The sequence below is a fragment of the Tsukamurella sp. TY48 genome (assembly GCF_019656655.1).
In the GTDB taxonomy this organism is placed as follows: Bacteria; Actinomycetota; Actinomycetes; order Mycobacteriales; family Mycobacteriaceae; genus Tsukamurella; species Tsukamurella strandjordii.
The window spans coordinates 340,187-395,539 of the sequence record NZ_BPMV01000002.1; the positions used below are offsets into that span (position 1 = coordinate 340,187).

Genomic DNA, 55,353 nt, shown 5'->3' on the forward strand with positions numbered 1-55,353 from the left:
GATCCGCGCACCGGTCACGACCCGCTGTGCGCTGTACCCGGCGAGCTTCTCGTACCCGCAGTTCATGGTCCGGACCTGGGCGTAGGTGAGCTCGCGCACGTACTTCCCGACGTAGGGGAACTGCGGATCACCCGGCGTCGCCGGCGCCGTATCGGCGCACTTCTTCGCATCCACCTTCCGGTCGTGTGTGATCACCACGCGCCGGTCCTTCGTCACCTGGGTGTCCAGCTCCAGCGTGGTCACACCGAGCCGCATCGCGGCGTCGAAGCCTGCGAGCGTCGATTCGGTGACCAGGCCGAGCCCACCCCGGTGCGCCTGCAGGTCGACGGTTCGCGGCGGTTCCGCGGTGACGGGGGCCGCCGTCCCGGCCGAGACGGCGGCGGCGAGGAGGCAGACGAGCAGTGGGCGGAGCGAGCGCATGCGCCGACGGTAGGAGACCGACGTGAATGCCACGTGCACGACACCTCACGCGGGGATGACCGGCCGTCGCTAGACTGGGCCGTCGCTCATCGATCGGGAGGTACACATGGCGCAGTCCGCCGCCGAGCTGTACGCCGCGTTCACGGACAACGCCGATAACGACGTCGCGCTGCGCCTGCTGCGCTCCCCCAACGCCGTCGCCTACCTGGCACTCATGGCCGCCAGGCTGGGGACCGGACCGGTGGACGCCGAGGAGCTGGCCGACGCGCTCACCGTCGACCTGCAATCCCTCTCGCAGCACTTCACCGACCGCGCGCGCCCCGTGCCCGACGGAGCCGATGTGCTCGACACCTGGGTCAAGAGCGGTTTCGTCTCACGGACCCTCGACGACGAGGACCGCGAGATCTGCCAGCTCACCCGCGGCGCCACCACCGCGCTGGGCCAGGTGCAGGCCGTCTCACTGGACCGGAATGTGGCCACCGAGACGGCGCTGGAACTGGTCACCGCGCGGCTGGCCGCGGTCGCCGTCACCGTCAGCCCCGATCCCGATGATCACCTGCGCGCCCTCGATGAACAGATCGCCGAACTCACCCGGCGTCGGGAGGCCCTGCGGGCCGGCCTGATCCCCGAGTACGACCAGGGCAAGGTGGTCGACGACCTCAAGATCGTCAGCTCACTCGCCGAGCGCATGCCGGCCGACATCCTGGGTTACGGCGAGAAGCTGCGCGAGCACACCCGGGCCCTCCTCACTCACGGCCTGGACGCCTCCGACAGTTCCGAGGCCGAGGCCTACGCGAAGACCCTGCAGCGCCTGTTCGACGGCCATGACGAGCTGGCCAACACGCCCGAGGGCAAGGCCTTCGACGCCTTCTACACCCTGCTCTCGGACCACCGGCTGCGGCGCCGCCTGGAGGATTCCGTGGCCGCCGTCGTGATCGGCGTGGAGCTGCCCGATGATCTGCGGGACTCGCTGACCGGATTCCTGGACCGGATGTGGATGCAGGTGCAGCGGGTCGACGAGATCCGCGGCCAGGTGTACCGGCGGATCAACACCTTCGTCAAGGACGGCGACTTCCTGCAGTACCAGTCGCTCCGGGCCCGGATCACCGAGGCGCAGCGCGCCGCGGTCGAGGCCTTCGACACCGTCTCGGCGGGCCGTGACACCGGCCTCGCGGTCCCGATGAGCGCCGTGGACACCGCCTCGGTCGGTGCGCTGAAGTTCCATGACGGCATCGTCACGCTGCCGCCCGAGGTCCGCGAGACCTCCGGGGAGTTCACCATCGACCCCGCACGGCTCGTGGGACGCGAGGCGATCGACTGGGACTCCCTCGCGCGGGCGGTCAACGACGCGGTCTCCGCGGCCGACGGTGCCTCCCTCACCGACGTCCTCGCGACGATCGACGCTCCCCGGGCTGGCGATGTGGTGGGCGTGTGGAGCCTCGGCGCCCGGTACGGCACCGTCGACGCGGATCGACCCGTCACGGTGCTGGCGCACACCGCGCGCGGCCCCCGCGAGCTCACCGTCCCGCACGTGGAGTTCGCCGCATCCCTGCCCCCGCTCACGCCGGCCGCCGCCGCGCCCGAGCCCACCACGCTCTTCGAGGAGGCCTGATGTCGGACGATTCGCTGGACATCGAGACCGCTGACCTGCCCGAGATCGATCTGGCCGATTTCTCGATCGGCGACGACGAGGCGGTGCGGTCGCTGCGCGGCGCGGATACCGCTCCGCGCTTCGACGGCGACACCTCACAGCTGCCCAATTCGGTCTGCTACGCCCTGCAGGAGCTGATCGCCGCGCCGCACGTCTCGGCCCGGTCGAAGAACTGGGCGGTGATCGAGGCCGAGGAGAACTTGCTGCGATCGCGGCTGTCCGAGCTGAACCTGCTGCTGGAGATCAATCGGGAGACCAAGCACGCCTTCACTCGCCAGGTCAGCGAGAACGATCCGCGCCAGCGCAATCTGCTCCGCGCGCAGAGCCTCTCGCTCGCCGCCTCGGTGCTCGCGCTGTTCCTGCGCCTCAAGCACCTGTCCAGCCCGGACGAGACCGCCGTCGTCGAGCGGCAGGAGATGATCGATCACCTGCTGTCCTTCCGGCCCGCCCGTGACACCGACGAGGCCGGGTTCGTGAAGAAGGCCGACGCCGCGATCAACCAGCTCGAGACCCGCCGCCTGATCCGCCGGGTGGGCACCACCGACCGGTACGCCGTGCACGCGGTGATCGCCTCACTGCTCACGCCCGAGCAGGTGGACCTGTACACCGCTGCGTATCGCGATCTCGCGAGCGCCGATCACGACCTGGCCGAGCCGGCCGTGCCCGATGACGACACGGCGGACGCGGGCACCGTCGAAGCCGAGACCGAGGAGGCACAGGCGTGACCGTGCGAAGCACCCGCAAACACCTCGGCCAGTACCGCCTCACCCGCCTGCAGGTGGTGAACTGGGGCACCTTCGACGGCTACAAGGACTTCCCCATCGACGAGCGGGGCGTGATCCTCACCGGCCCTTCGGGTTCGGGAAAGAGCTCGCTGATGGACGCGCACTCGGTGGTGCTACTGCCCACCTACGATCAGTCCTTCAACGCCTCGGCCGATATGACGGCGAAGGGCGCGAAGCGGGCCGCCCGCTCGATGGCCGATTACGTGCGCGGCGCCTGGTCGGTCAACGACGACGAGCATCAGCAGTCCAAAGTGCAGTACCTGCGCGGTGATTCGGCCACCTGGTCGGCCGTGGCCGCCACCTACGACAACGGCGCGGGCAATGTGACCACCGCGGTCGCGGTGAAGTGGTTCGCCGGCTCGGGGACCGACGGGGCCTCGCTGAAGTCCTGGTACCAGCTGCACTCCGGCCCGTTCGACCTGTTGGACCTGCAGGACTGGGCCACCGCCGGATTCGACAGCCGCGGCTGGCGCTCCCGGCACGCGGACGTCGAGTTCTTCGACACCCAGGCTGCCTATCAGGAGGCGCTGCGCCGCCGGGTGGGCATCGGCACCTCCAGCGCCGCGCTCGCACTGCTGGGTAAGGCCAAGGCGATGAAGAACGTGGGCGATCTCGACGCCTTCATCCGCACCTACATGCTGGACCGCCCGCAGACCTACGCCCGCGCCGAGCGTCTGGTGGAGAACTTCACCCAGCTCGACGAGGCGTACCGGGCGGCGGCCCGCGCGGAGGCGCAGGAGAAGGTGCTGCGGCCGATGCCGGAGGCCTACGAGAAGTACCGCACGGCCACCGTCGGGACCACCCGCGCCGCGGACCTCCTCGGCGTTCCCGTGCGCTCCTACCTGCGGGGACATCGGCTGCGCCTGCTGCAGGAGCAGATGGATCGGATCGAGGCCGAGCGCGCGGGCATGGACGCGCAGATCGCCCGCTGGGAGGACAAGGCCGAAGAGCGCAAACAGCGCTACAACGACCTGCTGCACCGGCTGCGGCAGGAGCAGGGCGAGGTGGGCGTCCTGGAGGCCGAGCTGCAGTCCCGCGAGTTGCAGACCCAGGCCCGCCAGCGCGCCTACGAACGCTTCGCCGCCGCGGTCGAGAAGCTGGGCGAGCGCGCCCCGGAGTCGGCCGAGGAGTTCGCCGCGCTGCGCGAACAGATCCCGGGGATCCGGGACCGCGCCACGGAGGCCGCCGAAGCCCTGGCCGGCCGGGTGCACAGCGCCTACACCGACGAGTCCGATGCCCGCCGCGCCGTGGAATCGGTGGACGATGAGCTGGCGGTGCTGGATCGTCGCGCATCGCTGCTGCCGCCCGCGCTGCTGGACCAGCGCGATGTGATCGCCCGCGCCACCGGCGTTCCCGCGGAGGATCTGCCCTACGCCGCCGAGCTGATCGATGTGAAGCCCGCCGAACAGGCCCGCTGGGCCGGCGCCGCCGAACGCGTGCTCCGCCCACTGGCGACCACGCTGCTGGTGCCGGCGGAGCACCAGCGCGCGGTGGCCGACTACGTCAACGCCAACCGAGTCCAGGGCGTGCTCACGTACCAGGTGATCGACGGTGCCGACGGCACTCGCGCCGATGCGGGATCGCTGGCCACGAAGCTCACCGTCGACGAGCGGACCGAGGCCGGCCGCTGGCTGGCCGGAGCGGTGGCCCGCACGGCGCGGCACATCTGTGTGGACTCCCCCGCCGAGCTGGAGGACCACGAGCAGGCCGTCACCCCGGAGGGCCTGGTGAAGGGCTCGGGCGGCCGCTTCCGCAAGGACGACCGCCGCGCGGTGGCCGATCGCTCGCAGTGGGTGCTCGGTACCAACACCGGTTCCAAGCGCGAGGCACTGCAGCGTCGCCGCGACGAGCTGGCGGCGGTGCACGTCAAGGCGGCGGAGGCGTCGGCCACGCTGCGCGACGATCTCGCCGAGTTCAAGGCGGTGGCCGACGGCGCCACCGGCGTGCTGGGCTACACCTCCTGGGCGGAGTTGGACCACTGGGCGGCACGCGCCGAGGCGGAGGACCTGGCGGACCGCATCTCCGACGCCCGCTCCGGCAACGCCGATCTCAGCGAGCTGGAGCTGCAGGCCGACAACGCCTACGGAGAACTGGCCGAGGCCCAGACCCGGATCGGCGCGCTCACCGAGACCATGAACCGTGCCGGCACCGAATTCGACGATCTGCTGGCCGAATTCGAGAAGATCGACGGTGAGAGCGCCCCCAAGCTCACCGATGAGGATCGCGACTTCCTCGATACCGCCCTGTGGCACCTGCTCACCGCCGACGAGACACGGCGGCGGCGCCTCACGCTGGAGAGCTACGGGGAGATCCGCGCCGACCTGCGGGCCGAGTTGGAGCGCCAGCAGGCCGCCGCGACCGCCGAGCGCGATGCGGCCGAGACCCGCATCGTGCGCACCGCCGAACAGTTCCTCCGGGAGTGGCCGGACGCCTCCACGGAGCTGCAGGCCGATGTCGCCTCGGCGCCCGATTTCGTGACCGTGCACGAGAACCTGGTGGCGCACGGCCTGGCGGCGGCCACCGAGAAGTTCCGGCGGCTGATCACCACCGATGTCAGCCACTCGGTGTCGAACCTGTTCAAGGAGGTCGACGACACGCACCGCGCGATCACCCGGGGCATCGCCGATGTCAACGCCGGGTTGCGCCGGGTGGAGTTCAACGAGGGCACCTACCTGCAGATCGCGTACGCCGCGCGGCCCACGCCCGAGGCGACCGAGTTCGCGAAACTGGTCGACGAGATGGTGCGCGATGCGCCGGCCGCCAAGCGCGCCGAACCGGACGCCATGGCCGCTCAGTTCAAACGGATCCGCGGTCTGGTGCTGCGGCTGACCGGCGACGATCCCGAATCCCGTCGGTGGGCCGAGAACGTGCTGGACGTGCGCACGGGGTACTCCTTCTACGGCCGTGAGAACGCGGTGGGCGCCGAACCGGACGCCCCGGCGGTGGTCACCTACCGCAACACCGCCACCAACTCCGGTGGCGAGCAGGAGAAGTTGGTGGCCTTCTGCCTTGCCGCGGCGCTCAGTTTCGCGCTCGGCAGCCACGGCATCGACGGCTCCAACGAGCCCGCCTTCGCGCCGCTGATGCTCGACGAGGCCTTCAGCAAGTCCGACGAGCGGTTCTCGGCGCAATCACTGCGCGCCTTCGAACAGTTCGGATTCCAGTTGATCATCGCGGCGCCGATCCGGATGGTGGGCATCGTGGAGCCCTTCATCGGGCAGGTCATCCTGGTGGACAAGCAGACCGGGTCCGACGGTGCCCGCTCCGATGCCCGGTACGCCACGTTCGGTGAGCTCGCGACGGCGCGCTAGCCCCGTCGGCACCTGATATACAGAGCCCATGGCCTCGGTCGTCGCGCTCAACGCTCATCCGGACGATGAGACGATCCTCGAAGGCGGCACCCTGGCGAAACTCGCTGCCGCCGGGCACCGGGTGATCCTGGTGGTGGCCACCGACGGCATGGTGCGCACCGAGCCCCGGCCACGACTGCGGCTCGAGGAGTTGGAGGCCGCCGCCGCTCAGCTCGGAGTGCGAGAGGTGCGCTGGCTGGGCTACGCCGACAGCGGCCACGGGGCGGAACTGTATCCGGATCCCGACGGCCGGGTACGGCTGGTGCGCGCGGGCGTCGAGGAGCCCGCAGAGGCGTTGGCCGGGATCCTGCGGGAGGTGAACGCCGACCTTCTGATCGGGTACGACGCCGCGGGCGGCTACGGACACCGCGACCATCTCGCCGTCCACGCGATCGGGCATCGGGCCGCCGAGCTGACGGGGGTGCGCCTGGTGGAGGCGACCGCACCGCGGGAGGTGGCCGTGCGCCTGTTCGGTCTGGCCGCGCGCCTGCGCCTCGTGGATGAGGCCGATCTGCGGCGCGCGCACACCTGGTTCACGCCCTCGTCCGGCATCACGCACCGGATCGACGTGCGAGCCCACCTCGCCGAGAAGCAACGCGCGCTCGCCGCGCATCGCACCGAGCTCGCCAAGCCGGGTGCCGCTGCTCGGCTGCAGCGCCTCATCGTCCGCGTGCCCGCACGCCTGCTGGCTCCGCTCTTCGGCACCGAGTACTTCGTCGAGCCCGGCGTCTCGGGCCGCTCCGACCGCCTCCTCTGACGCGGACGCCGGTTCGGATACCGCGGCGGCGAACGAGTATCGCAACGGTCGTCGCGCGCACCCGTGCGAACCCGCGCCTACCCACGGCGACCTGCGGATTCGGGTCGCCGAGCAGCGACCCCGACCACCGCGGGGCCGCCCTCGGGCAGTAACGATCGAATAACGCGGCTAACGGATCCGCCCCTCGTATCCGATCTCCCCCATGTCATTGATCGCCGAGGCAGCACCGAGGAGACGCGATGCGAAACGCGACCCGACACAATCGAATCCGCAGCGCTCTGGTCGTGCCGGCGGCACTGCTTCCGCTCCTCGCGGTGGCGCCCGGTGGTGTCGCTGCCGACCCGGCACCGCCCGCCCCGGTCACCACCACCACGCCGGCTCCCGCCGCCACACCGGAACCGGCCACGACGCCCCCGGCCGCAACCCCGCCGGCGACCACGACGGCCCCGGTGCCCACCACGGCTCCGCCCCGTCCCCCGGTCACGTCCACGGCACCTGTTCCAACCACCGGCACCGCCTCGCCCACCACCGGCACCACGACCGCCGTGCCCCCGGTGGGGCTCACCGTCGGGGCCGTGCGGATCGTGGACGAAGGCGGTGCGGCGGTGCCCGGTGCCTCCGCCTACGTGCAGGGCTGTTCCGGTGGACCGGGCGCATCCCTCGCCGACGGCGGCGCCACCACGGTGACCGGTCCCTGCGTGCGGGCCCGGATCGACCGCGTGCCCACCAACTGGCGCGTGATCTCCCCCTCGGAGCAGACCGTGACCACCAACAGTGGACGCGCCGAGTTCCGTTTCGTCCTGGCCCGCGGCGGGATCGTGCCGCCCACCACCACGCCTCCCCCTCCCGGTGGGATCCGGTTCACCCTCGACGCCCGCGACCGCAGCGGACGCGGGGTGGCCTCCCAGTACGCCGTGTACGCGTGCGAGAACGGACGCCCGCTCGGCGGTCTCGCCACCGACAGCGCGGGCAACGGCGGCGGCGCCTTCCCCGGCGACTGTCTCACCGTGGTCCCCACCGCGTGGCCGGCGTCGTGTGTGCTGGTCGGACCGCACGCGTACTCCCGGGTGGTGGGCAACGGCGTGAACCGGCTCAGTTTCACCTTCAAATGCGGCGGCCAGAACCCGCCCGGCCCCGGCGACGTGCCCGGCCGCCTGCTCAAGACGGACCGCAGCACCGGTGCGCCGCTGGCGGGCGCGTCGTTCGCGATCTCCGGCTGCGAGTCCGGTGAGACGGTGCGGGCGGTGAGCACCGGACCCGACGGTCTCGCGGCGTTCTCGCTGCCGCCGGGGTGCTACCGCGCCACGGAGACGTTGGCGCCCGCCGGGTACGTCCGTGACGCGGCTGCCGTCGCCTTCCGGGTCGATCCCGCCGCGCCGTTCCAGGTGCAGGTCACCAATGCGAAGGCCTCCGCGCCGGTCGCCGTCCGCAATCCCGGAGTCCGCGTACCGATCTCGTCGATCCCATCGGGCCGGGTGTCCTGAGATGCGCCGCGCGATCGCACTGCTGGTGGCGTCCGCCCTGCTGTTCGCGGGGTGCGGCACCGTCGAGGGTTCCGCCCTTCCCGCACCGTCGAATCCGTCCGCCCAGAGCGATCTGCGCGCCCCGGTGCCCGCCACCGCGCCCGAGCCGACCGCCCCGGTCCGAGTATCGGCCGCCGGGGTGCAGGCGCCGATCGACGGCATCGCGACCGACGCCCAGGGAGCACTCCTCCCGCCGCAGGACGTACAGCGCGTCGGCTGGTGGGTCGACTCCGCTCTGCCCGGTTCCGGCACCGGCTCCGTGGTGCTCACCGGGCACGTCGACGATGCGCGGCAGGGCGACGGCTACGCCAAGCGGTTCGCCGCGCTGCGGCCCGGCGACGGGGTCACGCTGACCGGGAAAGACGGTGCGGCCGTGAGCTACCGCGTGACCCGGACGGTTTCGATCGCCAAGGGCGCCCTCCCCGTCGGCGACCTCAACCGCCAAGACGGACCGGAGACGCTGATCCTGGTCACCTGCGGCGGCCGATTCATCGGGCCGCCACTGGGATACGAGAACAACGACCTGGTGTACGCCGAGCGCGCCTGACGGGCAGCCGATCCGCGGCTAGTGTCGAGGGCATGCACATCGACCTCCGCGGACGCACCGCCCTCGTCACCGGCTCCACCCAGGGCATCGGCCTCGCCATCGCGGTCGGGCTGGCCCGGTCGGGGGCACGGGTCGGGATCAACGGCCGCACGGCGGCCCGGGTCGAGGAGGCGCTCGCCACCGTCCGTGCCGAGGTCGACGGTGCCGATGCGGTCGGCGTGGTCGCCGATGTCACGGACGCCGCCGATGCCGAGCGGGCCGTCACGGAACTGGGCGGCGTGGACATCCTGGTCAACAACCTCGGCATCTTCGGTGCGGCCGATCCCCTGTCCATCGACGACGACGAGTGGCGCCGCTACTTCGAGGTGAACGTCCTGGCCGCGACGCGGCTGTCCCGGCTCGTACTGCCGGGGATGATCGACGGAGGATGGGGCCGGATCCTCAACATCGCCAGCGATTCCGCGATCGTGATCCCCGCCGAGATGATCCACTACGGCGTCTCCAAGACGGCCCTGCTCGGGGTCTCGCGTGGTTTCGCGAAGGCCGCCGCCGGTACCGGCGTCACCGTGAACTCGGTGATCGCGGGTCCCACGCACACCGGTGGCGTGGAGGACTTCGTCTACCAGTTGGTCGATGAGGACCTGCCCTGGGAGCAGGCGCAGCGCGAGTTCATGCGGCTGCACCGGCCGCAGTCCCTGATCCAGCGACTCATCGAGCCGGAGGAGATCGCCAACATGGTGGTGTACCTGAGCTCGCCGCTCGCCTCCGCAACCACCGGCGGCGCCGTCCGGGTGGACGGCGGCTACGTCGATTCGATCCTGCCCTGACCGGGGATCAGGCCAGCTCGATGAGCTCCTGGTACTCCTCGTTCCAGTGATCCTCGGTACCGTCGGGCAATAGGATCACGCGCTCCGGATTGAGCGCCTCGGCGGCGCCCGGATCGTGGGTCACCAGCACCACGGCGCCCTCGTAGGAGCGGAGCGCTTCGAGCACCTGCTCGCGGCTCACGGGGTCCAGGTTGTTGGTGGGCTCGTCGAGCAACAGCACGTTCGCGGCCGAGGAGACCAGCCCGGCCAGCGCCAGACGGGTCTTCTCACCGCCGGACAGCGTGCCCGCGGGCTGTTCCAATTGCGGTCCGGTGAACATGAAGGCGCCCAACAGGCTTCGCAGATCCTGCTCCCCCGCATCGGGCGAGGCGTGCCGGATGTTGTCCCACACGGAGGCCTCGTCGTCGAGGGTGTCGTGCTCCTGCGCGAAGTAGCCGATCTTCAGGCCGCGGCCCGGTTCCAGGCCGCCGGTGTCCGGCGTCTCGACGCCGGCGAGCAGCTTGAGCAGCGTGGTCTTGCCGGCGCCGTTGAGCCCGAGGACCACCACGCGCGAGCCCTTGTCGATCGCGAAATCGACGCCCGTGAAGATCTCCAGCGAGCCGTAGGTCTTGGTGAGGTTCTTGACCATGAGCGGCGTCTTGCTGCACGGCGCGGGTGCGGGGAACTTGATCCGCGCCGTCTTGTCCTCGACGCGCACATCGTCGAGCTCGTTCATCATCCGCTCGGCGCGGCGCAGCATGTTCTGCGCGGCAACGGCCTTGGTGGCCTTGGCCCCCATCTTGGCCGCCTGGACGCGGAGCGCGCCGGCCTTCTTCTCGGCGTTGGCGCGCTCGCGGCGGCGGCGCTGCTCGTCGGTCGCGCGGGCGTCGATGTACTTCTTCCAGCCCATGTTGTAGACATCGGCCTCACCGCGCACCGCGTCGAGGAACCAGACGCGGTTGACCACGTCGGACAGCAGATCCACATCGTGGCTGATCACGATCAGGCCGCCGTCGTGATTCTGCAGGAAGGTGCGCAGCCAGCCGATGGAGTCGGCGTCGAGGTGGTTGGTGGGCTCGTCGAGCAGCAGCGTGGTGTCGGACTTGCCGCCGGAGCCGTCGGAGGCCGCGAACAGGATGCGGGCCAGCTCCACGCGGCGGCGCTGACCGCCGGACAGCGTGCGCAGCGGCTGTTCGAGCACCCGGTCGGGCAGGGCCAGGCTGTTGCAGATCCGCGCGGCCTCGGATTCCGCGGCGTACCCACCGAGTGAGGAGAACCGCTCCTCGAGGTTGCCGTACTTGCGCACCGCGGTGTCGAGCTCGTCGCCGACCAGCTCGGCCATGCGCACCTGCTGCTTCTGCATCTGCGCCACGATCTGGTCCAGTCCGCGGGCCGAGAGCACGCGATCCTTCGCCAGCACGTCGAGATCGCCCTCGCGGGGGTCCTGCGGCAGGTAGCCCACATCGCCGGTGGAGATGATGCGGCCCGCGTACGGTTCGCCCTCGCCTGCCAGGATGCGCATCGTAGTGGTCTTGCCGGCGCCGTTGCGGCCGACGAGGCCGATCCGGTCGCCCGCCTGCACCCGCAGCTGATCGCCCGGGGCGGTCAGCAGGGTACGGACCCCGGCGCGGACTTCGAGGTCGGTCGCGGTAATCACAACGGTCCAGTCTACCCGCCCCGTGCCGGCCCGTTCACCACCATTTTCCGCTGGTGACGGCGGTCACTCGAGGGCGGCGGAGGCCTCCCTGCGCGGCACCACCGCGGGCGGTGCGGGAACCACGTCCCGGATCACGATCCGGAGCGAGCGATCGGCCTTCGCCTCGTAGAGCGCGGTGTCCGCCTGGGCCACCGCCGTCGCGAACTCCGCGCGGTTGAGCCCCTCGGAGACCGCGATACCGACACTGCCGCGGATCCCCGGCGGCTCGCCCGCTTCCCCGGGAGTGACCAACCTCCGGAGCTCGTCGATCACCTGGTCGGCTTCTTCGCGCAGGTCACGGATCGCCACCACCAGGAACTCGTCGCCGCCGAGCCGGGCGTTGAGGGTGTCGCGCACACCGGTCCGCAGCAACTGGGCGGTCTCGGCCAGGTACTGATCGCCGGCCAGATGTCCGTAGGTGTCGTTGAACTTCTTGAACCCGTCGAGATCCAGCAGTCCGACCACCGCGATGCCGCGGCCCCGCTTGTACAGGACCCGGCGGATCGCGAACTGAAGACCGCGCCGGCTGTAGAGCCCGGTCAGGGCGTCGTGGTTGCGCTCCGAGGCCGCCTCACCGATTCCGCGGCGGCCGAATTCGACGAGCACCTGCACCACGATCGGAAGTGCGAACTCGATCGTGATCGCAGGCGCGAGGTACACGTACAGTTCCATGACGCCGTACCCGTTGACCACCATCGTGGTCACGGTGACGGCGACGATCGCGGCCACCGAGAACAGGCAGTGGATCAGCAGTAGCCGCCAACCGAGGAGGAAGGCGGTCAGCATTGCCAGCATGCCGAGGTAGATGGTGCCGGTTATCCGGGACGGACCGTCCTGGGCCAAGCAGCCGACCAGCAGGCAGATATCCGCGATCGCCACGAAGATCACGGCGTCGCGGCGCCGGGGCTCCCGCAGGCGCAGCCACCAGATTCCCACGACCACACTGCCGCTCGAGGCGAGGATGAAGAAGACCATCGCGGTCGGAGTCTGCGGTCGCATCGGCTGGAAGAGCACACCCACGCAGAGCGGCGCCATCAGGAGCGCGAGGCCGCTCACCACCAGGCGGAGCGGGTTGTCGCCGCCGTGGACGGCGATGCCCTCCTGCGCGAATTTGAACTCGGCCTTACCCGCATCGCGCCAGGCCTTGCGGTCCGTGAGCCGTCGCCACGCCGCGCGGATCACGCGCCGCGCGGTGACCGGAGTCCGCTTACCACTGCTCACCCGCATCCACCTCGGTGTTCGGCGAGTTCTCCGGCAGCATTCACGGCCCGGACTCTACCCCCGAATCGTCCGAATTGAACCACGGATATCCCGGCTCTGTCGCGATCGTCACAGATTGTTGCGATCGCACCAGTCCGGGAGGTCAGACGCGGACGGAACCGGGGTCGTGGACCACGATCCGGCGGGACCGATCCGCCTTCGCCTCGTACAACGCGACATCGGCCTCGGTGGTGGCCCACTCGAGCGAGGCGGCATCGGGATACTCGACCACCACGACCCCCACGCTGCCCTGAATCGGAGCCGTGCCGCCGTCCGGTGTGACCAGGCGCCGCAATGTCCGGATCACGGAATCGGCGCCGTATCGGGAGTTGCGCATCGCGTAGAGGAGGAATTCGTCGCCTCCCATCCGTGCGACGAGCGCGCCGTCGAGTTCCCCGCGCAGGACCTCCGCCGTCCGCGAGAGCAGCGCATCACCGGCAGCGTGGCCGTGGGAATCGTTGAATCGCTTGAAGTGATCGAGGTCCAGCATCGCCACCACGCACACCTCCGACCGCTGCCGCCGCAACAGGATCCGGAGAGCGAATCGCATGCCCTGGCGGCTGTAGAGGCCGGTGAGCGCATCACGATTGCGTTCGATGAAGATCTGGGTCATGCTGCGGCGCGACAACTCCACGATCACCTGCATCACCAGAGGCAACCCCACCTCCATGGTCATCGCGGGCGCCACGTAGACGTACAGGCTGAGCAGGGTCTCCCCTTCGTACAGGCAGGCGTACAGGACGTACGCCCCGATCACTGCGAGCGAGAACAGACACTGCAGGGCCAGGATCCTCGAGCCCAGCAGGGCGGCGGTGAGCAGGGCGATCATCCCGAGGTAGGTGGTGCCGCAGATTCGCGATGCGGGCGCTCCGAGCACCGCGGTGCCCAGCAGGATCAACAGGTCCGAACAGACGACGAAGTAGATGGCGTGCCGCCAGCTCGGCCGGGGATCGAACATCCACCACAGACCCAACGCGACGCTCGCCACCAGCGCGCCCACGTACAGGCCCGTCCGCAGTCCGGGTGGCGGACCCATCGGGTGCCAGACCATGACGATGGCCAGCGGGAACATCAGGACCGCGATCCCGCCGATCACCAGGCGCATGGCGGCGCGGCCGCCGGGGAGCCGGGAGATGCCGGTCCACATGAACTCGTACTCGTCCCGTCCCGCGTTCCGCCACGCCGACCGGTCCATCGCCGACCGGGCCGCCGAGACCATCGGCCACAGCGGTCGCGTCCGCCGCGGGGCCGATGATCGGTTCGCCCTCACGGGGCGTGACCTCGGCGTGTCACCCTGCGAATGCTACTCAGGGAACCCTTCGCCGGTATCCGCTTCGGAAGGACCGGCCGAGTGCTCGAACAGACCGGTGAGATCGTGCACCACTACCGATCGGGTGGCGCTGCGCTTGGCCTCGTACTGGGCCGCATCGGCCTCGGTGGCGAGCTCGCGGATCCGGTCCCGGTACGACGCCGGGGCCACGACGATGCCGAGGCTGGCGGTGATACCGTCGCCGTCGTGATCACCGCGGGGGGCGATCAAAGCCGTGAGCCTGGCGAGTCTGCGCGCGGCGTCGTCCGGCGTAAGACACACCGCGAAGACACCGAATTCATCCCCGCCGTTGCGCGAGACCAGGGTCTGCGGCAGGGCGCGATCGAGTCGGGCGCCCACTGAAGCCAGCAGTTCGTCACCCTCGAAGTGCCCGTACGTGTCGTTGTAGGCCTTGAAGCCGTCCAGATCGGCCACCGCGCTGATGTAGATCGAATCGCTGCGAGACCGCTTGCTGGCGACGCGCTTGGTCCACGCGTCCATCCCGCGCCGGTTGAGCAGTCCGGTCAGGCTGTCGATGTACCACTCGCTCGCGACGCGGTTCACGCCGACCCGGCACAGTTCGACGACAGCCTGCACCAATACCGGGACCCCGACCGCGATGATCATGGTCGGCACCGCGAACGGCGCGAGCAGGGCCACCGAACGCCCGTCCACGACGACCCCGTAGTAGACGATCCCGAGCACCAGAGCCAGCGAGTACACGCAGTGCACCAGCAGCACGCGCCATCCCAACAGGAACGCCGCGTACAGGCCGAGCATGGCGAACAGACTGGCTCCCGCCAGCCGGTGCTCCGGTTCGCCGAGTACCGCGATTCCGATGCCGAGGAGCACATCGGCCGCGGCGAGGAACTGAATCGCCTGCGCAGCCGTCGGCCAGGGCCGCACGATCCACAACGCCCCGATCACCGCACCGAGCACGGCCGCAACCATGTGGAGTACACGAAGGGCGGGGGTGGTCGGTGCGGAGGGCATGAACTCGGCCAACACCGCCACCGGCAGCATCGTCACACCGAGGGAGGCCACCGTCACTCGGAGCAGCCCGATGCCGCCGACCGTGGCGATGGCGCGGGTCACGAACGAGAACTCCGCCTGGCCGGCGTACCGCCAGCCGACGGGATCGATGAGCTCACGCCACATCACCCGAGCCGTCCGACGGACGGACCGGCGACGTCGCGCCCACTCCTCCGGGCGACCGCTCACGTCAGTTCCGATCGCGCACTCCCGCGGCCAGGTCGGCGGTGAGCGCGCGGACCGCGTCGACGGAATCGCCCGCTGCGCTGACCAGGGCGGAGCCTGCGATGACCGCGTCCGCATAGCCGGCGATCTCGGCGGCCTGCTCGCGGGAGCGGACACCCAGGCCCACACCGATCGGGATGTCGGAGATCTCGCGCACCCGCGCCACCAGTTCCGGGGCGACGTTGTCGACGGTGTCCCGGGCGCCGGTGACGCCCATCGTCGATGCGGCGTAGAGGAATCCGGACGAGGCGTTCGCCGTGAGCGCCAGGCGCTCGGGGGTCGACGACGGTGCCACGAGGAAGATCTTGTCGAGGCCGTGCCGGTCGGCGGCCGCGATCCAGTCACCGGCCTCTTCGGGGATCAGGTTGGGAGTGATGATCCCCTTCCCGCCGGCCGCGGCCAGGTCCCGGGCGAAGGCGTCGACGCCGTACTGGAGCACGGGGTTCCAATAGGTCATCACCACCGGGGCCCCGCCGGCGGAGGCCACGGCCTCCGCGTAGCCGAAGACGTCGTGCACCCTGATCCCGCCGCGCAGCGCATCGTCGGCGGCGCGCTGGATCACCGGTCCGTCCATCACGGGATCGCTGTAGGCGACACCGATCTCGACGATATCAGCGCCGGCCTCGACCATCGCGACCACGATGTCGCGGCCACCGTCCTTGGACGGGTATCCACACGGCAGGTAGGTCACGAGCGCGGCGCGGTCCTCCGCGCGGCAGGTCTCGAAGACCGATGCGAGTGCGCTCACTTGGCGGCCTCCTCGGAGTCGCGGAATTCGGTGTTCATGTCTTCGCCGATCACCTTCTGGCCCACCACGTCCCCGTGGTCGTCCAGCAGCCCGAACCACTTCCCGGCGGTGTCGACGTCCTTATCGCCGCGGCCCGAGAGGTTGGTGACGATCACGGCATCGGGCCCGAGTTCGCGGCCCAGTTTCAGCGCGCCCGCCACGGCGTGCGCCGATTCGATGGCGGGGATGATGCCCTCGGTGCGGCAGAGCAGCGCGAAGGCGTCCATGGCCTCGGCGTCGGTGATCGGGATGTACTGCGCGCGACCGGATTCCTTGAGCTCGGCGTGCTCCGGGCCGACGCCGGGGTAGTCGAGACCCGCCGAGATGGAGTGCGATTCGATGGTCTGGCCGTCCTCGTCCTGCAGCAGGTACGAGTACGCGCCCTGGAAGGCGCCGGGCGTGCCGCCGGTGAACGTGGCCGCGTGCCTGCCCGTTTCGACGCCGTCGCCCGCGGCCTCACAGCCGACCAGCCGTACCGCCTCGTCCGCGATGAACGGATGGAAGATGCCGATCGCATTGGACCCGCCGCCGACGCAGGCCACCACCGCGTCGGGGAGCCGGCCCTCCAGGTCGAGGACCTGTTGCCGGGCCTCCATGCCCACCACCCGCTGCAGGTCCCGGACCAGCAGGGGGAAGGGATGCGGGCCGGCCGCGGTGCCAAAGCAGTAGTAGGTGTCGTCGGCGTGACTGACCCAGTCCCGCAGCGCCTCGTTGATGGCGTCCTTGAGGGTGGCCGAACCGGAGGCCACGGCGATCACCTCGGCGCCCAGCAGCCGCATCCGCGCCACGTTCAGCGCCTGCCGGTCGGTGTCGACCTTGCCCATGAAGATCACGCACTCGATGCCGAGCAGCGCGCAGGCCGTGGCGGTGGCCACGCCGTGCTGGCCCGCGCCGGTCTCCGCGATCACACGGGTCTTGCCCATCCGCTTGGCGAGCAGCACCTGCCCGAGCACGTTGTTGATCTTGTGGCTGCCGGTGTGGTTCAGGTCCTCGCGCTTGAGGTAGATCTTCGCGCCACCCGCGTGTTCACCCAGTCGCACGCAGGGGTACAGCGGCGACGGTCGGCCGGTGTACTGGCGCTGCAGCCGGTCGAGCTCCTCGAGGAACTCCCGGTCGCTGCGCACCTTCTCGAACTCCGCTGTGACCTCCTCGATCACGGCCATGAGCGCCTCGGGCACGTGCCTGCCGCCCCAGACGCCCCAATGACCGGTCCCATCGGGCTCATAAGCCGATCGTTGGGACAGTCCTGTGCTGGCTTCTGGAAGACTCACCCGCCCAGTATCCCCCACCGGGTCAAAGCAGAATCACGCCGACGCCAACCATTCCTCGAATCGGGCGAACCGACCAGTGTTCTCCGGCATGACCACTGCACTCGACGGGGCCCTCGACGCCGTGCTCGACGATCCGGTCCGGGCGTCCCTGTACGGCGCACACGCCCGGTTCCGCCTCGGCGACGGTGCCGTCGTCCGGTACCACCCCGACGTGGCCCGCTTCATCGGGCACCCGCGCGCCCTGTCGCCCGACGACTACGCCGCCCTCGCCGAACTCGCGGTGCCGGGCACGGCACTCTCGCTGCGCGGGGCCGCCACCCCGCTACCCCCGGGGTGGCGCGTCGAGGACGAGATCACCCTCGTCCAGTACGACGGGAGCGGGCTGGTCACGGAAGCCGATCCCGAGGCCGTCCGCCTCGGCCCCGGCGATGTCGACGAGATCCTCGATCTGGTGGCGCGCACCCGCCCCGGCCCCTTCGAACGGCGGACCATCGAACTGGGCACCTATCTGGGCATCCGCGACGACCGGGGTCGGCTCATCGCGCTCGCCGGGGAACGCCTGCATCCGCCCGGATGGACCGAGATCAGCGCGGTGTGCACCGATCCCGACCACCGCGGACGGGGCCTCGCGACCCGGCTCATCCGCGCCGTCGGCAGGCAGATCCGCGACCGCGGGGAGATCCCGTTCCTGCACACCTCCGCTGACAACACCACGGCCCGCGCGCTCTACGAGTCGATCGGCTTCCGCCTGCGGGCCGCCGTGCCCCTGCTCCTCGTCCATCCACCCGCACCCACCACCGGAGAGTCATGACCCTCGCCCTCACCCGCTCACCGTCGAAGGACGTCGATCCCGAGCTCGCGGAGCTGGCCGTCCTGCCGGTCCGGCGCCGCGCGCAATGGGGACGCTGGGTGGCCGTCGCGGTCACCCTGATCCTGTTCGCGCAGTTGGTCTCCTCGGCGATCACCAATCCGCGTTTCGACTGGCCCACCTTCGGGGCCTACCTGTTCAGCCCGATCGTCCTCGAGGCGCTGTGGTTCACGGTGCAGCTCACCATCATCGGCGCCGTCCTCGGATTCCTGTTCGGTGGCGTGCTGGCGCTCGCCCGGCTCTCGGGCAACCGCGTCCTGGCCACCTTCAGCTTCGGCTTCATCTGGGTGTTCCGATCGGTGCCCCTGATCGTGCAGATCCTGTTCTTCGGCTACCTGGGTGCGCTCTATCCCACACTGGGGCTGGGTATCCCGTTCGGTCCGACCTTCGTCGACGCGCCGACCAAGGACCTGCTCTCGCCGTACACCGCCGCCGTGATCGGGATCGTGCTGCATCAGGCCGCGTACGGCTCGGAGATCGTGCGTGCCGGAATCCTCAGTGTGGCACCCGGTCAGCACGACGCCGCGCGGGCACTGGGCATCCCGCCGGCCGCGCAGTTGCTGCGGATCACCCTACCCCAGGCCCTACGCACCATCGTGCCGCCCGCGGCGAACGAGGTGATCGGCCTACTCAAGGGCACCACCGCCGTCTTCATTCTGGCGCTGCCGGACCTGTTCTACCAGGTCCAGGTGATCTACGGCCGCAACGGCCGAATCATCCCGCTGCTGCTGGTCGCGGTGGCCTGGTACGCGATCGCAACCACCGTCCTGTCCATCGGGCAGCACTACCTCGAGAAGCGCCTCTCCCGCGGGTACGGGTCGAAGGCCCCCACGAAGAAGGAGTCCGCCGCATGACCGCCACCCCCGTTCCGCCGCGCCTGGAAGCGGTGGGCCTGACCAAGGCCTTCGGTCACGACCAGGTGCTGCGCGGTGTCGACCTGACGATCGCCCCCGGCGAGGTGGTCTCCATCATCGGACCCTCGGGTTCGGGCAAGTCCACCCTCCTGCGCCTGCTCAATCACCTGGAGGAGCCGACCGCCGGGGTGGTCCGGCTCGACGGTGAGCTGATCGGCGTCCGACGCCGCGGTGACCACCTCGTCGCGCTGCGCGAACGCGAGCTGCGCCGGCAGCGGGCGCGGATCGGTTTCGTCTTCCAGCAGTTCAACCTGTTCCCGCACCTGACCGCCGTCGAGAACGTGGCCCGACCGCAGCGGTTGTCGCTGGGCCGCAGCCGCGCCGAGGCCGACGCCCGGGCCCGGGAACTCCTGGGGCGGGTGGGCCTGGCCCCGCACGCCGAGCACTACCCCGGCCGGCTCTCGGGCGGACAGCAGCAGCGCGTGGCGATCGCCCGCACCCTGGCGCTCGATCCTGATCTGATCCTGTTCGACGAGCCCACCTCGGCGCTCGACCCCGAGCTCGTCGGCGAGGTGAACGCCGTGATCGCCGAGCTGGCAGCGGAGGGCCGCACGCTCGTGGTCGTGACGCACGAACTCGCCTTCGCCCGCCGGATCGCCGACCGCATCGTCTTCCTCGACCACGGCCGGGTGGTCGCGGTGGGCACCCCGTCCGCCGTTCTCGACCGCCCCGCCACCGACCGCACCCGCGCCTTCCTCGCGCACTGGACCTCCAAGGAGACAGCATGAAAACCCGACATCGCATCCCCACCTTCGCCCTCGCCCTCGTCCTCGCGAGCGCGGCCCTCGTGGGATGCGGCGGACAGACCACGGAATCGACCACCGCCTCCGTGACCGGCACCGCCGGTCAGCAGCTCAACCTCACCAGCAAGCAGGACCGCATCGTCCCGAAGAAGGACGAGGCGGCTGCGGCACTACTCCCCCAGGCGATCCGGGATCGGGGCACGCTGCGAGTGGGACACGGATCGGGTGCCGGAAACGCGCCCTTCTACTTCCCGGCGACCGACGACGAGCGGGTGTTCATCGGCGACGAGAGCGATATCGCCTACCTCATCGCGGGCAGTCTCGGACTTCGGTTGGAGGAGTCGAACACCTCGTGGGAGGGCCTGTTCCTCGGGATCGACAGTGGGCAGTTCGATCTCGGCGTCTCGAACATCACCGTGACCGAGGCGCGCAAGGAGAAGTACGACTTCGCGACCTATCGCAAGGACGACCTGGCGGTGGAGGTTCAGGCTGATTCGCCGCTCACCTTCACGGGTCCGGATTCGTTCTCGGGCAAGACGGTCGCCGTCGGCTCGGGAACCAATCAGGAGCGGATTCTGCAGCGCTACGACGCGGACCTGCGGGCGGCGGGCAAACCGGCCATCGTCATCAAGAACTACCAGGACAACACGGGGACGTACGCCGCGCTCGCATCCGGTCAGATCGACGCCTACTTCGGCCCGAACCCGATCGCCGCCTTCCACGTCGCCCAGACGAAGGGCACGCCGCAGGCGACGAAGATCGTGGGCACGGTGTCGGGCGCCGGCGCTTCGCTGCAGGGGCTGATCGGCGCGACCACGAAGAAGGACAGCGGGATCATCCGCGCGGTGCAGGCGGCGATCGAGTCGACCATCCGCAGCGGTGACTACGGCAAGGTCCTGCACCGGTGGGGCCTGGACGCGGAGGCCGTGGCCACCTCGGAGATCAATCCCCCGGGGCTGCCCAAGAACGACAAGTAGGCCGGTTCAGCGCGCCGCGGTGGCGTGCGCGACGAACTTGAACCGGTCGCCGCGATAGACGCTGCGGGTCCACTCCAGGGGTGCACCCGCAGCGTCGCGGCCCAGGCGATGGACCAACAGCAGCGGGTGGCCGTTGGGCACGTCGAGCAGTTCGGCCTCGTGCGGGGACGCGAGCGCGGTTTCGACCGTGTCCTCCACCGCCACGATGTCGCGACCGTAGTTCTCCCGCAGCGTGCGGTAGAGAGAGGCCGTCGTGCCGAGCCGGTCGGACAGCCCGCGCAGGGGCCCCCGCAAGTGCGCCACCTCGATGGCGAGCGGCTCGGCGTCGACGATCCGGAGCCGGGTGACGCGGTACACGCGGGTGCCGCGGGACAGGTCCAACGCGGCCTGCGTCTCGGCATCCGCCGGGACGTGATCGCAGCCCAGGACCTGCGATTCCACGGATTTGCCGGTGACGCCGATGTCCTCGCTGAGCGAGGTGAGTTGGCGCACCCGCACCACTTTCGGGGGTGCCACGTAGGTGCCGCTGCCGTGCTCGCGGCGCAGGATCCCCTCGGCGGACAGTTCCGAGAGCGCTTTGCGCAGGGTGGTCCGGGAGACCCCGAGTTCATCGGCCAAACGCCGCTCGGCCGGCAGTGTATCGCCGTGGCCGAGCTGCGCGATCCGCCTCTGCACCTCGACCTTCGCGCGGAAGTATCGCGGAAGCTCGGTGCCCGGTGCAGCGGGCGAGGACATGTCCACCATGTGTCACAGAGTACCCCTTGACGAGAAAAGTGGTCTATGCCACTCTTGCCTCACCGCAATTGGTATAGACCACTTGTGGTAGACCTCAAGGAGTGAACATGAGCAGTACGCAGGCTGCCAAGCCGGCCGCCGGTCTGGGCGTCATGGTCGGCGTCGCCGCCGCGAGTCTGGGTGTCATCTACGGCTACGACACCTCGAACATCGCCGCCGCGAAGGACTTCATCCGGGCCGATTTCGGACTCGACGACACCATGACGCAGGCGCTGGCCACCGTGGTCGTGGTGGGCGAGATCCTCGGCGCGATCGTGGGCGGCTGGTTCGCCAACAAGGTCGGTCGCCGCAAGGCGATGATCTCCGTGGCGCTGGGCTACACGGTGTTCGCCCTGTTCGGAGCCCTTGCGCCCACCGTCCCCCTGCTGCTCGCCGCCCGCTTCCTGCTCGGCCTCACCGTGGGTGTGTCCGTGGTGGTCGTGCCCGTCTTCGTGGCCGAATCCGCCCCGGCGCACCGCCGTGGCGCGATGCTCGTGGCGTACCAGTTCGCCACCATCGTGGGCATCATCCTCGGCTACGTGCTCGGCTACCTGCTCGCCGGTCTCGGCGCCGCGTCCTGGAAGTGGATGCTGGGCGCCGCCGCGGTTCCGGCGATCCTGGTCACCCTCGTGCTCCTGCGCCTGCCCGATACGGCGCGCTGGTACATGACCCGCGGCCGTGAGGGAGAGGCCCGCGCCGCACTGATCGCCGTGGAACCCACCTCCACCGCGGCCGGTATCGAGGCCGAACTCGACGAGATGCGCGCCCAGCTCTCCGACGAGTCCGGCGGCAAGCTCAGCCAGCTCTTCCGCCAGCCCTATCTGCGCGCCACCTTCTTCGTGGTGGTGCTCGGCTTCTTCATCCAGATCACCGGCATCAACGCGATCATCTACTACAGCCCCGACATCTTCGCCTCGATGGGCTACGACGGGAACTTCGGCAAGTACATGCTGCCGGCGTTCGTCCAGCTCTTCGGCCTGCTCGCCGTGGTGGTCTCGATCTTCACCGTCGACAAGTTCGGCCGCCGCCCCATCCTCCTGGGCGGCATCGGCACCATGATCCTGGCCTTCGCCGTGATGATCCTCGCCTACCAGATGGCCGACGGCGATTTCAAGGGCCACGAGACCGCCGGCGTGGTCGGCTTCGCGGGACTCGTACTGGTGGTGATCGGATTCTCCTTCGGCTTCGGCTCCCTCGTGTGGGTGTACGCCGGTGAGGCCTTCCCCGCCCGGCTGCGCGCCTACGGCTCCTCGGCCATGCTCACCTCCGATCTGGTGGCCAATGCGATCGTGGCCCAGTTAACGCTCACGATGCTCAACAGCCAACTGCTCGGTGGCACCGGCACATTCGCGGTCTTCGGCGGCCTCACCGTGCTCGCCTTCCTGTTCGTGCTCAAATTCGCCCCGGAGACCAAGGGCCGCAAGCTCGAAGACATCCAGTACTACTGGCAGAACGACGGTCGGTGGCCCGCACAGACGGCCGCGGCGGCGGGCGCGGAGACGGACGCCCGGTGAGCGGGGCGGTGATCGGCCTCGACATCGGAGGCTCCAAGACGCAGGCCGTCCGCGCCGAGAACGGTGTCGTGGTCGCGGAGGCCCTCGCAGGCAGCGCGAACATCTCCTCGGTGGGGCAGGCCGAGGCCGGACGCCAGCTCGACATCGCGCTCGCCCGCCTCGGCGTCGAGGATGTGGGCGCTGTGTGCGCCGGCGCCGCGGGTGTGGAGACCCCCGCCGGCGCGGCCACCCTCACCCGGTTGCTGGCCGATCGGATCCCCGGGGCCCGGGTGCGCGTGGTGCACGACAGTCAGCTCATCCTGGCCGCTGCCGGGGTCCGCGACGGTATCGCCGTCATCTCCGGGACCGGCGCCGTGGCCTGGGGCCGCGCCGGCGACCGGCATGCCCGCGCCGGCGGCTGGGGCTACCTCCTCGGCGACGAGGGCAGCGGCTACTGGGTGGCCAAGGAGGCCGTGCGCCGCACCCTGATCCGCCTCGACCGCGACGAGCCCGCCGATCACCTGGGCCAGCAGTTGGCGGCCGACTGCGGCCTGCAGGACACCGACGAGCTGCTCGACCACTTCTACGCCCAGCCCGAGCGCCGGTACTGGGCAGGCCGCGCGCGCGTGGTCTTCGAACTCGCGCAGTCGGGCGATCCGGCGAGCACCGAGATCATCGACGAGGCGGCGATCGCACTCACCGAGATCGCGATGTCGGTGGCCGATCGGATCGGCTCCGCCGGCCCCGTCGTGCTCGCGGGCGGTCTGGCCGTGCACCAGCCCGCGCTGCAGCGCCGAGTGCGTCATCACCTGGGGCTGCGCGGAGTCTCCGACCTGCGGGTGCTCACCGTGGACCCGGTGCGGGGCGCGATCCAGATCGCGCTGCGCGAACTGGAACGACGGGGCGCGCGGGGCTGATCAGCGCGCGGGACGCGGGCAGCTGGGGTGCGAGCCCGCGGTGACCAGGTCGGCCACGGCGGAACGCGGGTCGCCCGCGGTCACCAGGCCCTCGCCGACGAGCACGCCGTCGGCGCCGGCACCGGCGTAGGTCAGCAGATCCCGGCTGTCACGGACACCCGATTCGGCGATCTTGATGACCGAGGACGGGAGTCCGGGGGCGATCCGGGCGAAGGAGTCCCGGTCGACCTCGAGGGTCTTGAGGTTGCGGGCGTTGACGCCGATCACGGTGGCACCGGCCTCGAGGGCGCGATCGGCCTCGTCCTCGGTGTGCACCTCGACGAGCGCCGTCATGCCCAGCGACTCGATGCGGTCGAGCAGCGAGACCAGCACCGACTGCTCGAGCGCGGCCACGATCAGGAGCACGATGTCGGCACCGTGGGCGCGGGCCTCGTGGATCTGGTACGGCGAGACGATGAAGTCCTTGCGCAGCACCGGGATCCGCACCCGCGCGCGCACCGAATCGAGATCGGCGAGCGAGCCCTTGAAGCGGCGCTCCTCGGTGAGCACGCTGATCGCGCGCGCCCCGCCGGATTCGTACTGCCCCGCCAGCTCCGCCGGGTCGGCGATTCCCGCGAGATCACCCTTCGACGGACTCGCGCGCTTCACCTCGGCGATCACGGCGATACCGGGTTCGCGGAGTGCGGCGGTGGCGTCGAGCGCCGGCGGCGCGGCCTTCGCGGCGGCCTTGACGGCCGCCAGATCCAGCACCGACTCGCGGGCGGCGAGGTCCGCGCGCACACCCTCGATGATCGCATCGAGCGCAGTGGGTGAAGTCACGGCGGCGGGCCTTTCGGTGGGACGTACAGCGTGCTTCAAGGTTATCCCGAGGCCTCCGGGCGATCCTTGCTGACCCCCTCCGTCGGATCGTCGCCGCTGTCCAGTGCGTCCCACAGGTCGCGTTCGGAGGAATTCTCCGGTTCGGCGGTCTCGAACACCCGCTTCTCGAGCTCCGCGCGCCGGGCGGCGGGCGCGCTGTACTTCGAATCCATCCCGCCACCGCGCTGACCACGCAGAAGCAGGGTCGCTGCGGCCACCGCGAGAACACCACCGAGCACGGCGACGAGCGGCCCGGCGATCACCTTGTCGGCCTGCACCACGATGTCCTTCGGGGCCAGCTCGAGGATCGTCTCGATGTACTTGACGTCGGGCTCCTGCGTGATCACCTGGATCGCCGGGAAGGCCGAGCCGATCGCCGCGGCCGCCACGACCACCGCCACCGCCACGCGCGCCCAGCCCTTCACGGCGAGGGCGGCCGCGATCGCCGCGAGGAAGACCAGGGGCAGCACGGTGAGCGCCGAGGCCCAGGTGTGGCCAACGATGTCCACCGTCCGCCCGGGCGAGAGGAAGTCGTTGATATCGGCGCGCATCCAGGTCATCCGGCTGGCGCCCCACACCGCGATCGCCGCCAGTAGCAGCAGCACCGAGGCCAGAAGCAGTCCGCGCTTGTCCTTCATCGTGCCTCCTCCGTGACCGCGCGCAGCGTGTTCGCGGCGGCCACCGCCTTGAGCGCGGCCAAGGCCTTGTTGCGCGACTCGTTGTACTCGTACTCCCCCACCGAATCGGCCACCACACCGCCGCCCGCCTGCACGTACGCGGTGCCGTCCTTGAGCACGGCGGTCCGGATCGCGATCGCGGTGTCGGCATCGCCCGCGAAGTCGAGATAGCCCACGATGCCGCCGTAGAGGCCGCGCCGCGTGAGCTCGGCCTCGTCGATCAGCTCCATGGCGCGCACCTTAGGCGCCCCCGTCAGGGTGCCCGCGGGGAAGCAGGCGGTCACGGCGTCGAGGGCCTGCTTGCCGTCCGCGAGGTCGCCCGAGACGGTGGAGACCAGGTGCATCACGTGGCTGTACCGCTCGATGCGGCGATAGTCGGTGACCCGCACGGTGCCCGGTGTGCACACCCGGCCCAGATCGTTGCGGCCCAGGTCCACGAGCATCAGGTGCTCGCTGTTCTCCTTCTCATCGGCGCGCAGGTCCTTCTCCAGGAGTAGATCCTCCTCGGAGTTCGCGCCGCGCCAGCGGGTACCGGCGATCGGGTGCGTGGTGGCCACGCCGTCGCTCACGGTGACCAGGGCCTCGGGGCTCGATCCCACGATGGAGAAGGCGAGCGAGCCGTCAGGGGCCGGGACCTGCACGAGGTACATGTACGGGCTCGGGTTCGAGGCGCGCAGCACGCGGTAGACGTCGATGGGATCGGCGTCGCTCGACACGGAGAAGCGCTGGCTGGGCACCACCTGGAAGGCCTCACCGGCCTCGATGTCGCCCACCAGCTTGTCGACGATCGCGCTGTACTCCTCGACGGTCCGCTGCGCGGTGTACTCCGGCTCCGGGCGGGTGAACGAGGCCACCGACGACGCGAGCGGAGCCGCGAGCGCGGCCTCCATCGCGTCAAGACGGGCCACGGCGTCCGCATAGGCCTCGGCGGCGCGTTCGCTGGCGCCGTCCCAGTTCACGGCGTTGGCGATCAGCGTGATGGTGCCCTCGTGGTGATCGATCGCGGCGAGGTCGGTGGCCAGCAGCCACACCATCTCGGGCAGGCGCAGATCGTCGACGGTGGTCTCGGGCAGCTTCTCCAACCGCCGGACGGCGTCGTAGGCGAGGTAGCCCACCATCCCTCCGTTGAGCGGGGGCAACCCCTCGATCGGCTCGGAGCTGAGCAGCCGGAGCACCTCGCCGAGCGCGGTGATCGGGTCGCCCCCGGACGGTGCGCCGGCGGGCTTGGTACCGATCCAAGCGGCCTCGCCGTCGATCACGGTGAGCGCGGCCGGGGCGGGGGCCCCGACGAAGGACCACCGACTCCAGGACTGGCCGGCCGCCGCGGATTCCAGGAGGAAGGTGCCGGGACGTCCGCCCGCGAGCTTCCGATACGCCGAGAGCGGGGTCTCGGCGTCGGCGAGCACGGTGCGGGTCACGGGCACCACACGATGCCGCTGGGCGAGCTGCAGGAACTCGTCGAGGCTGGTGGTGGCGCCGTCGGGCTGGAGGTTCGAAGCCGATTGCGTACTCATCGGGACCCATTATTGCGGGGCCGGTAAGTTCGCCGGTATGCGCACCGGTGGACCGGCCCCCGATTTCGCACTTCCCGATCAGTCGGGCACCGTCCGCACCCTTGACGAACTGCGTGCCGGACGCCGGGCAGCGGTCTTCTTCTACCTCACCGCGGGCCTTCCGGTGTGCGTGGCGGAGGTCGGCCGGTTCTGTGACGCCGCAGCGGAATTCGAGCGCCTCGACACCGTCCGCATCGGGATCAGCATGGATCCGCTGCTCCGCACCCGGGCCTTCGCGGAGGTGATGGCGCCGGGGTTCCCGCTCCTCACCGACGCCGACGGTGCGGTCGCCGAACGATACGGGGTGCGTCGCGGTCGGTACGCCGTGGCGCCCGTGCGGCGGCAGAGCTTCCTCATCGACACTGACGGCACGATCCTGCAGATCGTGGTCGGTGAGCTGCGGGCGGTGGCGCACGTCGAGGAGACCCTGGCGTTCCTGCGCACGCTCAGCGGCCCCGGAGTCAGCGGGTAGCGGATGAGCCCGGCCTCCGCGGCGCCCGGCTGGGCCTGACGATCGGGCGCCTCGATCTCAGGACTGCGCGCGCCCCAGGAGCAGATCGCCGTCGAAACAGGTGTGCGTGCCGGTGTGGCAGGCGGGGCCGGTCTGCCGGACGGTGAGCAGCACGGTGTCGCCGTCGCAGTCGAGCCGTACGTCGAGGACCTCCTGGATGTGCCCGGAGGTCTCCCCCTTGGCCCACAGCTGCTGGCGCGAGCGCGAGTAGTAGGTGCCGCGGCGGGTGGCCAGCGTGAGCGCGAGGGCCTCGTCGTTCATCCACGCCATCATGAGCACATCGCCCGTGCCCTCCTCCTGAGCGATGGCCGCGACCAGGCCGTCGGCGTTGCGCTTGAGGCGGGCGGCGATCGCCGGGGCGAGCCCCGAATCCGCTGGGGTGTCGGGTCCGGTCATCGGCGCACCACCAGTCCGTGCGCGGCCATCTCGTCCTTGACCTGGCCGATGGTCATATCGCCGAAGTGGAAGACGCTGGCCGCGAGCACGGCGTCGGCTCCCGATTCGACGGCGGGCGCGAAGTGCTCGACCGCCCCTGCGCCGCCGGAGGCGATCACCGGCACGCGGACCGCGGCGCGGGCGGCGGCGATCATGCGCAGGTCGAATCCGGCCTTCGTTCCGTCGGCGTCCATCGAGTTCAGCAGGATCTCCCCCACACCGAGTTCCTCGCCGCGGCGGGCCCATTCGATGGCATCGAGGCCGGTGCCCTTACGGCCGCCGTGCGTCGTGACCTCCCAGCCCGACCGGGTCGGCTCGTCGCCGTCCGGCACGGTGCGGGCGTCGACCGAGAGCACGATGCACTGGCTGCCGAACCGGTTGCTCAGTTCCCGCAGCAGCTCGGGCCGGTTGATCGCGGCGGTGTTCACCGAGACCTTGTCGGCGCCGGCGCGCAGCAGCGTGTCGACGTCGTCGACGGAGCGCACTCCCCCGCCCACGGTGAGCGGGATGAAGACCTGTTCGGCGGTGCGGCGCACCACCTCCAGCATGGTGCCGCGGCCGGAGCTGGAGGCGGTGACGTCGAGGAAGGTCAACTCGTCGGCGCCCTGCGCGTCGTACGCCGCGGCGAGTTCAACGGGATCGCCCGCATCGCGCAGGTTCTGGAAGTTGACGCCCTTGACCACGCGCCCGTCGTCGACGTCCAGGCACGGGATCACGCGTACGGCCACCGTCATCGGCTCCGCCTCCTTCGAATGTGGTTCGTACCGGGGTCAGTAGCTCAGCACGCCGGGGTGGCCCGGTTCGCCCCGGAAGTCCGACGGTGCGCCCACCGACCGGACGATGTCGAGCAGTTCGTCGTACACGCCGGGTCCGCCGGCGAGCACCGAATCGGAGGCCGTGTGCCACTCGGCACCGGCGAGATCGGTGACGCGGCCACCACCGGCGATCACCAGTGCGGCGCCGGCGGCGTTGTCCCACGGGTGATGTCCGAAGACGACGGCTCCGCCGAAGACACCCGTGGCGGTGTATGCGAGGTCCACTCCGGTGGAACCGAACTGGCGCACGCGCGCCACCCGCCGCGAGACCTCGCCGAGGATCGCGAAGCGGTAGTCGCCCGGGAAGTGCCCGTTGCTCCCACGGCTAAAGCTGCCGACGGCGATCATCGAATCGACGAGCGACTTGTGGGCGAGCGGAGGGACCGCGACACCCCGGTTGTGCACCTGCCCGGCGACGTGCCCGGAGATCGAGTCGCCGACGAGTGGGAACCAGGCGAGTCCGGCGACGGGACGGCCGTCGTGGACCAGTCCCAGCAGCGTGCCGGTCGCGGGGAATCCCGCCGAGTAGTTGAACGTGCCGTCGATCGGATCGAGGATCCACACCGTGCCCTCGTCCACCGGCGGTCCGCCGAACTCCTCGCCGTGCACGGGGATTCCGGTGGCGTCGGCGATCTCGCCGGTGATGCGGCGTTCGAGTTCGAGATCGAGATCGGTGGCGAAGTCCGCCGGACCCTTGGTGACCGATGCGGGAGCACCGACACCTTCGATGAACCGCGGGGAGATCCCGTCGAGGACGGCCCCCGCGGCAGCGAGCAGGCGGTCGGGGTCACCGGTGAATCCGGTGGGGAGGGCCGCCACTAGCGGGACACCGCCGCCAGCGCCTCGGGCAGGGTGAATCGCCCCGCGTACAAGGCCTTGCCGACGATCGCGCTGTCCACACCGCGGTCGACGAGGGTGGCGATCGCCTCGAGGTCCGCGAGGGCGGAGATGCCGCCGGAGGCGACGATCGGTGCCGGGGTCGCCTCGGCCACGGCGGCCAACAGGTCGAGGTTCGGCCCGGTGAGGGTGCCGTCCTTGGAGACGTCCGTGACCACGTACCGCGAGCAGCCGTCCCGGTCGAGGCGGGCGAGCACCTCCCACAGATCGCCGCCGTCGGTGACCCAGCCGCGGCCGCGCAGCCGCCACTGGCCGTCGATCTGCTTGACGTCCAGGCCGACGGCGATCTTGTCGCCGTGCTCGGCGATCGCGCGGGCGCACCACTCGGGGTTCTCGATCGCGGCGGTGCCCAGGTTCACCCGGGCGCAACCGGTGGCGAGCGCGGCCGCCAGCGAGTCGTCGTCCCGGATGCCGCCGGACAGCTCGACCTTGACGTCGAGTTCGCCGATCACACCGGCCAGCAGTTCGCGATTGGAGCCCTTACCGAAGGCGGCGTCGAGGTCCACCAGGTGGACCCACTGCGCACCGTCGTTCTGCCAGGCGAGGGCGGCGTCGCGCGGGGACCCGTAGGAGGTCTCGCTGCCGGCCTCCCCCTGGACCAGGCGCACGGCCTGACCGTCGGCGACATCGACTGCGGGAAGTAGTACCAAGCTCACGGGGACAGCCTAGTCGGTGCGGTCACGCGGTTATTCGTCGTCCTCGTCGTGCCGGTCGGTGACCGGCGACCCCTCCGCCGCCCGCCGGACCATGCGAGTGGACACGAGGCCCATCGCGGCGACGGCACCCACCAGTCCGGCGCCGACGATGAGCAGGCTCACCGCCGGGCTCGGGCGGAGCACGTTGAGCAGGAGGGTCGCGAGGCCGAGGACGACGACGGCGGAGCCCATCGAGAACAGGGCGAGGCGGCCGATCGACAAATCCCGCTTGCCGGTCATAGCACGCCGACCCAGTTGCGCAGCAGGGTCGCTCCGGCGTCCCCGCTCTTCTCGGGGTGGAACTGCGTGGCCCACAGCGGGCCGTTCTCGACGGCGGCCACGAAGCGTCCGCCGTGATCGGCCCAGGTGACCTTGGGGGCGGCGATGTGGTGGCTGATGTCCAGCTCCCACTTCTGCACCGCGTAGGAGTGGACGAAGTAGAAGCGGGTGTCGGCGTCGGTTCCGGCGAACAGCCGAGAGCCCTCCGGGGCCTCGACGGTGTTCCAGCCCATGTGCGGCACGACGTCGGCCTGGAGCCGCTCGACGGTGCCCGGCCACTCCCCGCAGCCCTCGGTCTCCACGCCGAACTCGATGCCCTTGTCGAACAGGATCTGCATACCCACGCAGATGCCCATCACCGGACGGCCACCGGCGAGCCGTTCGCCGATGATCCGGTCGCCGTGGACCGCCTTGAGCCCGGCCATGCACGCCTCGTAGGCACCGACGCCCGGCACCAGGAGACCGTCCGCCTCCACCGCGATCTTCGGGTCGGCGGTCACCGTGACCTCGGCCCCGGCCCGCTCCATCGCGCGGTGCGCGGACCGGATGTTGCCGGAGCCGTAGTCGAGGATCGCCACCTTCTTCATGGCCACCAGCCTAATCGGCGCCCGTCGCGGATCCGATCGGAGTATCGGCACGCGCCGTGGCGGAGCCCTCGTCCGGGTGGCGTCAGGGCAGGAGGATGAACTTCCCGACCGGGTGCGCGGCCTTGAGGTCGGTGTGCGCCCGGCCGGCCTCGGCCAGCGGGTAGGTCCTCGCGACGACGTTGTGGATCGACCCGGCCGCCGCGAGGTCGAGGAGCTCGCCACGCGCCTCGTCGCGGATGCGCGCGCTGTCGGGATCCGTGCCACCGATCGCCCGGAAGCCGTCCGCCTCGGCCCGCGCGAACGCGGCGATCGTGACGATGCGGCTGCGGTCGGCGACCAGTTCGAGGGAGACGTCGACGGCCTCGTCAGTCCCGACGGTGTCGATCGCGACGTCGACTCCGTTCGGTGCCGCCGCCCGGATCCGGTCAGCGAGGCCGTCTCCGTACGCCACGGGGATCGCGCCGAGCCCGCGGAGGAAGTCGTGGTTCTGTTCGCGCGCCGTGCCGATCACGGTGGCACCCCGGAGCCGGGCCAGTTGGACGGCGAGGAAACCGACGCCGCCGGCCGCGCCGTGGATCACGACGGTGTCGCCCTCGTGCACAGCGGTTCTCAGCAGGGCGTCGTACGCGGTGGCACCGGTGAGGAGCAGGCCCGCCGCGTCCTCCCAGCCCAGCTCGACCGGCTTGGGGAGCACGGCACCGGCGGGCTCGATCGCCGCGCTGGCGTAGGTTCCGGTGCCTCGGTAGACCACCACCTCGTCGCCGACGGCGATCGGTCCGCGCGGTCCCACCGCGTCCGCGCCGACCGCGGTCACGATCCCCGCGCCCTCACTGCCGAGGTGCAGCGGGAGGCTCGCCGGGTCGGTACCGAACAGCCCGCCGTACTGCTTGTACTCGATCGGATTGACCCCGATGGCCCGGAACTCGATGAGCACCTCGCCCGCACCGGGGGCGGGCAGCTCCTCGTCGATCACGGTGAGGACCTCAGGTCCTCCGAACTGCTGTGCCACCACTGCTTTCGCCATGTCGGTGATAACCGGCGGGGCCGGATGATGATTCCCTTCGGCTCACGTGGAGCGCAATCCGCCGATCAGGATTCGCGGGCGCCGATCAGTGCGTCCGAGATGATCCCCGTGGCGCGCTTGAGGGCGGGCACGGCACGGTCGACGAAGTCGTCGCCGAGCCGGGGCACCGGACCGGAGATGCCGACGGCCATCGGCGTGGGCGCGCCGGGAACCGCCATCGCGTAGCACCGCACACCGAGTTCCTGCTCCTCGTCGTCGATCGCGAAGCCCTGGCTGCGCACCTTTTCGACTTCGGCGAAGACGCCGGAGAGCGTGCTCACGCTGTTCGGGGTGGGGGCGGGGATCCCGGCCTGCGAGACCAGCTTGACCACGCGTGCGTCGTCGAGCTCGGCGAGTACCGCTTTGCCCACGCCGCTGTTGTGCAGGTTCACCCGCCGGCCCGCCTCGTTGTTGGTGCGCATGTTGTGGGGCGAGAGCACCTGGCCGGTGTAGATCACCATGTCGCCGTCGAGCACGGCGAGGCTCGCGGTCTCCTCCAACTCGTCGACCAGCGATTCCAGCACCGGCACGGCCACCGCACCCAGCTGCCGATTGGCGACCTCACCGAGGCGGATGAGACGCGGTCCCAGCGCGTAGCGGCGATTGGGGAGCTGGCGGACGTAGCCGATGCCGACGAGGGTGCGCAGCAGTCGGTGGATCGTGGGCGGTGGCAGCGGCGTCCCGGCGGACAGTTCGCTGAGCGAGCACTCACCGCCCGCGCGCCCCATCAATTCCAGTAGTTCGAAGGCGCGCTCCACCGATTGCACGCCCGACGTGGACTTCGCCACCATCGCCCCTCCTCCGCAGCCGATGCCGATCATTCGTTCCGAGAAGACACTACGCGCAATCGCACACCAAATCGTTCCATAATACGGAATCAATGCCGAACTCGCGCGCATCTCAGTGGTTGTGCGGTGGCACACGCAGCACGTAAAGTCCGCACTACGGAATTGTTCTTCCATTGCTTTCTCGATCCGGAGGCCGCATGCCCGCACACTCCCTGTCCGACGCCGTCCTCGCGGCCGTCGACGAGCGCCTCGCTGAGACGGACGCGGCGCTGGCCCGCGACTACCCGGGCGACGACGGCCGGCGTCAGCCGGTGCACACCGTCTACCTGCCGGCGGATCGCTTCGCCGTTCACACGCCCCACCATTGGGGCGCCACGGCGCTCAGCGCTGCAGACGCGGCGGGCGGACTCGAGCAGCTGATCACCGACGCGGACATCGCGACCACCTCCGCGGAGACGCTGGCCGGGCTCGTGCGCGCCAAGCTGACGGCCGAGCCCATCGAAGACCTGAGGCTGGACTTCGAGGACGGGTACGGCGACCGCGGCGACGATGTGGAGGACGCCGATGTCACGCGGGCGGCGCAGGCTGTCGTCCACGCCCTCGCCGAGGGCACCGCGCCACCGTTCATCGGAATCCGGTTCAAGTGCATGGAGGCGGCAACCCGCGCTCGCGGCATCCGCACCCTCGACCTGTTCCTCACCGGCCTCCTCGACGGCGGCGACCTTCCCGCGGGACTGACCCTCACCCTCCCGAAGGTCACCAGCGTGGGGCAGGTGGAGGCGATGGTCGTGGTCGCGGAGCAGTTGGAGGCCGCGCTCGGCCTGCCGCCCGGCCGGCTCCGGTTCGAGGTCCAGGTGGAGACGCCGCAGGCGATCCTCGGTACCGACGGCACCGCGCCCGTCGCCCGGTTCATCCACGCCGGCGACGGCCGGGTCAGTTCCCTGCACTACGGGACCTACGACTACTCGGCGTCGCTCGGCATCGCCGCGGCGTACCAGGCGATGGACCATCCGGCCGCCGACCACGCCAAGAACGTGATGCAGGTGGCGGTGGCCGGCACCGGCGTCCATCTGTCCGACGGATCGACCAACATCCTGCCCGTGGGCGCACCGGACCACGTGGCGCAGGCCTGGCGGCTGCACGCACGACTGGTTCGCCGGCACCTCGAGCGCGGCATCTACCAGGGATGGGACCTGCACCCGGCGCAGCTCGTGACGCGCTTCGCCGCCACCTATTCGTTCTACCGCGAGGGTTTCGCGCTCGCCGCGACCCGGCTGCGGAACTATGTGCACCGCACCGACTCCGGTTTCCTCGACGAGCCCGCGACCGCGCGCGCGCTCGCCTCGTTCATCGACCGCGGCCGCGTGTGCGGCGCCCTCACCACCGCCGAGGTCGAGGCGGCGACGCAGATCCCCGTCGAGACCCTGCGCGCGATCGCGCTGAACCGCTCGCCCCAGCCCCAGGAGGAGAACCATGAGTGACGCCACGTACTACGCCCCGCAGGGCGGACTGCCCCCGCAGACCGATCTGCTCACCGACCGCGCCATCGTCACCGAGGCGTACACCGTGATCCCGCGCGGCGTGATGAGCGACATCGTGACCTCGGTGCTGCCCGAATGGACGAACACCCGCTCCTGGATCATCAACCGTCCCGTGGCGGGCGGAGCGACCACCTTCGCGCAGCTCATCGTGGAGGTCGGTCCCGACGGCGGCGCCGACCGCCCGGAGCCGCAGCCCGAGGTCGAGGGTTTCGTCTTCGTCACCCAGGGCACGCTGACGGTGACCGTCGGCGGCGAGCGGCACGTGCTCACCGAGGGCGGTTTCGCGTACGCCCCCGCCGGAACGGACTGGAGCGCGACCAACGACGGCGATGCCAACGCCGTCTTCGTCTGGATCCGCAAGCGCTACGAGCCGATCGCCGGGCACACGCCGAAGCCCGTCGCGGGCAACGAGAAGGACATCGAGCCCAGCGCGATGCCGGGCACCGACGGCCGGTGGCGCACCACCCGCATGCTCGATCCGACCGACCTCGCGTACGACATGCACTGCAACGTGGTCACCTTCGAGCCCGGCGCGTCGATCCCGTTCGCGGAGACGCACGTGATGGAGCACGGCCTGTACATGCTGGAGGGCAAGGCCGTGTACCACCTCAACGGAGACTGGGTGGAGGTGCAGGCGGGCGACTACCTCTCGCTGCGCGCCTTCTGTCCGCAGGCCTGCTACGCGGGCGGCCCGTCGAACTTCCGGTACCTGCTGTACAAGGACGTCAACCGGCAGATCGCGCTGTAGGCGAGGCCCGGCCGCCGCGCCCGGTTACGGGCGTGGGGCCAGGATCTGGGTGAGGTAGTCGGGGGTGCCCTCGATCCGCTGCAGGTGCGGGTAACGCAGTCCGTCGTGGTAATCGATCTCGACGGTCCGCGTCTGGTCGAAATCCTTCACCTGCAGCCGGATCGGGGCGGGGTTGGTCTTGGCCGCCTCGATCGCGGTCTGCATCGTGGCCTGGGAGTAGGCGGCGTCGTTGACCGACAGCACCGTCATCCCGGTACCGACCTTGGCCTTGAAGGCGGGGCCGTTCCACCGGACATCGGTCACCTTGCCGGTCGCCGAGACGTTGAGACCGATCGAGTAGGTGTAGTTGACTGCGCCCTGCGCCTCCTTCATCTGCGCGGCGAGGTAATCGCCCGGGTTGTTGTCGTACACCAGCTTCCACCCGGTCTTCTCGACGCTCGCCGCGAAGGGCTCCTTGCCGTCGAGACGATCGCGCAGGTACTTCGCCCAGTCGTCGGCGACCACACCGTTCAGCGCCGCGACCACCTTGTCGAAGTCGTAGGTGTTCTGCTTCTCCCAGGTGCCGTTGTCGACGCCGAAGAAGGCGCGCGCGAAGTCGTCGAGCGACTTGGTGTTGCCCGACAGCTCGCGGATCCGTGCGTCCACGCCCAGCCACACGAGTTGCCCACCCTGGTAGTAGTCCTCGCTCAGCTGCCACGAGCGGTAGGGCTTCGCGCGGCGCTGCGCGATGATCGGATCGTTCGTGGTGTCCTGCAGGTTCCGCCAGCTCAGGCCCGGGCGGCCGTCGGTGTACGTGGCGACCACCGATGCCAGAGCGTCGCGGGAGACCTCGGCGGGCCGCAGTCCCGACCGACCGGTGAGCACGTTGCCCCAGTACTGGGTCTGCCCCTCGTACACCCACATGAGACTGTCCTGCATCGGGGTGTTGAAGTCCGGCGTCCACAGATCGGCGGGGCGCCGGAACTTCCCGTTCCACGAGTGGGTGTACTCGTGGCCCAGCAGATCGTCACTGCCGAGCGCGGGGTTCCAGCCGGTGAAGTAGTCGGTGGGCTGACCGTTCTCGCTGGACCGCTGGTGCTCCAATCCGTTGGAGCTGAGCTGATCCGACAGCGACAGCAGGAAGTCGTAGTGGTTGTAGTGCTCGGAACCGTAGAGCTTGACGGCCTGCTGCACCAGCGCCTTGTGCTGCTCGATGTGCTCGGGCTTGGCGTCGAGCTGTTCCGGGGCGTCCGCGAAGACCTGCAGCCGCACGGGGGTCTTCGCCCCCGGCGCCAGATCGATCTCGCGATGGAAGCGACCCGCGTACACCGGCGAATCGACGAGGGTGTCGAGCGGCACGGTCTGGTAATCGACGGTGTCGCCACGCTTGCCGGCGACGTCCAGCGCCGTTCCCGGCGTGAATCCCGGCGGATAGGTCACGCTCGCGGTGAAGGGGATCTCACTCGCGGGCCGTCCCGCCGGGTACAACAGCACCGCGTTCCACTGCAGGTTCAGCATGTTCGGCGTCATCACCACGCGACCCTGGGTGGAGTCGGTGGGGGTGAGGTACTGGAAGGCCGCATCGAGGGAGTCCACGCCCTCGGGCACCGTGACCTTGAACGCGTACACGTTGAGCGGGTCACGCTTCCAGTCCAGCCGCTTCCCGCCGCCGGAGAAGGTGATACCCGCGATCTTGTCGATCGGGCCGGCCGGCGAATGGTTGCCCGGAAGCCACTGCGGGAACAGCAGGGTCACCTCGCCCGAGCGGACCGGGATCGTCTGCTTCACGTCGATGATGCGCTGCGGCAGATTGGTGACGTCGACCGCCACCGAGATGGGCTTCTGTTCTCCCCCACCGTCTCCGCCCCGATCGGGCGTACCGCAGGACAGCACTCCCGCGAGGAGGACGACCACCATCGCGACGACACTGACAGGACGAATCTTGGACACCGGCACTCCCGACTCCCGCAGACAATTTCGTTGATCCTACGAAACAGCCACGGAGCCCGCCACCGGAACGGGTCGTGTTACCCAGTGATGGGCCAGCCGGTCACCGTCTTCGGACGGGGTGGTGCGTAGGTGCGCACCTTGGAGGTGGTCAGCCCCATCCGGACCAGACCCTCCGCGATGGTCACGGCGGCCCGCACTCCGTCGACGATCGGGACTCCCGTTGCGGCCGAGACCTTCTCCTCCAGCTCGGCCATACCGCCGCAGCCCAGGCAGATGACCTCGGCGTGATCGCGCTCCACGGCCTCGCGAGCCTGGGCCACGATCGCCTCGACTGCGCGCTCGGGTTCGGATTCCAGTTCCAGCACGCCGAGTCCCGATGCCCGCACCGAAGCGCACCGGGAGTCGAGCCCGGCCAGCTTGAGGCGGTCCTCGATGAGCGGGACCGTCCGGTCGAGCGTGGTGACCACGGAGTACTTGTGTCCCAGGTACATCGCCGTGGACGCGGCGGCCTCGGTGATGTCGACCACCGGGACGTCCAGGAGCTCCTGCAGCCCTTCCCGCCCGTGCTCGCCGTACCCGGCCTGGATGACTGCGTCGTAGGGCTCGGGGTACCGCGTCACGGCGTCCATCACGGCGATCGCCGCGAGGTACGACTCGAAGTTCCCCTCGCAGGAATCGGCACCGAATCGCGGGGTGAGACCGACGATCTCGGTGCCCGGCGCGGCTGCGGATCGCGCCGATTCGGCGATCGCCGCGGTCATCGACGCGGTGGTGTTGACGTTGGCGACGAGGATGCGCATGGGTCCGATTCTCCTAGTGCTTGCTGGGGACGGCGATCTGCTCGCCGGAGACGTCCACGAACGGGCCCGTGCGATCGGCGACCAGCAGGTACACGATCGCACCGAGGCCGGCGCCGATGAACCAGGAGTAGTTCGAGACCACGTGGAAGGCCGGGACGAAGGCCATCAGGAGGGCGATGCCGGCGGTCGGGAGCAGCGCGAGGACCGCGCGAGAGTTCACGCCACGCTGGTAGTAGTACGGCGCATCGGGAAGATCGCAGTACAGGTCCGGCACGTTCACCCTGGACTTGCGGATGAGCCAGTAGTCCGCCATGACGATGCCGAACAGCGGGCCCAGGAGCGCTCCCAGGCCGCCGAGGAAGTAGGTGATCACGGCGGGCGAGTTGTACAGGTTCCACGGCAGGATGATCAGGCCGAGGACGCCGGAGACCAGTCCCGCACGGCGGAAGTCGAGCACCGTGGGGAACAGGTTCGACAGCGCGTAGATGGGGGCGACGAAGTTCGCCATGAGGTTCACGGCCACGGTGAGGACGAGGAGCGCCAGGCAGGCCAGCACCAGCAGGAAGGTGTTGGGCACCGTCTTGACGATGTCGGCGGGCGATTCGATCACCTGTCCGTTGATCTTGAACTGCGCCCCGGCGAGTGTCACCACGATCGCGCCGAACAGCAGCATGTTCAGCGGGATACCCCAGAAGTTGCCGCGCACGATGGCCTTCTTCGAGGTGGCGTTGCGGGTGAAGTCGCAGAAGTTCAGGACGAAGGTGCCGTAGATCGCGACCCACAGGCTGGCGCCACCCACGATCTGGAGCCACATGTCGAGGCCGGTCTTGGTCTCGGGCGTGGTCCACGCGATGGAATAGCCGGCCTTGGTGAACATCCAGATCGCCAGTGCCGCCATGGTGATCAGGATGACCGGCCCGGCGAAGGCCTCGTACTTGCGGATCATCTCCATGCCGTAGCTGACGATCACCAGCTGCACGGCCCACAGCACCAGGAAGGCGATCCATCCGAGCGTCGACAGGCCGAGGATGCCGTTCTGGTCGAGCGAATCGGCGCTCGGCCACACCGCGACGATCATGATCCGCAGCACCACCGAGGCCAAGTAGGTCTGGATGCCGAACCAGGCGATCGCGACGATGCCACGGATCAGCGCGGGGATCTGGGCTCCGCGGATGCCGAAGGAGATGCGGCTCATGACCGGGAACGGGATACCCGTCTTCTCCCCCATGAATCCCGAGAGGTTCAGGAGCAGGAACAGGAAGACACCGCCCAACAGCAGGGCGAGGAGGATCTGCCATCCACCCAGTCCGAGCGCGAACAGTCCGATCGCGAAGGCGTAGTTGCCCAGGCTGTGCACGTCGTTGGCCCAGAGCGTGAAGATGTTGTAGGCGCCCCAGGTGCGGCCGGCGCGCTTGGTGGGTGCGAGATCGCGGTTGTACAGGCCGGAGCTGAGGCGGTTGAGCGCGTCCACGTCCGGGACGTGGTCGACGGTGTCCGTTCCGCCCAGGCGGATCGGGTCGGCCTCGGCGGCGCGCTGCGCGGGTGCGGGGTTGTCAGTCATGCTGGACCTTCGTTCGGTACTCAGGATCGCTCGCCCGGGTTGGATACTTCCGCCCTACGGAATCGCTATTCCACCTGTGCGGACAAGTAAGGCCCATTCAGTCGGCCCGTGTCAAGCCCCATGTCGCATGACGGAATATGATCGTCACACGACGGAAACCCGAGGCTTGACGAGTGTCGCAGGTCACACCTAGTCTTCTCGCTGGACGAGCGCAGGATTCCGCAGGACAGAACAGTTGAAGGAGCCCCTGCATGAGCACGGACACCCCCGAATTCGACCTGGTGGTGCGCGGCCGCCGGATCATCACGACCGCGGGCGTGGTCGCCCGCGAGATCGGCATCCGCGAGGGCCGGGTGGTCGCCATGGAGCCGCTGGGCAACGGCCTCGTCGGCCGCGAGACCATCGAGCTCACCGACGATCAGGTGATGATCCCCGGGCTCGTCGATACGCATGTGCACGTCAACGAGCCCGGCCGCACCGATTGGGAAGGGTTCGAGTCGGCGACGAAGGCGGCCGCCGCGGGCGGCGTCACCACCCTGGTGGACATGCCGCTCAACTCCATCCCGCCCACCGTCGACCGCGAGGCGCTGCGGCACAAGCGTGAGGTGGCCGGCCCCAAGGCGTACATCGACGTGGGCTTCTGGGGCGGTGCCGTGCCCGGCAACAAGGACCAGCTGCGCGGCTTGCACGACGACGGCGTGTTCGGCTTCAAATGCTTCCTGCTGCACTCCGGTGTCGACGAGTTCCCGCACCTCACGGCAGACGAGATGGAGGAGGACATGGCCGAACTGGCCACGTTCGACTCCCTGATGATCGTGCACGCCGAGGACTCGCGCGCCATCGATCACGCGCCCTCGGCTGAGGGCGCCGAGTACTCCCGCTTCCTCGCCTCCCGCCCGCGCGGCGCGGAGAACGTGGCGATCGCCGAGGTCATCGAGCGTGCCCGCTGGACCGGAGCGCGGGCACACATCCTGCACCTCTCGTCGTCGGACGCGCTGCCGATGATCGCCTCGGCGCGGCGCGACGGCGTGAAGCTCACGGTCGAGACCTGCCCCCACTACCTCACGCTGCTGGCCGAGGAGATCCCCAACGGCGCCACGGCGTTCAAGTGCTGCCCGCCTATTCGCGAGGCGTCGAACCGGGAACTGCTCTGGCAGGGCCTGCTCGACGGAACCATCGACTGCATCGTCTCCGACCACTCCCCCTCGACCATCGATCTCAAGGACGTGGAGAACGGCGACTTCGGCGTGGCCTGGGGCGGCGTCGCCTCGTTGCAACTGGGCCTGCAGCTCATCTGGACCGAGGCCAAGAAGCGCGGGATCTCCCTCGAGCAGGTCCTCGAGTGGATGTCGGCGAATCCGGCGAAGCTGGCAGGGATGACCCGCAAGGGACGCATCGCGCTGGGCTTCGACGCCGATTTCGCGATCTTCGAACCCGAGGCCGCGCAGGTGGTGGACGTGCACCGACTGCACCACAAGAACGCCATCTCGCCCTACGACGGCCGGGCCCTCGCGGGTGTCGTCACCGGCACCTGGCTGCGCGGGCAGCGGGTCGACTTCGAGACCCCGCACGGCACCCTGCTGCGCCGCGGCGAGGCCTGAGCCACGGGCGGCCTTCGGCCGAGGGTTAGAGCGAGCCCTTGGTCGAAGGGACCCCGCTGACCCGAGGGTCCGGCTCCACGGCCGCCCGCAGCGCCCGGGCCACGGCCTTGAACTCCGCCTCCGTGATGTGGTGCGGGTCCCGGCCGTAGAGCACGCGCACGTGCAGTGCGATCCGGGCGTTCATGGCGAGCGATTCGAAGACGTGCCGGTTGATCACCGTGGAGTACGGGACACCCGGGTAGCCACCGATCACGGAGTGCACGAGGTAGTCCGGTTCCCCGGTGTGCACGGCGTAGGGCCGTCCGGAGACGTCCACCGAGGCGTGCGCGAGGGTCTCGTCCATGGGGATGAAGCTGTCGCCGAAACGTCGGATCCCGCGCTTGTCGCCGAGCGCCTGCCCCAGGGCCTGCCCCAGCACGATGGCGGTGTCCTCCACGGTGTGGTGCGCGTCGATCTCCACATCGCCTTTGGCGTGCACCGTGAGATCGAAGCTGCCGTGCTGCCCGAAGGCCGTCAGCATGTGGTCGTAGAAGGCCACGCCGGTGTCGATGTCGGTGCTGCCGGAGCCGTCGAGGTTCAGCTCGACGACGATCGAGGACTCCCTGGTGGTGCGCTCGACACGTGCGATGCGGTCGGTCATCTGTTCGCTCACTTCTTCCCCGGCGCGAGCTTCGCGCTGATCTCCAGAAAAGCATCGTTCTCGTGGTCCAGGCCCACCGACACGCGCAGGTGCCCCGGAATGTGCATGTCGCGCACCAGCACTCCCCCGTCCAGGTAGGTGTGCCACGCGGCGGCCTCGTCCGCGAAGCCACCGAACAAGATGAAGTTGGCGTGCGATTCGATCACGTCGTAACCCAGTTCGGTGAGCCGCGCCGCGATCCGGTCACGCTCGGCGGACAGGTGCGCCACCGAGGCCAGCGTCTCCGCACGGTGATCGATCGCGGCGATCGCCGCCGCCTGCGTGAGCACCGACAGGTGATAGGGCAACCGCACCAATTGGATCGCATCGACGACCGCGGGCGCCGCGATGAGGTAGCCCACCCGGCCGCCGGCGAAGGCGAAGGCCTTGCTCATGGTGCGGCTCACGATGAGCTTGGCCCCGAACCGGTCCAGCAGCCGCACGGCTGAGGGGCCGGCGCTGAACTCGCCGTAGGCCTCGTCCACGATCACGATGCCCGGCGCCGCCTCGATCAACCGGATCAGATCGGCCTCGGCGATCAGGTGTCCGGTGGGGTTGTTCGGGTTGGTCAGGAACAGCACGTCAGGGCGCAACTCGTCGATGGCGCTCACGGCGTAGTCCACGTCCAGACCGAAATCGGCGGTCCGCTTGCCCGGGACCCAGTGCGTATCGGTGCCGTCCGAAATGATCGGGTGCATCGAGTAGCTGGGCACGAAGCCCATCGCGGTGCGCCCGGGCCCGCCGAAGACCTGCAGGATCTGCTGCAGGATCTCGTTGGAGCCGTTGGCGGCCCACACGTTCTGCGGCCCGACGACGGTGCCCGTTCGCTCGGTCACATACTCCGCCAACCGATTCCGCAGGGTCGCCAGGTCACGATCCGGGTACCTGTTCATGGTGGCGGCCACCGCGGCCACCGCCTCCGCGATATCGGCCACCAGCGCCGGGCTCGGCGCGTGCGGGTTCTCGTTGGTGTTCATCGCCGCGGCCACGGGCAGCTGCGGGGCCCCATAGGGTTCCTTGCCGCGCAGCGTGTCCCGGATCGGGAGCTCGTCGAGCGTCACCTGCCCGCCGGGCACCCCCGCGTCGCCGGTCACGACGCGCCGCCCTTGAGTGACTCGAACCGCAGCCGCACGGCCTCACCGTGGGCGGGCAGGTCCTCCGAATTGGCCAGCGTGATCACGGTTCCCGCGATGTCCTTGAGCGCGGCCTCGTCGTACTCCACCACGTGCACGCCGCGCAGGAAGGTCTGCACCGACAGTCCCGAGCTGTGCCGGGCGCACCCGGCCGTGGGCAGCACGTGGTTGCTGCCGGCCGCGTAGTCGCCGAGGCTCACCGGCGAGTGCGGACCCACGAAGATGGCGCCGGCAGCGCGCACCCGGGCCGCCACCTCGCGGGCGTCCGCGGTCTGGATCTCCAGGTGCTCGGCGGCGTAGGCGTTCACCACGGCGAGGCCCTCGTCGATGTCGTCGACCAGCACGGTGCCCGACTGCGGTCCCCGCAGCGCGGTATCGACCCGCTCGCGGTGGCGCGTCACCTCGAGCTGCGCGGACAGCGCCTCGTCGACGCGGTCGGCCAGCTCCGCGGAGTCGGTGACCAGCACCGACGCGGCCATCACATCGTGTTCGGCCTGGCTGATCAGATCCGCGGCGACGTGCACGGGATCGGCCGAGTTATCGGCGAGGATCGCGATCTCCGTGGGGCCGGCCTCGGCATCGATGCCGACCAGGCCGCGGCACAGCCGCTTGGCGGCCGTGACGTAGATGTTCCCCGGACCGGTGATGAGGTCCACCGGCGCGAGCTCGGCACCGTCGGTGTCGGTTCCGCCGTGCGCGGCCAGCGCCACGCCCTGCGCGCCGCCGGTCGCCCACACCTCGTCGACCCCGAGGAGGGCGCACGCCGCGAGGATGGTGGGGTGCGGCAGGCCGCCGAAGTCCTTCTGCGCCGGCGAGAGCACCACGAGCGAGCCCACGCCCGCGATCTGCGCCGGGACGACGTTCATCACCACCGACGACGGGTACACCGCGTTGCCTCCGGGCACGTACAGGCCCACCCGGTCCACCGGGATCCACCGCTCGGTCACCGTGCCACCGGGGACCACCTCCGTCACGGTGTCCACCCGACGCTGATCGGAGTGGACGGTGCGGACCCGCGCGATCGCCGTCTCCAGCGCCTCGCGGATCGCGGGATCGAGATCGGCCAGCGCCGCGGCGATGGCGGCGGCGGGCACCCGCACGGTGGCGGGACGGACACCGTCGAACTTCGCGCCGAACTCCAGCGCCGCATCGGCTCCGCGCTCGGCGACCGCGTCCACGATGGGGCGGACCTGCGGGATCACGGCGTCCACATCGACGCCGCCGCGCGGCAGGGCCGCGCGCAACTCGGTCAGCGAAGGGCGGCGCCCACGCAGGTCGAGGCGGTTCAGCTGCAGATTCGGCATGTCTGCATTCTATGGGTTGGGCGCCACCGGGTTTTCGCCCAGGGCGGCCTCCACCTGGGAGGTCGTGAGCACCTCGACGCCGATCAGGCGGAGATCCGCCAGACGCTGCTCCGTGGCCTGCGAGGTGGCATCGGCGACGACCACGGCGCGGTAGTCGCGTTCGGACGCGTCGAACAGGGTCGCCCGGGGACAGTTCGGCAGATTGCAGCCCGCCACCACCACGGTATCGACGCCACGACCGCGCAGGTGCTCGTCGAGCGCGGTCCGGTGGAAGGCCGACCACCGCGGCTTGAACAGGACCACCTCGTCGACACCGACCTGCTGCGGACGCCCGGCCAGGAGCAGGTCGGCGTCCAACCGGTCCGCGACCAGATCGCGGGGTAGGTCGGCGCCGGCCGATCCGGGCGCCGCGATTCTCGCCCCGCCCTCCACGGCGGCCCGGCGCACGGGGTCGACATCGCTACCGCCCGGGGCGTACAGGCGGACCACGTGCACCACGGGACGGCCCGCGGCGCGGAAGGCGGCGAGTAGCCGGCCCAGGGCGGGGATCACCTCGGCGGTGCCGGGGATCGGCGAGGCGCCGTCGACGAAATCGTTCTGGACGTCGATGAGGACCAGCGCCGCGCGATCCCAGTGCGGCGAGGTGTAATCGGGGGTGTCGGTGTGGACGGTCACAGGTCGATCTTCTCGCACCGCACAACTGACGGTCCGGTAAGTTCTCCAGACATGGCAGAGACCAACCACGGCGATCAGGGACTCCTGTACTGGCTCATCAAACACGTCTCCGTGGGGCCGTTGATCACGGTGGTCAACCGGCCCACCGTGGAGGGACTGGAGAACGTCCCCACCGAGGGCCCCGCCCTCCTCGCGGGCAATCACCTCTCGATCGCCGACTGGTTGTTCGTGCCGCTGGCGGTGCCGCGGCGCATCTCCTACCTGGCCAAGAGCGATTACTTCACCGCCCCCGGGATCTCCGGCAAGCTGCAGAAGTTCTTCTACACCCAGACCGGACAGGTGCCGATCGATCGCACGGGGGGCGACGCCGCGACCGCCGCGCTCGACACCGCCAAGAAGCTGCTCGCGGAGGGCCGGCTCGTGGGGATGTACCCGGAGGGCACGCGCTCGCCCGACGGCCGGCTGTACCGGGGCCGCACGGGCCTGGTCCGGATCGCCTTCGAGGCCGGCGTGCCGATCATCCCCGTCGGCGTGATCGGCACCGACAAGGTGTCCCCGCCTGGGCCGTTCAGCTGGCACGCCGAACGCGTACAGGTGAAGTTCGCCAAGCCGATCGACCCGATCGAGTACGACATCCCGTCCGATCCCGACGAGCGGCATGGACTCGAGCGCACCGTCACCGACCGGTTGATGCAGGAGATCCAGCTGCTCACCGGTCAGGAGTACGTCGACGAGTACTCCAAGAAGTGGCGCCCGGGGAACTGACGTGAGCCAGGCGCAGCGGGCCCGCGATCTCGCGGTGCTGCGCCGCGTGCGGGACCGGATCGACCGCGAATTCGCGCAGCCGCTCAACGTCGAGGAGCTCGCCCGCGGTGCCCACATGTCGGCGGGGCACCTGAGCCGCGAATTCCGGCGCGTCTACGGCGAATCGCCGTACGCGTACCTGATGACCCGGCGGATCGAGCGGGCGATGATGCTGCTGCGCCGCGGAGACGTCTCGGTCACCGAAGCCTGTTTCGCCGTGGGCAGCTCGTCGCTGGGCACCTTCAGCACTCGGTTCACCGAGCTGGTCGGGGTGCCGCCGAGCGTCTACAAGCGCGATCACAGCCGGGCGGCGGAGGGCATTCCCGCGTGTCTGGCGCGTCAGATCACCAGACCGGTCAGGAATCGAGAAGCGCCGCAGCCCCCGTCCGCCTAGCGTTGCCCGCATGAGCATCAGCATCCACTACACCTTCCTCCCGCACACCGATCCCGAAGCCGCACTCGGCTTCTACCGCGACACCCTCGGTTTCGAGGTCCGTAAGGACGTCGGCTACCAGGACATGCGGTGGATCACCGTCGGCCCGGTCGGACAGGCCGTCTCGATCGTGCTGCACCCGCCGGCCGTCGACCCCGGCATCACCGACGCCGAGCGGCAGACCATCCTCGATCTCATCGCCAAGGGCTCGTACGGCGCCGTCACCCTGGCCACCGACGATCTGGACGGGCTGTTCGAGCGGGTCGCGGGCGCCGGAGCGGATGTGGTGCAGGAGCCGATGGACCAGGACTACGGCGTGCGCGACTGCGCCTTCCGTGATCCGGCGGGCAATCTGCTGCGGATCAACCAGCTCTGAGCGGGAGGTCCCGATGGCACTCGAGGTGAATGCGGTCGAGCTCGCAGCGGGCGATCCGGCCGCCGCGGCCGGCTTCTACGCGGCCCTGTTCGACACCGGAGGCGTCACGCCGGTCACGGACGGCACGACCGGCAGCGGATTCGGCGGGGCCGTGCTCGGCGCCGTCGTCCCGCACGCGGGCGACGTGCGGGCGGTGATCGACAGTGCCCGGGCGGCGGGTGCGACCGTCCTGAAGGAGCCGAAGAAGCGACTCTTCGGCGAGTACGCGGGCGTCTTCCGGGCGCCGGACGGTGCGCTGTGGAAGATCACGGCCGGGAGCCGGAAGGACCGCGGCGGCGCCACGCTGCCGGTGCGTCCCACGGAGACGGCGGTGTACCTGGGCGTCGCGAGCCCGAAGGCCTCCAAGAAGTTCTACGAGGCGCTCGGCATGCGCGCCGAACACGATTACGGCAACACCTTCGTGGGCTTCCATCACGCCGAGGGAGCGCCGCGGTTGGGCCTGATGACCCGCGCGGCGCTCGCGAAGGACGCCGCCGTCGATCCGGCCGGAAGCGGCCCGTCCGGTGTGGTGCCGGTGTACGCCGCCGACGGCCGGACCGACGCGGACCGTCTCCTCGCCGCGGTGGCGGCTGCGGGCGGAACCGTCGGGACCGGTGACGGATTCACCGATCCCGACGGTCAGCCCTGGCGGATCGCGGTGTGCTGACTCACAGAGTCGCGGTGTCGATCACGAAGCGGTACCGCACGTCCGAGGCGATCACGCGCTCGTAGGCCTCGTTGATCTGATCGGCCGAGATCAGTTCGATCTCGGAGGCGATGCCGTGCTCGGCGCAGAAGTCCAGCATCTCCTGGGTCTGGCGGATGCCGCCGATCTGCGAGCCGGTGAAACTGCGGCGCTGCCGGGTGAGGTCGAAGACGTTGACCGGCACGGGATGCTCGGGCAGGCCGACCTCGACCAGCGTGCCGTCGAGCGCGAGCAGGCCGAAGTACTGGTGCATGTCCAGGTTCGCCGAAACGGTGTTGATGATCACGTCGAACTGATTGCGCAGCACCGTGAACGTGTCCGGATCGGAGGTCGCGTAGTAGTGCTTGGCACCGAGCCGCAGCCCGTCCTCCATCTTCTTGAGCGACTGGCTGAGCACGGTGACCTCGGCGCCCATGGCGGCGGCGAGCTTGACGCCCATGTGGCCGAGCCCGCCGAGGCCGATGATCGCGACCTTGGTGCCGGGGCCCACGTTCCAGTGGCGCAGCGGGCTGAACAGGGTGATGCCGGCGCACAGCAGCGGCGCGGCGGCGGCGTAGTCGATGCTCTCGGGAACCCGGAGCACGTAGTTCTCGTCGACCACGATGGACTGGGAGTAGCCGCCCTGCGTGGGCTGGCCGTCGCGCCCCTTGGCGTTGTAGGTGCCGGTCATCCCGCGCTCGCAGTACTGCTCCTCACCGGCCTTGCACGCGGCGCATTCGCGACAGGAGTCCACGAAGCAGCCCACGCCGGCGCGGTCGCCCACGGCGAACTTGGTGACCTCGGAACCGACCGCGGTGACCTCGCCGACGATCTCGTGGCCGGGGACCACGGGGTAGCGGGCGGGTCCCCATTCGCTGCGGACGGTGTGGATGTCGCTGTGGCAGATGCCGGCGTAACGAATCGCGATCTGCACGTCGTGGGGTCCGGGGTCACGGCGCTCGACGGTCATCGGGACCAGCGGTTCGGTGGCGGACACGGCTCCATATGCGTTGACGATCATGGTTCCCATTGTGCGCCCCGCCCGCAGCGAGCGCCCGTCCGGCCCGCATCGTGACGATTCGTCGTGCCTCACCGCGCGGGGCCTGTTGCAGTGCTTAAATCGCTCTATGTCGAACGATGCAAGTGCAACCGGTTCAGAGAGCAGCCGGCCCGCCGTCGCGCAACGCCGTGCCGCGGTCGCCCGGATCCGAGCCACCGTGATGGTGATCGTGGGCGGCACCGTGGCGGTGGCCGTGGGCGTCCTGGATTCCTGGCGCCACGCCCCCGCCGCCGGCTGGGCCGCGGCCGCCGGAATCTACGTGGTGTGGGTGTGGATCACCATCTCGCCGATGGACGCCGAGACCACGGCCGCGCACGCCACCGAGGAGGATCCGCAGCGCGGACTGGCGAACTTCCTCACCACCACCTGTGCACTGGCCAGCCTCATCGCCGTGGCCATCGTCATGTCCGATGCGCACACCGCCACCCCGAACGGCCGGCTGGCGCTCGGCGGACTGGCCCTGAGCACCACGGTGCTGTCCTGGCTGATGATGCACCTGCTGTTCACGCTGCGGTACGCCGAGACCTACTACGACACGCCGCCTCCGGGTGGCATCGACTTCAATCAGACCGAGCCGCCGCGGTACACCGACTTCGCGTACATCTCGCTCTCCTTCGGCACCGCCTACTGCGTGTCCGACACGGCGATCACGTCGAGCGACGTGCGAGCCGAAACCCTGCGGCACACCCTGCTGTCGTTCATCTTCGCCAACGGCATCCTGGCCACCACCATCAACCTGGTGGTCAGCCTGGCGAACAGCAACTGACCCGATCGCTCAGACGTCGAGGCAGCTCAGACGTCGAGGCCGAGGTCCAGTGCCCGCACCGAGTGCGTCAGGGCACCGACTGCGAGGAAGTCGACCCCCGTTCTGGCGTAGTCGCGGGCCACGTCGAGCGTGAGGCCACCTGAGGACTCGAGCCGGGTGCGCGGGCCGTTCTTCTTCCTGCGCTGGACCGCGGCCTGCGTCATCCACAGCGGCATGTTGTCCAGGAGCACCAGGTCCACGCCCAGCCCGAGCGCCTCGTCGAGCTGTTCGAGCGTGTCGACCTCGACCTCCAAGGGCACGCCCGGCGCGCGGCGCCGCACGGCCTCCACTGCGGCGGTCACCGATCCGGCGGCGGCCACGTGGTTGTCCTTGATGAGCGCGGCGTCGCCGAGTCCCATGCGGTGGTTCACTCCCCCGCCGGCACGCACGGCGTACTTCTGCAGCACGCGGAGTCCGGGAAGGGTCTTGCGGCTGTCGCGGATCTTGGTGTCGGTGTCCTCCACCTCGGCCACCCACGCTGCGGTGGCCGTGGCGATCCCGGACAGGTGGGTGAGCAGATTGAGCATCGTCCGCTCCGCCGTGAGAAGGGCGGCGGTGGGCGCTTCGATGGTGAGGGCGACGTCGCCGGGCGCGATCACCGTGCCGTCGGCGATCTTCGACGGAACCCGGTAATTGCCCGGTCCGACCACCTCGTCGAGCACCCATTCCGCGGCTGGGATACCGGCGAGGACCCCGTGTTCGCGGCTCACCACGCGGGCCGTGGTGGTGGCGCCGTCGGGCACGGTGGCGGCGCTGGTCACGTCGGGGCCGTAGCGCAGGTCCTCGTCGAGGGCGGTGCGGATCAGTCGCACCACCTCGGCGCGGTCGGGCTCCAGGGTCAGCTCGGTCATGCCACCTCCTGCGTGGATTCCAGTCGGGTCAGGGCCTGAGCGGCCATCGCGCGGGCGACGGCCAGGAGTGCGCGGTCCTCGTCGCGGTTCCGGGACGCGGACACGAACGACGGCGCATGCAGTTGCGCGTCGAGTGCGGCCAGCCCCTCGACGGTCCGCCGGACGCCGCAGTACCGGGTCATCGCGTCCTGCAGGGCGGTCCGGTCGGCGCACGCCGCATCGAGTTCGACGGGTCGCGGCGCCCCGAGAGCCGGTGCGGGCCGGGCGGCCGCACGGGCCACACGCAGGCCCATCACGAGTGCCTCGAGCAGGCTGTTGGACGCGAGACGGTTCGCGCCGTGCAGGCCGGTGCGCGCGACCTCGCCGGCGGCGTACAGCCCCGGTACACCGGTCGCTCCGGTCAGGTCGGTGACCACGCCGCCGCAGAGGTAGTGCGCGCCCGGGGTCACGGGGATCAGGTCGGTGGCGGGGTCCAGGCCGACGGCGCGGACGGACTCCGTGACCGTGGGGAACCGCGCCGCGACATCGGGGATCGACCGGGCGTCCAGGTACACGCAGGGCGCGCCGGTGCGTTCCATGGCATCGGTGATCGCACGGGCCACCACGTCGCGGGGCGCGAGGTCACCCATCGGGTGCACGCCCGCGGTCACGGACCCACCGTGCGCGTCCACCAGGACGGCACCCTCGCCGCGCACGGCCTCGGAGATCAACGGCCGGCGACCCCGGGCACCCGGGGTGTACAGCATCGTGGGGTGGAACTGGACGTAGTCGAGCTCGCGCACCTCGGCACCGGCGGCCATCGCGAGCGCGATCCCGTCACCGGTGGCGCCCACCGGATTGGTGGTGCTCGCGAAGAGGTGCCCGGCGCCGCCGGTGGCCAACAGCACCGTCCCGCCGAATTCGTCGCCGTCGTCTGTGCGGACACCGACGATGCGCTCGCCGTCCGAGAGCAGTGCTTGCGCGCGAGCGGCTTTCGCGGTCAGGGTGGGGCGGGTGCGGGCAGCTGCCGTGAGGGCTCGCTGCACCTCCGCTCCCGTCGCATCGCCACCCGCGTGGATGATGCGGGACACGCTGTGCCCGCCCTCGCGGGTCCGGCGCAGGCGGCCCGTCGCGTCGGCGTCGAACCGCGCGCCCCACGCGATGAGGCGATCGACTGCGGCGGCACCGTCACCGAGGATCGACCGCGCCGCCTCGCGGTCCACCAGCGGGCCGCCCGCGGCGACGGTGTCGTCGACGTGGCTTTCGACGGAGTCTCCGGGATCGGTGGGGTCGACCACGGCGATGCCGCCCTGGGCGTACGCCGTGGAGGTCGACGGTGCGCCCCCGGGCGCAGGCTTGTACAGCACCGTCACCGTCATCCCCGCGTTCGCGGCGGCGATGGCGGCGGTGAGTCCGGCGACGCCGGCACCGACGACCAGGAGGTCGGTCATTCCCCGCCGCCCGGTTGCCCGATCGCGATCATTCGGGTCACGGCGCTGCGCCCGGCGGCGGCCATCTCCGGGTCGACGAAGACCTCGTCGCGGCCCTCCACCAGGCAGCGGAGCAGCGCCGCGGGGGTGATCATCTTCATGTACTTGCAGGAGGCGCGATCGTTGACCGCGCGGAACTCGACACCGGGGGCGGCGCGGCGGAGCTGGTGCAGCATGCCGACCTCGGTGGCCACGAGCACTTCCTTGGCTCCGGTGGCGCGTGCGGCGTCGAGCATGCCGCCGGTGGACAGGATCTTCACCCGGTCGTCGGGGACCGCGCCCTCGCCCGCGAGGTACAGCGCGGAGGTGGCGCAGCCGCACTCCGGGTGCACGTAGAGATCGGCGTCGGGGTGCGCCTTCGCCTGCGCGGCGAGCTCATCGCCGTTGATGCCGGCGTGGACGTGGCACTCGCCCGCCCAGATGTGCATGTTCTGCCGGCCGGTGACGCGTTTGACGTGCGCGCCGAGGAACTGGTCGGGCAGGAACAGGATCTCGGTATCGGCGGGGATCGATTCCACGACCTCGACCGCGTTGGAGCTGGTGCAGCAGATATCGGTGAGCGCCTTCACCTCGGCGGTGGTGTTCACGTACGAGACCACCACGGCGCCCGGGTGTTCCGCCTTCCACTCCGCGAGTTCGACCGCCGTGATGGAATCGGCGAGCGAGCAGCCTGCGCGCTGGTCCGGGATCAGGACGGTCTTCTCCGGGCTGAGGATCTTCGCGGTCTCCGCCATGAAGTGCACGCCGCAGAACACGATGGTGTCGGTGGGCACGTCGGCGGCGATGCGCGAGAGGGCGAGCGAGTCGCCGACGAAATCGGCGACGTCCTGGATCGCGGGGAGCTCGTAGTTGTGCGCCAGGATCGTGGCGTTGCGCGCCTTCGCGAGCCGTTTGACCTCGGCCACCCACTCCGGTCCGGCCTCGACGCCGGCGTACACGCCGTGGTCGGTGAGGCCTTCGAGCAGGGGCGAGTCGAAGGTGCGGGCGGCGGATGCGGCTGAGGTCATCGCGCTGCCTCCGTTCTTGGATCGAAGGGCCCCGATCAGGCGATCGAGGCATTTTCGTCTTACAATCGAAAACTATGGCCGATGGTAGCACCGAATCCGAGAACCCCGCGATCGCACACGAGGTTCTCAGCGTGGTCTTCCGGGTGGCCGACGGGCGGGTCCAGGTGTTGCTGTGGCAGCGCGCCATGGAGCCGCACAGCGGAGCCTGGGCGCTGCCGGGCGGCGCGCTGCGCCTCGCCGAGGACCTGCCCACCTCCGCGCGCCGGCAACTGGCCGAGAAGGTCGACGTCACCGACGTGGCCCACCTGGAGCAGTTCGGCGAGTTCTCCGATCCGCACCGCGTGCCGCCCACCGTCGGCGCCGCGCGCACGATCGCCTCGGTCTTCCTGGGCCTGGTGCGCAGCGACACCGACCCCCGACTGCCCGACGACACCGCCTGGCACAGCCTCGATGCGTTACCGGAGATGGCCTTCGACCACGCCGGAATGGTGCATCGCGCCCGCGCCCGGGTCGCCGCCCGACTGTCGTACTCCAACATCGGATTCGCGCTCGCGCCCCGGGAGTTCCCCGTCTCCGAACTGCGCGATATCTACGTCGCAGTACTGGGATACCCGGTGGACGCCACCAACCTGCTGCGCATCCTGTCGCGCCGCTCGGTGATCACCGCGACCGGCGGTACGGCCCGCTCGGGACGCGGAAGGCCGCCGGCCCTCTACCGGTTCACCGACTCCTATCTGCGGATCACCGACGAATTCGCCACCCTCCGTCCGCCGGGGTGATCCTTCGGCATCGGCCCACCCCGGGTTGGGTACGCCGATACCATTCCACCGTGACCCAGGACCAGCCCGACAACGCCGATTCCAGCGCTGCGGCCAAGCAGATCTCGGACGCCACCGACGCTCGGATCGTGCGCACGCTCGGCACCGGCGCCAGCGTCGCGGTGCTCTTCGTCGTCCTGCGACTGCTGGTGGTCTCCGAATGGGACTGGCGCGTGGCCTCCCGCATCATGGCCGTGACCGATGTCAACAGCGCGCTCACGATCGTGCTCGGCACGCTGATGAGCGATCCGGAGTTCACCAGCGCACTGGTGATGGTGCTGCTGCCCCTGTCGGCGCTGCGCCTGGTGTGGCGCATGCAGGCGAAGTCCCCCACCAGCGTGTGGTCGGCGCTGCTGGTCGCGGTACTCGCGTCCTCCTGCATCGCCCTCGCGATCACCTACGGGTACTACTGGGTGCCGATCGGCTCCGCCGTGATCGCGGTGGTGATCCTCGCGCTGCGGCACTGGTTCGGCGACGGGCGCAGCGCCCGCACGGCCGATTTCGCGGTCCGCGAGGTGGGCAGCATCGCGGCGATCGCGGTGCTCCTGCTCGCCGCGGTCGAGCGCACCCCCTGGAGCCCCGCCGAACGGATCCACACCAAGACCGGGATCGTGCAGGCCCACGTGCTCAAAGTGGAGTCGGGCTTCCTCACCGCGCTCACCGAGTCGGACCGCGAGGTGCTGATCATCAACTCCGCCGACGTGCTGCGCCGCGAACCCGTCTGACTCTGCGACGCCCGCCCTGCCCGACCGTCGGTCCGGCGCTACGGTGAAGTCATGACCGCGCCCCGCAACGTCGATCTCGTCCTCGAAGGTGGCGGCATCAAGGGGATCGCCCTCCTCGGTGCGGTCACCGAGCTGGCCGCCGCGGGCTACCGCTTCCCGCGCATCGGCGGCACCAGCTGCGGCGCCGTGATCGGCGCCCTCGTGGCCGCGTACCAGAAGGCGGGACGACCGCTCACCGAACTGGTCGACGCCATGGAGGACGTCGACTACCCGCGGTTCGCCGCGGAGCCGGCACTGCAGCGGGCGCTCGGCCCGGTCGGGGACGGCGCCGCGCTCCTCCTGCATGAGGGCATGCACACCGGCGACTACCTGCTCGAATGGATCACGCCGCTGCTCGCGGACGCCGGAGTGCGCACGTTCGGCGATCTCCGGATCGACGACGATCCGGGCACCGGCCTCGCCGACTACCAGCGGTACGCCTTCGTCGCGAACGTCTCCGATGTCAGCCGGCGGGTCCTGGTGCGGCTGCCGTGGGACTACGACCAGTACGGGCTCGCGGCCGATGATCAGTCCGTCGCGCATGCGGTCCGCGCGTCGATGTCCGTCCCGTTCTACTTCCGGCCCATCCGGGTGGAGACCGATCGTGGCGCGGTCACCTGGGTCGACGGCGGATTGCTGTCGAACTTCCCGGTGCAGATGTTCGACCGCTCCGACGGCCGGACGGACCGGTGGCCGACCTGGGGCATCAAACTCTCCGCGCGCCCCTCGGACGACGGTGCCGATGCGCCGCTGACCAATGCCCTGAGCCTGGCGATCGGCTGCGTGCGCACCGCGATCGATCAGGAGTCCAACCGCTACCGGCTCGCCGACGAGTGCGTCTCGCGGCGCACCGTCTACGTCGACACCGGCAGCGTCGCCTCGCTCGACTTCTTCCTCGACGCGGAGGGCCGCGCGCGGCTGCTCGAGGCCGGCCGCACCGCCGCCCGCACCTTCCTGACCACCCAGAACCACGACGAGGTCTGATCCACGACTCCGTCGGGAACACAT

General features: G+C 70.1%; 55 protein-coding genes (1 of these 55 running past the window's edge). 25 read left to right on the top strand and 30 right to left on the bottom strand.

Annotated features, from left to right (window positions below; genetic code table 11):
• Positions 1-420, bottom strand: the beginning of a protein-coding gene (locus TTY48_RS17430) for a glycerophosphodiester phosphodiesterase family protein (RefSeq protein WP_220658913.1). Its footprint begins 618 nt before the window's first position; the window shows 420 of its 1,038 coding nt (coding positions 1-420); its start codon is at positions 418-420; its stop codon lies off the left edge, out of view.
• Between the two features lie 106 nt (positions 421-526).
• Here TTY48_RS17430 and TTY48_RS17435 point away from each other — a divergent pair, with 106 nt between their 5' ends.
• From TTY48_RS17435 to TTY48_RS17465, 7 genes are all read left to right on the top strand, one after another.
• Positions 527-2,032: a DUF3375 domain-containing protein gene (locus tag TTY48_RS17435; protein WP_220658914.1), complete on the top strand. Its 1,506-nt coding sequence runs from the start codon at positions 527-529 to the stop codon at positions 2,030-2,032.
• Positions 2,032-2,796 carry a DUF4194 domain-containing protein gene (locus TTY48_RS17440; RefSeq protein WP_220658915.1) on the top strand — a complete coding sequence of 255 codons (765 nt, stop codon included), beginning with the start codon at positions 2,032-2,034 and terminating at the stop codon, positions 2,794-2,796. Before TTY48_RS17435 ends, TTY48_RS17440 begins: the two co-directional genes overlap by 1 nt.
• Positions 2,793-6,167: an ATP-binding protein gene (locus TTY48_RS17445; RefSeq protein WP_220658916.1), complete on the top strand. Its 3,375-nt coding sequence runs from the start codon at positions 2,793-2,795 to the stop codon at positions 6,165-6,167. The genes TTY48_RS17440 and TTY48_RS17445 overlap by 4 nt, the downstream gene beginning before the upstream one ends.
• A 28-nt stretch (positions 6,168-6,195) precedes the next feature.
• Positions 6,196-6,963 (top strand): PIG-L deacetylase family protein, encoded by a 768-nt coding sequence (locus TTY48_RS17450; protein WP_220658917.1) that lies wholly within the window; start codon positions 6,196-6,198, stop codon positions 6,961-6,963.
• A 239-nt stretch (positions 6,964-7,202) separates the two neighbouring features.
• The gene (locus TTY48_RS17455; RefSeq protein WP_220658918.1) at positions 7,203-8,447 is read left to right on the top strand and encodes a SpaA isopeptide-forming pilin-related protein; all 1,245 of its coding nucleotides are present in this window, start codon (positions 7,203-7,205) and stop codon (positions 8,445-8,447) included.
• Between the two features lies 1 nt (position 8,448).
• Positions 8,449-9,033, top strand: a complete 585-nt coding sequence (locus TTY48_RS17460; RefSeq protein WP_220658919.1) for a class F sortase — start codon at positions 8,449-8,451, stop codon at positions 9,031-9,033.
• 32 nt (positions 9,034-9,065) lie between these two features.
• Positions 9,066-9,860 (top strand): SDR family NAD(P)-dependent oxidoreductase, encoded by a 795-nt coding sequence (locus tag TTY48_RS17465; protein ID WP_220658920.1) that lies wholly within the window; start codon positions 9,066-9,068, stop codon positions 9,858-9,860.
• Positions 9,861-9,867: 7 nt separating this feature from the next.
• Here TTY48_RS17465 and TTY48_RS17470 read toward each other — a convergent pair whose 3' ends face one another.
• The 6 genes from TTY48_RS17470 to trpB all read right to left on the bottom strand — a co-directional run bounded on the left by TTY48_RS17470 (position 9,868) and on the right by trpB (position 17,437).
• Entirely contained in the window at positions 9,868-11,496 is a 1,629-nt protein-coding gene (locus TTY48_RS17470; RefSeq protein WP_220658921.1) for an ABC-F family ATP-binding cassette domain-containing protein, read from the bottom strand.
• 63 nt (positions 11,497-11,559) lie between these two features.
• On the bottom strand, positions 11,560-12,756 hold the full coding sequence (locus tag TTY48_RS17475; RefSeq protein ID WP_220658922.1) for a diguanylate cyclase: 1,197 nt from the start codon (positions 12,754-12,756) through the stop codon (positions 11,560-11,562).
• 142 nt (positions 12,757-12,898) lie between these two features.
• Positions 12,899-14,065: a diguanylate cyclase gene (locus TTY48_RS17480; RefSeq protein ID WP_220658923.1), complete on the bottom strand. Its 1,167-nt coding sequence runs from the start codon at positions 14,063-14,065 to the stop codon at positions 12,899-12,901.
• A gap of 33 nt (positions 14,066-14,098) precedes the next feature.
• Positions 14,099-15,262: a diguanylate cyclase gene (locus TTY48_RS17485; RefSeq protein WP_220658924.1), complete on the bottom strand. Its 1,164-nt coding sequence runs from the start codon at positions 15,260-15,262 to the stop codon at positions 14,099-14,101.
• A gap of 64 nt (positions 15,263-15,326) precedes the next feature.
• Complete coding sequence (trpA, locus tag TTY48_RS17490) at positions 15,327-16,109, bottom strand: tryptophan synthase subunit alpha (RefSeq protein ID WP_220658925.1); 783 nt, start codon at positions 16,107-16,109, stop codon at positions 15,327-15,329.
• Positions 16,106-17,437: a tryptophan synthase subunit beta gene (trpB, locus tag TTY48_RS17495; RefSeq protein WP_220658926.1), complete on the bottom strand. Its 1,332-nt coding sequence runs from the start codon at positions 17,435-17,437 to the stop codon at positions 16,106-16,108. Before trpB ends, trpA begins: the two co-directional genes overlap by 4 nt.
• A 70-nt stretch (positions 17,438-17,507) precedes the next feature.
• Between trpB and TTY48_RS17500 the strand changes: the two genes are divergently transcribed.
• From TTY48_RS17500 to TTY48_RS17515, 4 genes are read left to right on the top strand one after another with little or no spacing between them, the layout of a single operon-like run.
• Positions 17,508-18,230, top strand: coding sequence for a GNAT family N-acetyltransferase (locus TTY48_RS17500; RefSeq protein WP_220658927.1), 723 nt, complete (start codon positions 17,508-17,510; stop codon positions 18,228-18,230).
• Positions 18,227-19,141, top strand: a complete 915-nt coding sequence (locus TTY48_RS17505; protein WP_220658928.1) for an amino acid ABC transporter permease — start codon at positions 18,227-18,229, stop codon at positions 19,139-19,141. Before TTY48_RS17500 ends, TTY48_RS17505 begins: the two co-directional genes overlap by 4 nt.
• On the top strand, positions 19,138-19,929 hold the full coding sequence (locus tag TTY48_RS17510; protein ID WP_220658929.1) for an amino acid ABC transporter ATP-binding protein: 792 nt from the start codon (positions 19,138-19,140) through the stop codon (positions 19,927-19,929). The genes TTY48_RS17505 and TTY48_RS17510 overlap by 4 nt, the downstream gene beginning before the upstream one ends.
• Positions 19,926-20,921 (top strand): ABC transporter substrate-binding protein, encoded by a 996-nt coding sequence (locus TTY48_RS17515; protein WP_220658930.1) that lies wholly within the window; start codon positions 19,926-19,928, stop codon positions 20,919-20,921. The genes TTY48_RS17510 and TTY48_RS17515 overlap by 4 nt, the downstream gene beginning before the upstream one ends.
• A 6-nt stretch (positions 20,922-20,927) precedes the next feature.
• Here TTY48_RS17515 and TTY48_RS17520 read toward each other — a convergent pair whose 3' ends face one another.
• Positions 20,928-21,656 carry a GntR family transcriptional regulator gene (locus TTY48_RS17520; protein ID WP_374758744.1) on the bottom strand — a complete coding sequence of 243 codons (729 nt, stop codon included), beginning with the start codon at positions 21,654-21,656 and terminating at the stop codon, positions 20,928-20,930.
• 107 nt (positions 21,657-21,763) lie between these two features.
• Between TTY48_RS17520 and TTY48_RS17525 the strand changes: the two genes are divergently transcribed.
• Together TTY48_RS17525 and TTY48_RS17530 are read left to right on the top strand one after the other, a co-directional pair.
• On the top strand, positions 21,764-23,209 hold the full coding sequence (locus tag TTY48_RS17525) for a sugar porter family MFS transporter (protein ID WP_220658932.1): 1,446 nt from the start codon (positions 21,764-21,766) through the stop codon (positions 23,207-23,209).
• On the top strand, positions 23,206-24,105 hold the full coding sequence (locus tag TTY48_RS17530; protein ID WP_220658933.1) for an N-acetylglucosamine kinase: 900 nt from the start codon (positions 23,206-23,208) through the stop codon (positions 24,103-24,105). Before TTY48_RS17525 ends, TTY48_RS17530 begins: the two co-directional genes overlap by 4 nt.
• Here the strand turns inward: TTY48_RS17530 and trpC are convergent, their stop codons facing one another.
• From trpC to TTY48_RS17545, 3 genes are read right to left on the bottom strand one after another with little or no spacing between them, the layout of a single operon-like run.
• The gene (gene trpC / locus TTY48_RS17535; protein ID WP_220658934.1) at positions 24,106-24,924 is read right to left on the bottom strand and encodes an indole-3-glycerol phosphate synthase TrpC; all 819 of its coding nucleotides are present in this window, start codon (positions 24,922-24,924) and stop codon (positions 24,106-24,108) included.
• Between the two features lie 41 nt (positions 24,925-24,965).
• Positions 24,966-25,601 (bottom strand): TIGR02234 family membrane protein, encoded by a 636-nt coding sequence (locus TTY48_RS17540; protein ID WP_220658935.1) that lies wholly within the window; start codon positions 25,599-25,601, stop codon positions 24,966-24,968.
• The gene (locus TTY48_RS17545; RefSeq protein ID WP_220658936.1) at positions 25,598-27,154 is read right to left on the bottom strand and encodes an anthranilate synthase component I; all 1,557 of its coding nucleotides are present in this window, start codon (positions 27,152-27,154) and stop codon (positions 25,598-25,600) included. The genes TTY48_RS17540 and TTY48_RS17545 overlap by 4 nt, the downstream gene beginning before the upstream one ends.
• Positions 27,155-27,191: 37 nt before the next feature.
• On the opposite strand from TTY48_RS17545, the gene TTY48_RS17550 reads away from it, so the two are divergent.
• Entirely contained in the window at positions 27,192-27,665 is a 474-nt protein-coding gene (locus tag TTY48_RS17550; RefSeq protein WP_220658937.1) for a peroxiredoxin, read from the top strand.
• A 57-nt stretch (positions 27,666-27,722) separates the two neighbouring features.
• Here TTY48_RS17550 and hisI read toward each other — a convergent pair whose 3' ends face one another.
• The 8 genes from hisI to TTY48_RS17590 form a co-directional block, all read right to left on the bottom strand.
• Entirely contained in the window at positions 27,723-28,100 is a 378-nt protein-coding gene (hisI, locus tag TTY48_RS17555) for a phosphoribosyl-AMP cyclohydrolase (RefSeq protein ID WP_220658938.1), read from the bottom strand.
• Entirely contained in the window at positions 28,097-28,873 is a 777-nt protein-coding gene (gene hisF, locus TTY48_RS17560; protein WP_220658939.1) for an imidazole glycerol phosphate synthase subunit HisF, read from the bottom strand. The genes hisI and hisF overlap by 4 nt, the downstream gene beginning before the upstream one ends.
• A gap of 36 nt (positions 28,874-28,909) precedes the next feature.
• Positions 28,910-29,773 carry an inositol monophosphatase gene (locus tag TTY48_RS17565; protein WP_220658940.1) on the bottom strand — a complete coding sequence of 288 codons (864 nt, stop codon included), beginning with the start codon at positions 29,771-29,773 and terminating at the stop codon, positions 28,910-28,912.
• Positions 29,773-30,507 carry a bifunctional 1-(5-phosphoribosyl)-5-((5-phosphoribosylamino)methylideneamino)imidazole-4-carboxamide isomerase/phosphoribosylanthranilate isomerase PriA gene (gene priA / locus TTY48_RS17570; RefSeq protein ID WP_220658941.1) on the bottom strand — a complete coding sequence of 245 codons (735 nt, stop codon included), beginning with the start codon at positions 30,505-30,507 and terminating at the stop codon, positions 29,773-29,775. The genes TTY48_RS17565 and priA overlap by 1 nt, the downstream gene beginning before the upstream one ends.
• A 30-nt stretch (positions 30,508-30,537) precedes the next feature.
• Positions 30,538-30,786: a hypothetical protein gene (locus TTY48_RS17575; protein ID WP_220658942.1), complete on the bottom strand. Its 249-nt coding sequence runs from the start codon at positions 30,784-30,786 to the stop codon at positions 30,538-30,540.
• Positions 30,783-31,412 carry an imidazole glycerol phosphate synthase subunit HisH gene (hisH, locus tag TTY48_RS17580; RefSeq protein WP_374758720.1) on the bottom strand — a complete coding sequence of 210 codons (630 nt, stop codon included), beginning with the start codon at positions 31,410-31,412 and terminating at the stop codon, positions 30,783-30,785. Before hisH ends, TTY48_RS17575 begins: the two co-directional genes overlap by 4 nt.
• 82 nt (positions 31,413-31,494) lie before the next feature.
• The gene (locus TTY48_RS17585) at positions 31,495-32,436 is read right to left on the bottom strand and encodes an NADP-dependent oxidoreductase (RefSeq protein WP_220658944.1); all 942 of its coding nucleotides are present in this window, start codon (positions 32,434-32,436) and stop codon (positions 31,495-31,497) included.
• A gap of 65 nt (positions 32,437-32,501) precedes the next feature.
• Positions 32,502-33,266: an IclR family transcriptional regulator gene (locus tag TTY48_RS17590; RefSeq protein ID WP_220658945.1), complete on the bottom strand. Its 765-nt coding sequence runs from the start codon at positions 33,264-33,266 to the stop codon at positions 32,502-32,504.
• A 194-nt stretch (positions 33,267-33,460) separates the two neighbouring features.
• Between TTY48_RS17590 and TTY48_RS17595 the strand changes: the two genes are divergently transcribed.
• Together TTY48_RS17595 and TTY48_RS17600 are read left to right on the top strand one after the other, a co-directional pair.
• Positions 33,461-34,744 carry a DUF6986 family protein gene (locus TTY48_RS17595; RefSeq protein WP_220658946.1) on the top strand — a complete coding sequence of 428 codons (1,284 nt, stop codon included), beginning with the start codon at positions 33,461-33,463 and terminating at the stop codon, positions 34,742-34,744.
• A complete protein-coding gene (locus tag TTY48_RS17600; RefSeq protein ID WP_220658947.1) occupies positions 34,737-35,552 on the top strand; it encodes a bifunctional allantoicase/(S)-ureidoglycine aminohydrolase in 816 nt (271 codons plus the stop codon). Before TTY48_RS17595 ends, TTY48_RS17600 begins: the two co-directional genes overlap by 8 nt.
• 24 nt (positions 35,553-35,576) lie before the next feature.
• Here the strand turns inward: TTY48_RS17600 and TTY48_RS17605 are convergent, their stop codons facing one another.
• The 3 genes from TTY48_RS17605 to TTY48_RS17615 form a co-directional block, all read right to left on the bottom strand.
• Positions 35,577-37,448, bottom strand: a complete 1,872-nt coding sequence (locus TTY48_RS17605) for a M61 family metallopeptidase (RefSeq protein WP_255585803.1) — start codon at positions 37,446-37,448, stop codon at positions 35,577-35,579.
• Between the two features lie 110 nt (positions 37,449-37,558).
• Positions 37,559-38,281 carry an aspartate/glutamate racemase family protein gene (locus TTY48_RS17610; RefSeq protein WP_220658949.1) on the bottom strand — a complete coding sequence of 241 codons (723 nt, stop codon included), beginning with the start codon at positions 38,279-38,281 and terminating at the stop codon, positions 37,559-37,561.
• Positions 38,282-38,294: 13 nt separating this feature from the next.
• Positions 38,295-39,842, bottom strand: coding sequence for an NCS1 family nucleobase:cation symporter-1 (locus tag TTY48_RS17615; RefSeq protein ID WP_220658950.1), 1,548 nt, complete (start codon positions 39,840-39,842; stop codon positions 38,295-38,297).
• A 251-nt stretch (positions 39,843-40,093) separates the two neighbouring features.
• Here TTY48_RS17615 and allB point away from each other — a divergent pair, with 251 nt between their 5' ends.
• Positions 40,094-41,443, top strand: coding sequence for an allantoinase AllB (gene allB, locus TTY48_RS17620; RefSeq protein ID WP_220658951.1), 1,350 nt, complete (start codon positions 40,094-40,096; stop codon positions 41,441-41,443).
• A 25-nt stretch (positions 41,444-41,468) separates the two neighbouring features.
• On the opposite strand, the gene hisB is transcribed toward allB, so the two are convergent.
• The 4 genes from hisB to TTY48_RS17640 are packed head-to-tail and all read right to left on the bottom strand — an operon-like array spanning position 41,469 to position 45,234.
• Positions 41,469-42,083, bottom strand: coding sequence for an imidazoleglycerol-phosphate dehydratase HisB (hisB, locus tag TTY48_RS17625; RefSeq protein WP_220658952.1), 615 nt, complete (start codon positions 42,081-42,083; stop codon positions 41,469-41,471).
• An 8-nt stretch (positions 42,084-42,091) separates the two neighbouring features.
• Positions 42,092-43,216 carry a histidinol-phosphate transaminase gene (locus TTY48_RS17630; protein ID WP_220658953.1) on the bottom strand — a complete coding sequence of 375 codons (1,125 nt, stop codon included), beginning with the start codon at positions 43,214-43,216 and terminating at the stop codon, positions 42,092-42,094.
• Entirely contained in the window at positions 43,213-44,559 is a 1,347-nt protein-coding gene (gene hisD, locus TTY48_RS17635; RefSeq protein ID WP_220658954.1) for a histidinol dehydrogenase, read from the bottom strand. The genes TTY48_RS17630 and hisD overlap by 4 nt, the downstream gene beginning before the upstream one ends.
• A gap of 9 nt (positions 44,560-44,568) precedes the next feature.
• Positions 44,569-45,234 carry a cysteine hydrolase family protein gene (locus TTY48_RS17640; protein ID WP_220658955.1) on the bottom strand — a complete coding sequence of 222 codons (666 nt, stop codon included), beginning with the start codon at positions 45,232-45,234 and terminating at the stop codon, positions 44,569-44,571.
• Positions 45,235-45,285: 51 nt separating this feature from the next.
• On the opposite strand from TTY48_RS17640, the gene TTY48_RS17645 reads away from it, so the two are divergent.
• Genes TTY48_RS17645 through TTY48_RS17660 form a run of 4 tightly spaced genes read left to right on the top strand, consistent with a single transcriptional unit; the run spans position 45,286 to position 47,553 of the window.
• Positions 45,286-45,999 carry a 1-acyl-sn-glycerol-3-phosphate acyltransferase gene (locus TTY48_RS17645; RefSeq protein WP_220658956.1) on the top strand — a complete coding sequence of 238 codons (714 nt, stop codon included), beginning with the start codon at positions 45,286-45,288 and terminating at the stop codon, positions 45,997-45,999.
• Between the two features lies 1 nt (position 46,000).
• Positions 46,001-46,432: a helix-turn-helix transcriptional regulator gene (locus tag TTY48_RS17650; protein WP_220658957.1), complete on the top strand. Its 432-nt coding sequence runs from the start codon at positions 46,001-46,003 to the stop codon at positions 46,430-46,432.
• Between the two features lie 10 nt (positions 46,433-46,442).
• Complete coding sequence (locus tag TTY48_RS17655) at positions 46,443-46,847, top strand: VOC family protein (RefSeq protein ID WP_220658958.1); 405 nt, start codon at positions 46,443-46,445, stop codon at positions 46,845-46,847.
• Between the two features lie 13 nt (positions 46,848-46,860).
• Positions 46,861-47,553 (top strand): VOC family protein, encoded by a 693-nt coding sequence (locus TTY48_RS17660; RefSeq protein ID WP_220658959.1) that lies wholly within the window; start codon positions 46,861-46,863, stop codon positions 47,551-47,553.
• A gap of 1 nt (position 47,554) precedes the next feature.
• On the opposite strand, the gene TTY48_RS17665 is transcribed toward TTY48_RS17660, so the two are convergent.
• Positions 47,555-48,601 (bottom strand): NAD(P)-dependent alcohol dehydrogenase, encoded by a 1,047-nt coding sequence (locus TTY48_RS17665; protein WP_220658960.1) that lies wholly within the window; start codon positions 48,599-48,601, stop codon positions 47,555-47,557.
• Between the two features lie 97 nt (positions 48,602-48,698).
• Between TTY48_RS17665 and TTY48_RS17670 the strand changes: the two genes are divergently transcribed.
• Positions 48,699-49,397, top strand: a complete 699-nt coding sequence (locus TTY48_RS17670; protein ID WP_220658961.1) for a DUF1345 domain-containing protein — start codon at positions 48,699-48,701, stop codon at positions 49,395-49,397.
• 26 nt (positions 49,398-49,423) lie between these two features.
• On the opposite strand, the gene nadC is transcribed toward TTY48_RS17670, so the two are convergent.
• The 3 genes from nadC to nadA are packed head-to-tail and all read right to left on the bottom strand — an operon-like array spanning position 49,424 to position 52,763.
• On the bottom strand, positions 49,424-50,287 hold the full coding sequence (nadC, locus tag TTY48_RS17675; RefSeq protein ID WP_220658962.1) for a carboxylating nicotinate-nucleotide diphosphorylase: 864 nt from the start codon (positions 50,285-50,287) through the stop codon (positions 49,424-49,426).
• Positions 50,284-51,717: an L-aspartate oxidase gene (gene nadB / locus TTY48_RS17680; RefSeq protein WP_220658963.1), complete on the bottom strand. Its 1,434-nt coding sequence runs from the start codon at positions 51,715-51,717 to the stop codon at positions 50,284-50,286. The genes nadC and nadB overlap by 4 nt, the downstream gene beginning before the upstream one ends.
• A complete protein-coding gene (gene nadA, locus TTY48_RS17685; RefSeq protein ID WP_220658964.1) occupies positions 51,714-52,763 on the bottom strand; it encodes a quinolinate synthase NadA in 1,050 nt (349 codons plus the stop codon). The genes nadB and nadA overlap by 4 nt, the downstream gene beginning before the upstream one ends.
• Before the next feature lie 74 nt (positions 52,764-52,837).
• Here nadA and TTY48_RS17690 point away from each other — a divergent pair, with 74 nt between their 5' ends.
• From TTY48_RS17690 to TTY48_RS17700, 3 genes are read left to right on the top strand one after another with little or no spacing between them, the layout of a single operon-like run.
• Positions 52,838-53,542 (top strand): NUDIX domain-containing protein, encoded by a 705-nt coding sequence (locus TTY48_RS17690; RefSeq protein ID WP_220658965.1) that lies wholly within the window; start codon positions 52,838-52,840, stop codon positions 53,540-53,542.
• A gap of 50 nt (positions 53,543-53,592) precedes the next feature.
• Positions 53,593-54,306, top strand: coding sequence for a hypothetical protein (locus tag TTY48_RS17695; RefSeq protein WP_220658966.1), 714 nt, complete (start codon positions 53,593-53,595; stop codon positions 54,304-54,306).
• A gap of 51 nt (positions 54,307-54,357) precedes the next feature.
• Complete coding sequence (locus tag TTY48_RS17700; protein WP_220658967.1) at positions 54,358-55,329, top strand: patatin-like phospholipase family protein; 972 nt, start codon at positions 54,358-54,360, stop codon at positions 55,327-55,329.
• Positions 55,330-55,353 lie beyond the last annotated feature (24 nt).

What these genes read in the sequence shown, in the direction of transcription:
- TTY48_RS17435 (WP_220658914.1), top strand. Translation starts at nt 527, where the DNA reads ATGGCGCAGTCCGCCGCCGAGCTGTACGCCGCGTTCACGGACAACGCC.
- TTY48_RS17440 (WP_220658915.1), top strand. Translation starts at nt 2,032, where the DNA reads ATGTCGGACGATTCGCTGGACATCGAGACCGCTGACCTGCCCGAGATC.
- TTY48_RS17450 (WP_220658917.1), top strand. Translation starts at nt 6,196, where the DNA reads ATGGCCTCGGTCGTCGCGCTCAACGCTCATCCGGACGATGAGACGATC.
- TTY48_RS17455 (WP_220658918.1), top strand. Translation starts at nt 7,203, where the DNA reads ATGCGAAACGCGACCCGACACAATCGAATCCGCAGCGCTCTGGTCGTG.
- TTY48_RS17460 (WP_220658919.1), top strand. Translation starts at nt 8,449, where the DNA reads ATGCGCCGCGCGATCGCACTGCTGGTGGCGTCCGCCCTGCTGTTCGCG.
- TTY48_RS17465 (WP_220658920.1), top strand. Translation starts at nt 9,066, where the DNA reads ATGCACATCGACCTCCGCGGACGCACCGCCCTCGTCACCGGCTCCACC.
- TTY48_RS17485 (WP_220658924.1), bottom strand. Translation starts at nt 15,262, where the DNA reads ATGTGGCGTGAGCTCATCGATCCCGTCGGCTGGCGGTACGCCGGCCAG.
- TTY48_RS17500 (WP_220658927.1), top strand. Translation starts at nt 17,508, where the DNA reads ATGACCACTGCACTCGACGGGGCCCTCGACGCCGTGCTCGACGATCCG.
- TTY48_RS17505 (WP_220658928.1), top strand. Translation starts at nt 18,227, where the DNA reads ATGACCCTCGCCCTCACCCGCTCACCGTCGAAGGACGTCGATCCCGAG.
- TTY48_RS17510 (WP_220658929.1), top strand. Translation starts at nt 19,138, where the DNA reads ATGACCGCCACCCCCGTTCCGCCGCGCCTGGAAGCGGTGGGCCTGACC.
- TTY48_RS17515 (WP_220658930.1), top strand. Translation starts at nt 19,926, where the DNA reads ATGAAAACCCGACATCGCATCCCCACCTTCGCCCTCGCCCTCGTCCTC.
- TTY48_RS17520 (WP_374758744.1), bottom strand. Translation starts at nt 21,656, where the DNA reads ATGTCCTCGCCCGCTGCACCGGGCACCGAGCTTCCGCGATACTTCCGC.
- TTY48_RS17525 (WP_220658932.1), top strand. Translation starts at nt 21,764, where the DNA reads ATGAGCAGTACGCAGGCTGCCAAGCCGGCCGCCGGTCTGGGCGTCATG.
- TTY48_RS17540 (WP_220658935.1), bottom strand. Translation starts at nt 25,601, where the DNA reads ATGAAGGACAAGCGCGGACTGCTTCTGGCCTCGGTGCTGCTGCTACTG.
- TTY48_RS17545 (WP_220658936.1), bottom strand. Translation starts at nt 27,154, where the DNA reads ATGAGTACGCAATCGGCTTCGAACCTCCAGCCCGACGGCGCCACCACC.
- TTY48_RS17550 (WP_220658937.1), top strand. Translation starts at nt 27,192, where the DNA reads ATGCGCACCGGTGGACCGGCCCCCGATTTCGCACTTCCCGATCAGTCG.
- hisI (WP_220658938.1), bottom strand. Translation starts at nt 28,100, where the DNA reads ATGACCGGACCCGACACCCCAGCGGATTCGGGGCTCGCCCCGGCGATC.
- hisF (WP_220658939.1), bottom strand. Translation starts at nt 28,873, where the DNA reads ATGACGGTGGCCGTACGCGTGATCCCGTGCCTGGACGTCGACGACGGG.
- TTY48_RS17575 (WP_220658942.1), bottom strand. Translation starts at nt 30,786, where the DNA reads ATGACCGGCAAGCGGGATTTGTCGATCGGCCGCCTCGCCCTGTTCTCG.
- hisH (WP_374758720.1), bottom strand. Translation starts at nt 31,412, where the DNA reads ATGAAGAAGGTGGCGATCCTCGACTACGGCTCCGGCAACATCCGGTCC.
- TTY48_RS17585 (WP_220658944.1), bottom strand. Translation starts at nt 32,436, where the DNA reads ATGGCGAAAGCAGTGGTGGCACAGCAGTTCGGAGGACCTGAGGTCCTC.
- TTY48_RS17590 (WP_220658945.1), bottom strand. Translation starts at nt 33,266, where the DNA reads ATGGTGGCGAAGTCCACGTCGGGCGTGCAATCGGTGGAGCGCGCCTTC.
- TTY48_RS17595 (WP_220658946.1), top strand. Translation starts at nt 33,461, where the DNA reads ATGCCCGCACACTCCCTGTCCGACGCCGTCCTCGCGGCCGTCGACGAG.
- TTY48_RS17600 (WP_220658947.1), top strand. Translation starts at nt 34,737, where the DNA reads ATGAGTGACGCCACGTACTACGCCCCGCAGGGCGGACTGCCCCCGCAG.
- TTY48_RS17605 (WP_255585803.1), bottom strand. Translation starts at nt 37,448, where the DNA reads ATGGTGGTCGTCCTCCTCGCGGGAGTGCTGTCCTGCGGTACGCCCGAT.
- TTY48_RS17610 (WP_220658949.1), bottom strand. Translation starts at nt 38,281, where the DNA reads ATGCGCATCCTCGTCGCCAACGTCAACACCACCGCGTCGATGACCGCG.
- TTY48_RS17615 (WP_220658950.1), bottom strand. Translation starts at nt 39,842, where the DNA reads ATGACTGACAACCCCGCACCCGCGCAGCGCGCCGCCGAGGCCGACCCG.
- allB (WP_220658951.1), top strand. Translation starts at nt 40,094, where the DNA reads ATGAGCACGGACACCCCCGAATTCGACCTGGTGGTGCGCGGCCGCCGG.
- hisB (WP_220658952.1), bottom strand. Translation starts at nt 42,083, where the DNA reads ATGACCGACCGCATCGCACGTGTCGAGCGCACCACCAGGGAGTCCTCG.
- hisD (WP_220658954.1), bottom strand. Translation starts at nt 44,559, where the DNA reads ATGCCGAATCTGCAGCTGAACCGCCTCGACCTGCGTGGGCGCCGCCCT.
- TTY48_RS17645 (WP_220658956.1), top strand. Translation starts at nt 45,286, where the DNA reads ATGGCAGAGACCAACCACGGCGATCAGGGACTCCTGTACTGGCTCATC.
- TTY48_RS17655 (WP_220658958.1), top strand. Translation starts at nt 46,443, where the DNA reads ATGAGCATCAGCATCCACTACACCTTCCTCCCGCACACCGATCCCGAA.
- TTY48_RS17660 (WP_220658959.1), top strand. Translation starts at nt 46,861, where the DNA reads ATGGCACTCGAGGTGAATGCGGTCGAGCTCGCAGCGGGCGATCCGGCC.
- TTY48_RS17665 (WP_220658960.1), bottom strand. Translation starts at nt 48,601, where the DNA reads ATGGGAACCATGATCGTCAACGCATATGGAGCCGTGTCCGCCACCGAA.
- TTY48_RS17670 (WP_220658961.1), top strand. Translation starts at nt 48,699, where the DNA reads ATGTCGAACGATGCAAGTGCAACCGGTTCAGAGAGCAGCCGGCCCGCC.
- nadC (WP_220658962.1), bottom strand. Translation starts at nt 50,287, where the DNA reads ATGACCGAGCTGACCCTGGAGCCCGACCGCGCCGAGGTGGTGCGACTG.
- nadB (WP_220658963.1), bottom strand. Translation starts at nt 51,717, where the DNA reads ATGACCGACCTCCTGGTCGTCGGTGCCGGCGTCGCCGGACTCACCGCC.
- nadA (WP_220658964.1), bottom strand. Translation starts at nt 52,763, where the DNA reads ATGACCTCAGCCGCATCCGCCGCCCGCACCTTCGACTCGCCCCTGCTC.
- TTY48_RS17690 (WP_220658965.1), top strand. Translation starts at nt 52,838, where the DNA reads ATGGCCGATGGTAGCACCGAATCCGAGAACCCCGCGATCGCACACGAG.
- TTY48_RS17700 (WP_220658967.1), top strand. Translation starts at nt 54,358, where the DNA reads ATGACCGCGCCCCGCAACGTCGATCTCGTCCTCGAAGGTGGCGGCATC.